General features: G+C 38.6%; 43 protein-coding genes and 4 tRNA genes (1 of these 47 cut by a window edge). 20 read left to right on the forward strand and 27 right to left on the reverse strand.

The window, feature by feature from the left end:
* Together BTO21_RS06920 and BTO21_RS20060 are read right to left on the reverse strand one after the other, a co-directional pair.
* A protein-coding gene (locus tag BTO21_RS06920) for a T1SS-143 repeat domain-containing protein (RefSeq protein ID WP_239997989.1) crosses the window boundary here: on the reverse strand, window positions 1–2,451 show its start. The gene continues 12,438 nt to the left of window position 1, outside the view; the window shows 2,451 of its 14,889 coding nt (coding positions 1–2,451); its start codon is at window positions 2,449–2,451; its stop codon lies beyond the left edge, outside the window.
* A gap of 219 nt (window positions 2,452–2,670) precedes the next feature.
* On the reverse strand, window positions 2,671–5,085 hold the full coding sequence (locus BTO21_RS20060; RefSeq protein ID WP_170064498.1) for a retention module-containing protein: 2,415 nt from the start codon (window positions 5,083–5,085) through the stop codon (window positions 2,671–2,673).
* Between the two features lie 405 nt (window positions 5,086–5,490).
* Between BTO21_RS20060 and BTO21_RS06935 the strand changes: the two genes are divergently transcribed.
* The 7 genes from BTO21_RS06935 to BTO21_RS06965 all read left to right on the forward strand — a co-directional run bounded on the left by BTO21_RS06935 (window position 5,491) and on the right by BTO21_RS06965 (window position 14,148).
* Complete coding sequence (locus tag BTO21_RS06935; protein ID WP_045032147.1) at window positions 5,491–6,885, forward strand: HlyD family type I secretion periplasmic adaptor subunit; 1,395 nt, start codon at window positions 5,491–5,493, stop codon at window positions 6,883–6,885.
* Window positions 6,886–6,889: 4 nt separating this feature from the next.
* A complete protein-coding gene (locus BTO21_RS06940; RefSeq protein WP_105026742.1) occupies window positions 6,890–8,200 on the forward strand; it encodes a TolC family outer membrane protein in 1,311 nt (436 codons plus the stop codon).
* Between the two features lie 11 nt (window positions 8,201–8,211).
* Entirely contained in the window at window positions 8,212–8,802 is a 591-nt protein-coding gene (locus tag BTO21_RS06945; RefSeq protein WP_045032149.1) for an OmpA family protein, read from the forward strand.
* A 15-nt stretch (window positions 8,803–8,817) separates the two neighbouring features.
* Window positions 8,818–9,468 (forward strand): transglutaminase-like cysteine peptidase, encoded by a 651-nt coding sequence (locus tag BTO21_RS06950; RefSeq protein WP_045032151.1) that lies wholly within the window; start codon window positions 8,818–8,820, stop codon window positions 9,466–9,468.
* Window positions 9,469–9,481: 13 nt separating this feature from the next.
* Window positions 9,482–11,410, forward strand: coding sequence for a bifunctional diguanylate cyclase/phosphodiesterase (locus BTO21_RS06955; protein WP_105026743.1), 1,929 nt, complete (start codon window positions 9,482–9,484; stop codon window positions 11,408–11,410).
* A 1-nt stretch (window position 11,411) separates the two neighbouring features.
* On the forward strand, window positions 11,412–13,565 hold the full coding sequence (locus BTO21_RS06960; RefSeq protein ID WP_045032152.1) for a type I secretion system permease/ATPase: 2,154 nt from the start codon (window positions 11,412–11,414) through the stop codon (window positions 13,563–13,565).
* Between the two features lie 103 nt (window positions 13,566–13,668).
* Window positions 13,669–14,148 (forward strand): LabA-like NYN domain-containing protein, encoded by a 480-nt coding sequence (locus tag BTO21_RS06965; RefSeq protein WP_045032154.1) that lies wholly within the window; start codon window positions 13,669–13,671, stop codon window positions 14,146–14,148.
* A 60-nt stretch (window positions 14,149–14,208) separates the two neighbouring features.
* Here BTO21_RS06965 and BTO21_RS06970 read toward each other — a convergent pair whose 3' ends face one another.
* Window positions 14,209–14,895, reverse strand: a complete 687-nt coding sequence (locus tag BTO21_RS06970; protein ID WP_045032156.1) for a cation efflux transmembrane domain-containing protein — start codon at window positions 14,893–14,895, stop codon at window positions 14,209–14,211.
* Window positions 14,896–15,065: 170 nt separating this feature from the next.
* Here BTO21_RS06970 and BTO21_RS06975 point away from each other — a divergent pair, with 170 nt between their 5' ends.
* Window positions 15,066–15,950 (forward strand): LysR family transcriptional regulator, encoded by an 885-nt coding sequence (locus BTO21_RS06975; protein WP_045032157.1) that lies wholly within the window; start codon window positions 15,066–15,068, stop codon window positions 15,948–15,950.
* Window positions 15,951–16,407: 457 nt separating this feature from the next.
* A complete protein-coding gene (gene aqpZ, locus BTO21_RS06980; RefSeq protein ID WP_202907348.1) occupies window positions 16,408–17,112 on the forward strand; it encodes an aquaporin Z in 705 nt (234 codons plus the stop codon).
* Window positions 17,113–17,202: 90 nt separating this feature from the next.
* Here the strand turns inward: aqpZ and ydiJ are convergent, their stop codons facing one another.
* Together ydiJ and BTO21_RS06990 are read right to left on the reverse strand one after the other, a co-directional pair.
* Window positions 17,203–20,262: a D-2-hydroxyglutarate dehydrogenase YdiJ gene (ydiJ, locus tag BTO21_RS06985; protein WP_045032161.1), complete on the reverse strand. Its 3,060-nt coding sequence runs from the start codon at window positions 20,260–20,262 to the stop codon at window positions 17,203–17,205.
* 291 nt (window positions 20,263–20,553) lie between these two features.
* Entirely contained in the window at window positions 20,554–22,002 is a 1,449-nt protein-coding gene (locus tag BTO21_RS06990) for an NAD-dependent succinate-semialdehyde dehydrogenase (RefSeq protein WP_045032163.1), read from the reverse strand.
* 324 nt (window positions 22,003–22,326) lie between these two features.
* Here BTO21_RS06990 and BTO21_RS06995 point away from each other — a divergent pair, with 324 nt between their 5' ends.
* The gene (locus tag BTO21_RS06995; protein ID WP_045032164.1) at window positions 22,327–23,169 is read left to right on the forward strand and encodes a pirin family protein; all 843 of its coding nucleotides are present in this window, start codon (window positions 22,327–22,329) and stop codon (window positions 23,167–23,169) included.
* Between the two features lie 191 nt (window positions 23,170–23,360).
* Window positions 23,361–24,668 carry a GGDEF domain-containing protein gene (locus BTO21_RS07000; protein WP_105026744.1) on the forward strand — a complete coding sequence of 436 codons (1,308 nt, stop codon included), beginning with the start codon at window positions 23,361–23,363 and terminating at the stop codon, window positions 24,666–24,668.
* Window positions 24,669–24,720: 52 nt separating this feature from the next.
* On the opposite strand, the gene BTO21_RS07005 is transcribed toward BTO21_RS07000, so the two are convergent.
* Together BTO21_RS07005 and BTO21_RS07010 are read right to left on the reverse strand one after the other, a co-directional pair.
* Window positions 24,721–25,194 carry a DUF2947 domain-containing protein gene (locus BTO21_RS07005; protein WP_045032166.1) on the reverse strand — a complete coding sequence of 158 codons (474 nt, stop codon included), beginning with the start codon at window positions 25,192–25,194 and terminating at the stop codon, window positions 24,721–24,723.
* A 163-nt stretch (window positions 25,195–25,357) separates the two neighbouring features.
* A complete protein-coding gene (locus tag BTO21_RS07010) occupies window positions 25,358–25,576 on the reverse strand; it encodes a hypothetical protein (RefSeq protein ID WP_045032168.1) in 219 nt (72 codons plus the stop codon).
* A gap of 367 nt (window positions 25,577–25,943) precedes the next feature.
* On the opposite strand from BTO21_RS07010, the gene BTO21_RS07015 reads away from it, so the two are divergent.
* Complete coding sequence (locus tag BTO21_RS07015) at window positions 25,944–26,768, forward strand: DUF3108 domain-containing protein (protein ID WP_065208043.1); 825 nt, start codon at window positions 25,944–25,946, stop codon at window positions 26,766–26,768.
* Between the two features lie 47 nt (window positions 26,769–26,815).
* Here BTO21_RS07015 and BTO21_RS07020 read toward each other — a convergent pair whose 3' ends face one another.
* Genes BTO21_RS07020 through BTO21_RS07040 form a run of 5 tightly spaced genes read right to left on the reverse strand, consistent with a single transcriptional unit; the run spans window position 26,816 to window position 30,090 of the window.
* Window positions 26,816–27,067, reverse strand: coding sequence for a hypothetical protein (locus BTO21_RS07020; protein WP_045032169.1), 252 nt, complete (start codon window positions 27,065–27,067; stop codon window positions 26,816–26,818).
* Between the two features lie 14 nt (window positions 27,068–27,081).
* Window positions 27,082–27,660 carry a gamma-glutamylcyclotransferase family protein gene (locus BTO21_RS07025; RefSeq protein ID WP_045032170.1) on the reverse strand — a complete coding sequence of 193 codons (579 nt, stop codon included), beginning with the start codon at window positions 27,658–27,660 and terminating at the stop codon, window positions 27,082–27,084.
* A gap of 45 nt (window positions 27,661–27,705) precedes the next feature.
* Window positions 27,706–28,644, reverse strand: a complete 939-nt coding sequence (locus BTO21_RS07030; RefSeq protein WP_045032172.1) for a 5-oxoprolinase subunit C family protein — start codon at window positions 28,642–28,644, stop codon at window positions 27,706–27,708.
* Entirely contained in the window at window positions 28,632–29,321 is a 690-nt protein-coding gene (gene pxpB, locus BTO21_RS07035) for a 5-oxoprolinase subunit PxpB (RefSeq protein ID WP_045032174.1), read from the reverse strand. Before pxpB ends, BTO21_RS07030 begins: the two co-directional genes overlap by 13 nt.
* Window position 29,322: 1 nt before the next feature.
* On the reverse strand, window positions 29,323–30,090 hold the full coding sequence (locus tag BTO21_RS07040) for a 5-oxoprolinase subunit PxpA (RefSeq protein ID WP_045032175.1): 768 nt from the start codon (window positions 30,088–30,090) through the stop codon (window positions 29,323–29,325).
* 158 nt (window positions 30,091–30,248) lie between these two features.
* On the opposite strand from BTO21_RS07040, the gene BTO21_RS07045 reads away from it, so the two are divergent.
* Window positions 30,249–30,434, forward strand: coding sequence for a DUF3012 domain-containing protein (locus BTO21_RS07045; protein ID WP_065195368.1), 186 nt, complete (start codon window positions 30,249–30,251; stop codon window positions 30,432–30,434).
* Between the two features lie 94 nt (window positions 30,435–30,528).
* Here the strand turns inward: BTO21_RS07045 and BTO21_RS07050 are convergent.
* The 5 genes from BTO21_RS07050 to BTO21_RS07070 all read right to left on the reverse strand — a co-directional run bounded on the left by BTO21_RS07050 (window position 30,529) and on the right by BTO21_RS07070 (window position 32,109).
* Window positions 30,529–30,615 (reverse strand) — tRNA-Leu (locus tag BTO21_RS07050).
* 105 nt (window positions 30,616–30,720) lie between these two features.
* Window positions 30,721–30,807: transfer RNA gene (locus BTO21_RS07055), tRNA-Leu, on the reverse strand.
* Between the two features lie 66 nt (window positions 30,808–30,873).
* Window positions 30,874–30,949, reverse strand: a tRNA-Gly gene (locus BTO21_RS07060).
* An 11-nt stretch (window positions 30,950–30,960) separates the two neighbouring features.
* Window positions 30,961–31,034: transfer RNA gene (locus BTO21_RS07065), tRNA-Cys, on the reverse strand.
* Between the two features lie 151 nt (window positions 31,035–31,185).
* Window positions 31,186–32,109 (reverse strand): PfkB family carbohydrate kinase, encoded by a 924-nt coding sequence (locus BTO21_RS07070; protein WP_045030817.1) that lies wholly within the window; start codon window positions 32,107–32,109, stop codon window positions 31,186–31,188.
* 464 nt (window positions 32,110–32,573) lie between these two features.
* Between BTO21_RS07070 and BTO21_RS07075 the strand changes: the two genes are divergently transcribed.
* Window positions 32,574–34,451 carry a DUF294 nucleotidyltransferase-like domain-containing protein gene (locus tag BTO21_RS07075; RefSeq protein ID WP_045030819.1) on the forward strand — a complete coding sequence of 626 codons (1,878 nt, stop codon included), beginning with the start codon at window positions 32,574–32,576 and terminating at the stop codon, window positions 34,449–34,451.
* 15 nt (window positions 34,452–34,466) lie between these two features.
* Complete coding sequence (locus BTO21_RS07080) at window positions 34,467–35,216, forward strand: 3'-5' exonuclease (protein WP_045030821.1); 750 nt, start codon at window positions 34,467–34,469, stop codon at window positions 35,214–35,216.
* Window positions 35,217–35,325: 109 nt separating this feature from the next.
* Here the strand turns inward: BTO21_RS07080 and BTO21_RS07085 are convergent, their stop codons facing one another.
* The 3 genes from BTO21_RS07085 to BTO21_RS07095 form a co-directional block, all read right to left on the reverse strand.
* Window positions 35,326–36,900, reverse strand: a complete 1,575-nt coding sequence (locus tag BTO21_RS07085; RefSeq protein ID WP_045030822.1) for a BCCT family transporter — start codon at window positions 36,898–36,900, stop codon at window positions 35,326–35,328.
* A gap of 577 nt (window positions 36,901–37,477) precedes the next feature.
* Window positions 37,478–37,684, reverse strand: a complete 207-nt coding sequence (locus BTO21_RS07090; protein WP_045030824.1) for a hypothetical protein — start codon at window positions 37,682–37,684, stop codon at window positions 37,478–37,480.
* A gap of 68 nt (window positions 37,685–37,752) precedes the next feature.
* Window positions 37,753–38,070, reverse strand: coding sequence for a glutaredoxin domain-containing protein (locus BTO21_RS07095; RefSeq protein ID WP_045030825.1), 318 nt, complete (start codon window positions 38,068–38,070; stop codon window positions 37,753–37,755).
* A gap of 400 nt (window positions 38,071–38,470) precedes the next feature.
* On the opposite strand from BTO21_RS07095, the gene amrA reads away from it, so the two are divergent.
* Window positions 38,471–39,091 (forward strand): AmmeMemoRadiSam system protein A, encoded by a 621-nt coding sequence (amrA, locus tag BTO21_RS07100; protein WP_045030826.1) that lies wholly within the window; start codon window positions 38,471–38,473, stop codon window positions 39,089–39,091.
* A gap of 118 nt (window positions 39,092–39,209) precedes the next feature.
* On the opposite strand, the gene BTO21_RS07105 is transcribed toward amrA, so the two are convergent.
* Window positions 39,210–40,340, reverse strand: a complete 1,131-nt coding sequence (locus tag BTO21_RS07105) for an endonuclease/exonuclease/phosphatase family protein (protein WP_328282485.1) — start codon at window positions 40,338–40,340, stop codon at window positions 39,210–39,212.
* 97 nt (window positions 40,341–40,437) lie between these two features.
* Window positions 40,438–40,929 carry a hypothetical protein gene (locus BTO21_RS07110; RefSeq protein WP_045030827.1) on the reverse strand — a complete coding sequence of 164 codons (492 nt, stop codon included), beginning with the start codon at window positions 40,927–40,929 and terminating at the stop codon, window positions 40,438–40,440.
* Between the two features lie 268 nt (window positions 40,930–41,197).
* Between BTO21_RS07110 and mobB the strand changes: the two genes are divergently transcribed.
* Window positions 41,198–41,725 carry a molybdopterin-guanine dinucleotide biosynthesis protein B gene (gene mobB / locus BTO21_RS07115; RefSeq protein WP_045030831.1) on the forward strand — a complete coding sequence of 176 codons (528 nt, stop codon included), beginning with the start codon at window positions 41,198–41,200 and terminating at the stop codon, window positions 41,723–41,725.
* A gap of 109 nt (window positions 41,726–41,834) precedes the next feature.
* On the opposite strand, the gene BTO21_RS07120 is transcribed toward mobB, so the two are convergent.
* A complete protein-coding gene (locus BTO21_RS07120; RefSeq protein WP_052672692.1) occupies window positions 41,835–42,860 on the reverse strand; it encodes an META domain-containing protein in 1,026 nt (341 codons plus the stop codon).
* Between the two features lie 232 nt (window positions 42,861–43,092).
* Here BTO21_RS07120 and BTO21_RS07125 point away from each other — a divergent pair, with 232 nt between their 5' ends.
* A complete protein-coding gene (locus BTO21_RS07125; RefSeq protein ID WP_045030833.1) occupies window positions 43,093–44,427 on the forward strand; it encodes a rhodanese-like domain-containing protein in 1,335 nt (444 codons plus the stop codon).
* Window positions 44,428–44,553: 126 nt separating this feature from the next.
* On the opposite strand, the gene BTO21_RS07130 is transcribed toward BTO21_RS07125, so the two are convergent.
* The 3 genes from BTO21_RS07130 to BTO21_RS07140 form a co-directional block, all read right to left on the reverse strand.
* The gene (locus BTO21_RS07130; RefSeq protein WP_045030835.1) at window positions 44,554–45,462 is read right to left on the reverse strand and encodes an aldo/keto reductase; all 909 of its coding nucleotides are present in this window, start codon (window positions 45,460–45,462) and stop codon (window positions 44,554–44,556) included.
* Between the two features lie 147 nt (window positions 45,463–45,609).
* Entirely contained in the window at window positions 45,610–46,533 is a 924-nt protein-coding gene (locus tag BTO21_RS07135; RefSeq protein ID WP_045030879.1) for a M15 family metallopeptidase, read from the reverse strand.
* 80 nt (window positions 46,534–46,613) lie between these two features.
* On the reverse strand, window positions 46,614–47,063 hold the full coding sequence (locus BTO21_RS07140; RefSeq protein ID WP_105026745.1) for an RNA-binding S4 domain-containing protein: 450 nt from the start codon (window positions 47,061–47,063) through the stop codon (window positions 46,614–46,616).
* A 409-nt stretch (window positions 47,064–47,472) separates the two neighbouring features.
* Between BTO21_RS07140 and fusA the strand changes: the two genes are divergently transcribed.
* Window positions 47,473–49,560 carry an elongation factor G gene (gene fusA / locus BTO21_RS07145; protein WP_045030837.1) on the forward strand — a complete coding sequence of 696 codons (2,088 nt, stop codon included), beginning with the start codon at window positions 47,473–47,475 and terminating at the stop codon, window positions 49,558–49,560.
* A 259-nt stretch (window positions 49,561–49,819) separates the two neighbouring features.
* Entirely contained in the window at window positions 49,820–50,281 is a 462-nt protein-coding gene (locus BTO21_RS07150) for a GNAT family N-acetyltransferase (protein WP_045030838.1), read from the forward strand.
* 55 nt (window positions 50,282–50,336) lie between these two features.
* Here the strand turns inward: BTO21_RS07150 and torS are convergent.
* The coding region (torS, locus tag BTO21_RS07155) for a TMAO reductase system sensor histidine kinase/response regulator TorS (RefSeq protein WP_105026746.1) at window positions 50,337–52,525 on the reverse strand (2,189 nt) is incomplete at its 5' end.

Here is a 52,525-nt window from a genome sequence, read left to right on the forward strand (position 1 = left end):
ACCATGTTCATTACCGCCAGCATCGCTACCATCGGTAACAGTGATCACCACTTGCCCTTGCGTACTATCGCCATCGTTATCGGTGGCGGTAACGCCAAGGTTTATGTTGGCAATATCGGCATCGTTTTGATCAATTGGCCCTGTCACTTCAACAGTGTATGAGCCATCGTTAGCGATAGTCACCACCATTACTGGCTTATCATTACTATCGACTACCGTTAAGACGTTGCCATTAACACTGAAACTAGTCGCTTCACCGTTGCTAGTAATACTTTGTAGGCTAGGTTGCTCAGCATTAAAATCAACACGCTGAATAGCATCTGAACCGACATCCAGCGGCACATCACCGTTAATGATCTGACCGTTTTGAGTAGTTTCATTAATGGTAATGCCATTATCAGTACCAAACTCAGGGTTGGCACCATCTTGAATAGTAATATCGACATTGGCGGGTTTTTGCAGCCAATCACCATCGGTATCTTGCGCCTGAATCGGCACATCAATAGTGATTTTATCGTTGACACTGTCGACTAAACCATCCACACCGCTATCAGTATGATTTAACGGTTTATCTTGAGTGATCGTCACTGTTACATCGATATCGTGACCGTTAGCTGCCTGTACCGCAGTCAGTGACACTGTTACAACCTGCTCGCCATTAGTGGTAACACCGACTAATTGCCCTGTCGCGCTGTCGTAACTAAAGCTGATCGCTTGGTTATCACCCGTGGTTAATTCAGACGATAATTCATTAATTAAGTTTGTTAATTGTTTAGGATCGATAGTGACTTTAGTTGGATCAAGACGGTCTGCTCCGGCCTCAATGGCAATCGTGGTAGAGCCAGAAACCGGATAGCCTTGCTCATTACCTTGTGGCGTTAAATCCCCCTCGGTAATAGTAATATCACCATGTTCATTACCGCCAGCATCGCTACCATCGGTAACAGTGATCACCACTTGCCCTTGCGTACTATCGCCATCGTTATCGGTGGCGGTAACGCCAAGGTTTATGTTGGCAATATCGGCATCGTTTTGATCAATTGGCCCTGTCACTTCAACAGTGTATGAGCCATCGTTGGCGATAGTCACCATCATTACTGGCTTATCATTACTATCGACTACCGTTAATACGTTGCCATTAACCGTAAATGTGGTGGCTGCGCCATTACTGGTTAGGTTGGCTAAATTCGGTTGGTCGGCATTAAAATCAACACGCTGAATAGCATCTGAACCGACATCCAGCGGCACATCGCCTGTAATAACCTGACCATTTTGAGTGGTTTCATTGATAGTAGTGCCATTATCAGTACCAAACTCAGGATTGGCGCCATCAACAATGGTGATATCAACATTAGCAGGTTTTTGTAGCCAATCACCATCAGTATCTTGCACCTGAATCGGCACATCAATGGTGATTTTATCGTTAATACTGTCGACTAAACCATCGACACCGCTATCGGTATGATTTAACGGTTTATCTTGAGTGATCGTCACTTTTACATCGATATCATGACCGTTAGCTGCCTGTACCGCAGTCAGTGACACCGTTACAACCTGCTCGCCATTAGTGGTAACACCGACTAATTGGCCTGTCGCACTGTCGTAACTAAAGCTGATTGCTTGATTATCACCGGTGGTTAATTCAGACGATAATTCATTAATTAAGTCGGTTAATTGTTTAGGATCGATGGTGACTTTAGTTGGGTCGAGACGGTCTGCTCCAGCCTCTATCGCAATCGTGGTAGTGCCAACAACTGGGTAGCCTTGCTCGCCAGCTTGAGGGGTTAAATCACCCTCAGTAATAGTGATATCACCATGTTCATTACCGCCAGCATCACTACCATCGGTAACGGTGATCACCACTTGCCCTTGCGTACTGTCACCATCATTATCGGTGGCGGTAACGCCAAGGTTTATGTTGGCAATATCGGCATCGTTTTGATCAATTGGCCCTGTCACTTCAACAGTGTATGAGCCATCTTTAGAAATGATCACTACCATCACAGGCTTATCGTTACTATCAACCACGGTTAATACATTACCGCTAACAGTAAATGTGGTGGCTACGCCATTACTGGTAAGGTGAGCTAAATTTGGTTGGTCTGCATTAAAATCAACACGCTGAATCGCATCTGAACCGACATCCAGCGGCACATCACCGTTAATAATCTGACCGTTTTGAGTGGTTTCATTAATGATAGTGCCATTATCAGTACCAAACTCAGGGTTGGCACCATCTTTAATTGTAATATCAACATTGGCGGGTTTTTGCAGCCAATCACCATCAGTATCTTGCGCCTGAATCGGCACATCAATGGTGATTTTATCGTTGACACTGTCGACTAAACCATCCACACCGCTATCAGTATGATTTAACGGTTTATCTTGAGTGATCGTCACTGTTACATCGATATCGTGACCGTTAGCTGCCTGTACCGCAGTCAGTGACACTGTTACAACCTGCTCGCCATTAGTGGTAACACCGACTAATTGGCCTGTCGCGCTGTCGTAACTAAAGCTGATCGCTTGATTATCACCGGTGGTTAATTCAGACGATAATTCATTAATTAAGTTTGTTAATTGTTTAGGATCGATGGTGACTTTAGTTGGATCAAGACGGTCTGCTCCGGCCTCAATGGCAATCGTGGTAGAGCCGACAACTGGGTAGCCTTACTCACCAGCTTGAGGGGTTAAATCACCCTCGGTAATAGTAATATCACCGTGTTCATTACCGCCAGCATCGCTACCATCGATAACAGTGATCACCACTTGCCCTTGCGTACTATCGCCATCGTTATCGGTGGCGGTTACATTCAGATTAATAGTGGCAATATCGGCATCGTTTTGATCAATTGGCCCTGTCACTTCAACAGTGTATGAGCCATCGTTAGCGATAGTCACCACCATTACTGGCTTATCATTACTATCGACTACCGTTAAGACGTTGCCATTAACCGTAAATGTGGTGGCTGCGCCATTACTGGTAAGCGCGGTTAAACTTGGTTGGTCGGCATTGAAATCAAGCTGATGAATAGCATCTGAACCGACATCCAGCGGCACATCACCGTTAATGATCTGACCGTTTTGAGTGGTTTCATTAATGGTAGTGCCACTATCAGTACCAAACTCAGGGTTGGCACCATCTTTGATTGTAATATCAACATTGGCGGGTTTTTGCAGCCAATCACCATCGGTATCTTGCACCTGAATCGGCACATCAATGGTGATTTTATCGTTGACACTGTCGACTAAACCATCGACACCACTATCGGTATGATTTAACGGTTTATCTTGAGTGATCGTCACTGTTACATCGATATCATGACCGCTAGCTGCCTGTACCGCAGTCAGTGACACAGTTACAACCTGCTCGCCATTAGTGGTAACACCGACTAATTGGCCTGTCGCACTGTCGTAACTAAAGCTGATTGCTTGATTATCACCGGTGGTTAATTCAGACGATAATTCATTAATTAAGTCGGTTAATTGTTTAGGATCGATAGTGACTTTGGTTGGGTCGAGACGATCAGAGCCCGCCTCAATCGCAATCGTGGTAGTGCCGACAACTGGGTAGCCTTGCTCGCCAGCTTGAGGGGTTAAATCACCCTCAGTAATAGTGATATCACCATGTTCATTACCGCCAGCATCGCTACCATCGGTAACAGTGATCACCACTTGCCCTTGCGTACTATCGCCATCGTTATCGGTGGCGGTAACGCCAAGGTTTATGTTGGCAATATCGGCATCGTTTTGATCAATTGGCCCTGTTACTTCAACGGTGTATGAGCCATCTTTAGCAATGATCACTACCATCACAGGCTTATCGTTACTATCAACCACGGTTAATACATTACCGCTAACAGTAAATGTGGTGGCTACGCCATTACTGGTAAGGTGAGCTAAATTTGATTGGTCTGCATTAAAATCAACACGCTGAATCGCATCTGAACCGACATCCAGCGGCACATCACCGCTAATGATCTGACCATTTTGAATAGTTTCATCAATGGTGGTGCCTTTATCAGTACTAAACTCAGGGTTAGCGCCATCTTTGATTGTAATATCTACACTAATAGGTTGATCTAGTGGATTACCATTTGAATCAGCCCCCTGAATAGCGACATCAACCGTAATATTATCGCCATCACGAGACACTAAACCACTACTATTACCTTCCACATGATCAATAGGCTGATTAATCGTTGTCGTAATATTGACAGTAACATCACGCCCATTCGTTGACGATGCATCAAGGGTAATTGACATCACTGTCGTGCCATTGAGGGTACCAATAATCGAATTTGTTTGAGTATCGAAAATAAAACTAACCGCTTGCCCACCTGAAGAAATTTCATTATTCAATTCAGAAAGCAATGTATTAATAGAAAGAGAATCAAAAACAAAAGAAGCACTTTCAAGTGGTAATGTTGCGGCATCAACAACAATAGATGTTGATGTTTGAACGGGGTACCCTTGTGCGCCAGTTTGAGGTTCTAAATCACCTTCAACAACAACCATTGAACCCAATTCGCCACCATCAGCAGCGAGAATTACGCGGGGATCAATTGCTTGTGTCGCACGATGCGGATCATAAGCAGTATCAAAACCCGCTTCTGCCAATACAGCGTCATTATCATAATTAATAGTAATAAAACTCGCCGTTGCTGACGACCCATTTAATCCAACACTGCCTGCCGCTGACTCATTACCTGCGGCAGCGGCTTCAAATAATGTTGTTGGATCTTGTCCTGCTAAAATTGCATTTTGTAGTGATTCAATATCATCAGCAGAAAATGAAGTGTTATTTTTAGCCTCTCCGTTAAAAACTATACCATTATCTAATTCAACAGTTTCGATACCATTAGGGGTTGATATTGAACAACTAGGACAAGGAATATTAACAACTTGTTCTACACCATCTTTAATTAAAATAAACGTAGCATCGCGGTTAGTAACAATAATTTCATTCGGTTGAAGATCATGAAGATCTATAACTGTTATAGGTTGTTGATTTGGCTGAATAACAAAACTCTCGCCATCAACAAGTTTAAACGCTTCAACTTTATTATTATCATTCTTAACCATTAAATTGCCCAACCTTTAAAATTTTCGATGGCATAACAGCCAAACTGCATCATTTGAAATTGATATTGCAATATTTTAATGATCGCTAATCATTCCGATAATCAAACCAACCATATTTTTATTTTATGTATCGACATTAAAAACAACTTTACGCCAATACTTCAACAGCTTATCATTAGTTTTAATTATAAACAAACAACACATTAAAATATAATAATCATTAATATTTGCCATTAGCATGCGTTATACTTAGTGTAAAAAAAAGAACAATTTATGCCCCTTAATCTCAAAAAAAATACCTTGAATCGATAAGGACAAATCACGTTATCAATATTAATACATTGTTTTTTAATGCAAATGCTAACATTCTTGCAAACTTCTATTTCTAGAGACCTAGGTTTTTATATGAGTAAAAAAGCCATCTCGATATCAACCAATGATCTCGATTTTATTGATGATAAATCAGCAGCATTACTGCTTAACACGCCCAAAAGTGCCAGAATAATTTTATGGGTAATGGTGCTATTTTTCCTTATCGCATTTATTTGGGCCTATTTTGCAAAACTCGATAAAGTCACCACTGGTTCAGGGAAAGTTATTCCATCATCTCAGTTACAAGTAGTACAAAACCTTGAAGGCGGTATTGTTAAGCAGGTTTTAGTCAAAGAAGGTCAACACGTTAAACATGGCCAGACACTATTACTTATTGATGACACTCAATTTAAGTCTGATTTTAAAGAAAAGAACCAAAGTCTTGCCGCTGTGCAAGCTGATTCGTTACGTCTTAGTGCATTACTTGCCAGTGTTACCGTAAATAAAAGTACTAATAATACAGGATGGCGCAAAAGTGTTAATGTTGCTAGCACCGCTCCTGCTTTTACTGCTGAGTTTAAGAAAAAGCATCCTCAATTAGTGCGCCGACAACTTAACCAATTTACGGGTAAATTAAATAATTTAGAAAACCAACTTTCTGTTGCGTCACAGCAAGCATCCCAAAAAGAAAGAGAACTTACTGAAACTCAATCACGGGTAACCAATATTCGAAATAGCTATAACATTGCATTAAAGGAATACCACATTACCAAACCGTTAGCGGATGAAGGTGTTGTTCCTCGTATTGAATTATTAAAGTTACAACGTGCGCTCAATGACACTAAACGTGATTTAAACTCAGCCAAACTACAAATTCCAATCACTCAAGCTGCAATTCAAGAGGCTGGCTTTAAATATCTCGATATTGCTCTACAATTTCGTTCAGAGATTCAAGCTAAACTAAATGAAACCAGTGATAAATTATCCAGTATGACGGAAACACAAGTAGGCCTTGAAGATCGAGTAAAACGCACTACGGTGGTATCTCCAGTGAATGGCACCATTCAAAAAATCTATGTCAATACTGTAGGAGGCGTTATTCAGCCAGGTATGCCATTAGTGGAAGTTGTACCGACCGAAGACACACTCTTAATTGAGGCAAAAATAGCGCCTCAAGATATCGGTTTTTTAAGACCCGGATTACCAACAATTATAAAATTTAGTGCCTATGATTTTACTAATTATGGTGGTTTAAAAGGAACATTAGAAACTATCAGTGCCGATACTATCCAAGATAAAGAAGGCAATAGCTTCTATCAAGTAAAGATTCGTACCGATGCAAGTAGCCTTAAAGGACCTAATGGCGAAGCATTACCTATCATTCCAGGAATGACAGCATCAGCAGATATCATTACAGGCAAACGTTCTGTACTTGATTATTTACTGAAACCTGTCCTCAGAGCGCGTCAAACGGCGTTAAGAGAATAAAATAATGACCCAAAAACACATTTTAAAAAAAGTTACGTTATTAATTGGCCTTCAATGTTTAGCTGCGCCTGTAATGGCACAATCTTTAGAACAAGCGATTGCAGAAACCTTATCGACCAACCCTGATATAAAAAGTGCTTACAATGAATTTCAGAGTAAGCATCAATTGATCAAGGCTGCAAAAGGTGACTATTTACCATCAGTTGATTTAGAAGCAGGGATTGGACATGATGACTATAACAATAGTAATTTATCAGGACAGTACCGCCCTCAAAATGCCAAAATAAATATTCGACAGTTAATCTGGGATGGCTCTATTACGTATAACGATATTCAACGTAATAAATCAGAAACAGAAGCTCAACGCTACCAACTACTATCTGATGCACAAGATAAAGCACTTAAAGCAACCGAGGCTTACCTTAATGTACTCCATGCTCAAGATGTACTAACGCTGTCTCAATCGAATCTTAAAGTGCATCAAAAGATGTACGTTGACATCAAAAAACGCGCAGATGCAGGTATTGGCTCGACAGCAGATTTAGCACAAGTTGATGGTCGTTTAGCCAGTTCTAATACCAATTTATTAGCCGCAGAAAGTAATCTTCAAGATAAAATCACGGCTTTTGTGCGCATTGTTGGCACTTATCCAACCGATCTTGTAAAACCTGAAGTGGATCGTAATTATCTCGCCACCTCTTTAGATGATGCTCTCGCTAAAGCCGAACAAAATAATCCCGTAGTGTATATTGCATCCAATGATATTAATGCCGCGGAATATCAATACAAACAAGCGAAAGGTACTTTCTACCCTTCTTTTAGCGTTGAAGCCTCACAAGAATGGGGACAAGATTTAAATGGCTCAGCGGGTGATACCGATGAGCTTAAAGCGATGCTAAAAATGCGCTATAACCTCTTTAACGGTGGCAGTGATGTTGCAAAATCACGTCGTGCCGCTTATCAAATCAATAAATCTAAAGATATTCGAGATCGCGCTCACCGTATGTTAGAAGAAGGAACACGTCTTTCATGGAGTGCATTAACGCTATCAAAGAAACAAAAAACATTCTTGCAAGAACACGTTGATGCATCGGCACGTACCGTCATTGCTTATGAAAAACAATTCAAGATTGGTCAGCGTTCTTTATTGGATGTGTTAAACACTGAAAATGAATTATTTGAAGCACGTAAAGCCTATTTAACCGCTGAATATGATGGCATTTTAGCTAAATATCGAGTGCTAAATGCTACAGGACTCATCCTCAGTGAAATGCGGGTTGAAATACCTCAATCTTGGGCACAGTCGGTTAAATAAAGGAACATAATATGAAATACATAATTACTGGTTTACTGGCACTAACATTATTTGGTTGCTCACTTTCAGTGCCTCAACCTCCAGTTGCTAAACAAACCAAAAACCTGTTTGATAAAGACAGTGATGGCGTTATTAATCAACGGGATCATTGCCCTAAGACACCTATTGATGCAGTCGTTGATAATAATGGTTGTCCAACGTATGTTGATAGCTCTGAAGAAAATAAGATTCATGTTTTATTTGCTAATGACTCATCAGTAATATCTGAAAGTTACATGCAAAATATCAAAAATATGAGTGTGTTTTTAACAAAATACCCCGAAACACATATTGAACTCAAAGGCTATGCAAGCCCTGTTGGTAATGGTGCTTATAATGTTGCCTTATCTAAACGCCGTGCGAGTGCAATTCGTCAAGCATTAATCAATGATGGCATCACACCTTCTCGAATTAAAACAATAGGCTTTGGCGATAGCGATCCAGTAAAAGCATATGATATTGAGCAAAGTAATACGCTAAGTCGTCGAGTTGTTGCACAAGTAGTTGGTTCTCAAGGTAATGTTGTGAAAGAATGGACAGTCTATACCGTCCGTGAAAACTAAGCAGATAATTACCCGTTGAAGAAAATAACTTTTTGGCTGCTATGTTGCTTCATTACACTCAATGCATATGCTGCCAGTAAACAACAAATAGAGAATATAACTCAATTTTATGGTGAGCGCGCCGGTACACGAGCAATCGCATGGCGCGCACTCATCAAAAATTCACAGCATTTAACTGAACATCAAAAACTCAACGCTGTTAATGAATTTTTTAACCAATTTGTTTTTATTAGTGATCAAAAGTTGTGGGGGAAAGAAGATTATTGGGCAACACCTTACGAATTTGTCGGTGTTGGAGCTGGAGATTGTGAAGATTTTAGTATTGCTAAATATCAAGCACTGCTTGAACTTGGGATTAATGATAACAAGCTCAGATTAGTATACGTAAAAGCACTGGAGCTTAATCAATTCCATATGGTAGTTGCCTATTATCCTACACCATCAGCCGTACCATTAATTTTAGATAACCTCAAAGGGGATATTTTACTCGCAACCAAGCGCAACGATTTATTACCGATATACAGCTTCAATGGTAGTAAATTATGGTTAATGAAACAAAAAGGACAAAGTCAAGTCGCAGGTAACGCTTCCCGATTAAGCCTTTGGAATGATCTACGTCATCGTTCACAATATATAAAACTCAACCAACCACGAAACATTTTTTAATGAGTAAATTACAATGACTCTTTACCGACAACTTCTACTGTGGATGCTCGTCGTATTATTTTTACTGACCAGTGCCGTATTTGCCATTCAATTTAATACCACTAAAAGCTATTTAATTGAACAGCAATCAACAGAACTCAATAATGTTGTCAGTTCAGTTGGGTTTGCATTATCGCCATACCTAAAAGAAAAAGATTTTATTGCTGCCGAGTCAGTGATCAATGCTACCTTTGATTCAGGTTATTACAGCCGAGTAAAACTGTCGGTATTGGATTCTAAAAAAGAAATCACTCGTCAATACCCACACAGCATAAAGAATGTTCCTAATTGGTTTACATCCTTAATTCACATAGAAACAATTACTCAAACTCGAACATTAACCAGTGGCTGGTTACAACTTGCTGACCTTACAGTAACCAGTAGTTCTGCTTCAGCATATATTCAATTATGGAAAGCAACAACTCAGCTTGTACTTGGTTTTCTCACTTGTCTATTATTAACTGCTATTGTGTTATCACTTATACTCAATAAAGTGCTAAAACCATTAAAACAAATTCAAAAAAGTGCTCAAGAAATGGCACGTAATCATTTTACAGACTCACTACCAACACCGTACACTCAAGAGTTAGTTGATGTTGTTACTGCTTTTAATACAATGAATATTCAGTTACAGCAACACTTTGAACAACAAGCTCAAGAAGCAGATACATTACGAGTTCGTGCCTATCAAGATCCAGTATCAGGCTTAGCTAACCGTAGTTATTTAATGACCAAACTAAAGTCATGGCTAACCAATAAACCGACCGGCGGTATCATTTTATTGAAATCTGATGCTATTGAAGATAACTATCAACAAGGCGGTTATGAATTAGGTGATCCCTTAGTACTAAAACTGGCCGAACGCTTAAAAGAACTTTCCGCTGATAATATTACTATCGCACGCTTAAACCAGTCTGAATTTATGCTTATCGCACCAAATGTCGCTGAAGATGACCTGCTTGATATAGGTCGTACCATGCTATATATGACATCCGAGTTAAACTCTGATCCACTTGGTATTGCACCGCTTCAAGCTGCTGTCGGTATTGTAATGTGTTCAAGCACTATGACAATAACAGATCTACTCGCTCATGCTGACAACGCAATAAATCAAGCACGCCAAGAAGTAAAAGAACCCATTGCTTTATTAGAAAGTGATGATAAAAAACAAATTCCATCCATGGGAAAACAACAATGGAAAGCATTGGTTGATGAAGCAATTGCCAATAATCTTATTCATTTCACTTTTCAAAAAGCAATTAATACCAATAATGAAGTCATCCACAAAGAAATGTTTGCTTATATTAAAAAAGGCCAACAACGATTTAATGCTGGTCAATTTTTGTCTGCAATTGAAAAGTTAAATGAAGGTACTAAATTTGACTGTTATATCATTGATACAATTTTTAATAAATTAACTCAAAACAAAAAAACAGTTCCTGTTGCGATCAATATTACTCAAAGCAGTATTAATGATACTGGTTTTATCCGTTGGCTCAACACTAAACTCCAGACTAACCCTCAATTGAAACAACAGATTTTATTTGAATTACCGGAAATTTGTTTTATCAAGAATATAAATAACACCCGTTTACTTTGTGAGATCATTCGCCAAAACGGCTTCCAATTCGGTATTGATAATTATGGCCACAATTTTAGTTCAACCGGTTACCTGAATAAATTACGACCTAGCTATGTAAAACTAGATTTTGCTTATACATCACAATTAGATGATCAAGTAAAAACAGATGTTTTAGAATCAATAACACGCAGTGCCAATAACCTTTCAGTATTGACTATTGCTTCTCGCGTCGAAACTATTGAACAAAAACAAAAATTAACGTTGCTAAAAGTTCAAGGTTTCCAAGGTTATGTCACCGCTCAGTTAGTTGATGGGAAATAACATGAAAGATCCATTGCTTCAATCACTTGCTTATATTAGCCGTTTCTACGGCCAAGCAAATTCACCCGATGCTTTAATTGCAGATCTGCCACTTACTGATGGTTTGCTTACCCCCTATTTATTACCTCGAGCAGCAGAAAAAGCAGGACTTCAAGCCAAACAATCTCAATTGGCCATCGATAAGTTATCACCTTTATTACTGCCAGTGATTGCCTTACTCAAAGGGGGCGATGCTTGTGTTGTTCTGAGTATTGATAAAGAAAAAGGCGAAGCTGAGGTTGTTCTGCCACAAAGCGGTGGTTCTGAACAATGGATTAAGATTGATGAATTAAATGCTCAATATACTGGCTCTTTATTCTTAGTTAAAAAACGTTTTCGTTACGATGAACGTTCTCCTGAAATTTTAAAAAATAGGGATGGCCATTGGTTTTGGAGCACGTTATGGGAATCGCGTAGTATTTATCGTGATGTCTTTATCGCTTCCATTTTAATTAATATGTTCGCTATTGCCGCACCACTATTTACACGCTTAGTGTACGATAAAATCGTGCCTAACCTTGCGTTTGATTCGCTATGGGTATTAGCCGTAGGTATTACGATTATTTTTATTTTTGACTTCGTTTTAAAAATATTACGTAGTTATTTCATTGATCTTGCGGGTAAAAAATCAGACCTACTCCTTTCAGCTAAAATATACAGTAAAGTGATGGGCATAAGAATGGAAGCAAAACCGGCTTCTGTTGGTGCATTTGCACGCCATTTACAAGAATTTGAATCGATTCGGGAATTTTTCACATCAGCGACAGTTTCATCATTAATCGATTTACCTTTTGCAGTGCTTTTCTTATTCATTATTTATGTAATGGCTGGTCCCTTAGCGTTAGTACCACTTATTGCAGTATTAATTTTAGTTATTTATAGCTATCTGATTCAACGACCATTGCGTCGTACAATTGAAGAAGGTTCTCGCTTAGCGTCACAAAAACATGCCAACTTAATAGAGAGCTTATCTGGTTTAGAAACCATCAAAATGTTTGGTGCCCAAAGTCAGTTTCAATATCGCTGGGAAGAAGCCGTTACTCATATTTCAAATTGGGGACTAAAATCTCGCCGCTTAACAGATTCAGTGCAAAATACTGCGGGGTTCTTACAACAGTTTGTTTCAGTCGCAATGATTGTTGTCGGTGTCTATTTAATTGCTAATGGTGACTTAACCATGGGCGGATTAATTGCATCAACCATGTTAAGTGGACGTGCAGTTGGACCAATGGTACAACTGGCATTACTATCAACTCGCTATAACCAAGCTAAGTCAGCAATGACCATTATTGAACAATTAATGGCAATGCCACTTGAGCAAGAAGAAGGTAAACGTTATATTCACCGTCCGATTATTCGTGGAAAAATCGAATTTGATAACGTCACGTTTGCCTACCCTAATGCGACTCAATCAGCATTAAAAAATATCAACTTCACAATTAATCCCGGTGAAAAAGTCGCAATTATCGGCCGTATTGGTTCAGGAAAAACCAGTATTGAACGCATTCTAATGGGCTTATATCAACCCCAACAAGGTTCTGTTCGCATTGATGATACTGATATCAATCAACTTCATCATATCGATATTCGCCGAAATATTGGCTGTGTTCCACAAGATATCACGCTATTTTTTGGTTCAATTCGCGATAACATCATACTTGGTCGTCCTTTAGCAACCGATAAAGAAATTTTATTGGCAGCAGAACGTGCAGGGGTAACCGCATTTACTCAACACGATACCGCCGGTTTAGAAAAACAGATTGGTGAAGGGGGATATGCTCTCTCTGGTGGGCAACGTCAAGCAATTGCAATTGCACGTGCATTTCTAAGTCAGCCGCCAGTGCTCATCATGGATGAACCAACAAGTAGTATGGATAATCGTTCAGAAATGTATATTAAGCAGCAATTACGCCAAATGAAACACGATGAAACATTAATTCTTATCACCCATAAAACAGGTATGTTAGATGTGGTTGATCGATTGATCGTAATGGAACATGGCCAAATTGTTGCTGATGGCCCGAAAGAAGTAGTATTACAAACATTACGTAGTGGTAATATTAATCAACCATCAACTACTACTACTACCAACCAACAACCAACAACAAATAAATGATAGGTTGAATAAGACCATATTATTATTTAATGAATAATGGTTGAAATATTTAACCAGTTTGTCCACCATAACAGACTGGTTAATTAAACTATTTAGGATTCTCGTGGAAAAAGTTGCTATTTTTGTCGATGTCCAAAACATCTATTATACCGTCAAAGAAAAGTATCACTGTAATTTTGATTACAATGCTTTTTGGGCAGAAGTATCACAAGGGCGAGAAATAATTGCCGCTTATGCTTATGCCATTCATAAAGGCGATGAAAAACAACGTCAATTTCAAAATATCTTACGCGGCATTGGTTTTGAGGTTAAATTAAAACCCTTCATTCAACGTTGTGATGGTTCGGCTAAAGGCGATTGGGATGTTGGTATCACGATTGATATACTAGAGCATGCACCTGATGCCGACCGTATTATTTTACTCTCTGGCGATGGTGATTTTGATTTGTTGGTTGATAAAATTCAAACAAAATATAACACTACCGTTGAAGTCTATGGCGTTCCAGGCTTAACAGCGACCTCTTTAATCAATACTGCACAACACTATCGTGAAATTGAAAACACCTTACTTCTTGGGCGTTAAGTTCATTAAAAAAGGCCAACAATTTATTTGTTGGCCTTCATTTTCTCATATCATTAATTTTTATTTAACATGTTGCGCATGTACAAGATCTGCATGACTATAAATATCAATTAATTCACTTGCTGCTTGGCGTACCATTTTTACAGGAACAATAATGAAATAGATAGACGCTAAAATCACCATTGTTGGATCTGCATAAACCGCTAAATGTGCATATTGAGTCATCATTAAAATTTTTGCGACAACGAAGCCCATTAATACAGAGGCACTGATAACGGTATCCATTACCCACTGTTTTGCTTCGGCATCAGCTAATGCTGATGAAATATTTTGACTTTTGATTTTGATATAACGATATGTGCCATAACAACCCACAACACTGATCATACCAAAGCCTAAAGCAACTCCCGCATTGATATCACGGCCACCAGCTAAAATAGATTCAATGGCTGAATAAAATGACCATACACACATTAAAGCAATTACTGAGCCTTTAATGGCAATAACAGCAGGTGCTATCATTGCAACTTGCGAACTATCTTTATTTATTTCAGGTTTATGAAGATAATGCGCAGCCCCTAAAGACAACATAGTTAACGCCAAGCTTACTAAAGAATATGCACCATCAAAAATAATCACTAAAGAACCCACTAGTGATCCAAGTACAATCCCCAAAATAGCAAAAGTAAACGATGACACGGTAGACAACAGGAGTAAACCGCGCTCTTGTTGCATTGAACTAGACATATAGGCCTCAATCGACAAATTTTTCGTCGTTTTTTTGTTTAATTATGAATCTAATGAGATGATACAGCCGCTTCTATTAATACTATAATCACTGAGCGTCGATTTTATCGCCGCTTAAAAGCACAATTGCGCTTACCCTCACTCTCACATTCAACCTATTGGTTCTATCAATGAAAATAGCTCAAATTGAAATGTTTCTATCAACTATAAAAACAGGCTCAATTGCCGAAGCTGCTCGTCGTCATGGAAAAAGTCGTACCACAGTCAGTGCATCATTAAGCGCATTGGAGGATCATTTAGGGGTTGAGCTTTTAAACCGCAGTGGTAACCGCATTACACCAACACTTATCGGGGAAGCAACGGTTAATGATTTCGAGCGTATCATCTTAATTGCGAGAGATATTCATACTCGCTGTGAACAATATAATGTAGGCGTTGAAGCCAGTATTCGTATTGCACGAGATGATTCATTACCAGAAGCACTATGGCGTCAATTATTACGTCAAATTCGTACTCAATTTCCTCAAACAAGTGTCTCTATTTATAGCGCCCCAACCCAAGAATTAGAAGAGATGGTGGCACAAAACTTAGTCGATGTTGCTTATGGCTTATTACCCAATTCGCATATTTTTTCACGATTACAACAAACAGACTTAGGCCAAATACGCATGATGTCTGTTGCTCATAAAGATCACCCTCTTAGTCAACTGAGAAAAGTGAATAACGCAGATCTCGAACGCTATACTGAAATTGCGGTCGCGTATTTTGATGAAGAAAGTCTCCGTATAGTGACACCTAAAGCGGGGAAATATATTGCTTTATCTTTTTATGAGCATTTACGTGATGCGGTACTTGATCAAACCGGCTGGTCATCTTTACCAGCGATATTAATTAAGCAGCACCTGCGAGAAGGAACGCTACAGGTCATTAAGTATAATCGCGCCATGAATTGGCAATCATATGGTGAGGTTGTTGAAAATGAATCTCGTCGCGGTACAGTCGTAAAATGGCTATCTGAACAATTAGAAAACTATTTATTCGATGAAAGTGATTGAGAAAAGAAATATTCACCTTAATAATATTAATAATTAACGGTACAACTTCGACGTTAATAGTATTTTATAAAAACGTTGCATTTTAACGATAATTGTCAAAATAAAGGTAAATATATCTGACAAATACCTATTTATAGCTAAACTTACCATCATCTATAAGTAAAAATTCAGTTAAAACCGACTATCTATGATAATAAATTATTCTTTAGAATTATAATTTATGGTTAAAAATGTAGATCAAGGCTAGCTTGCACAGCGTTTTTAATTCAGTATATGCGCCACAAATTAGGAACGTCTACACCAGTTTGATTAATGACACATACGACGATGACGATAGCACCTAACGTAATATTGTTCTCAATAATCGACTAGGTATAAGCATTCAGCTATTAGCAAAGTTATTATTACTTTCTAATTTATAATCTGAATCGCAATTTAAAAGGAAATAAGCTTTATGATGAGAAAATTAGTTGCTGAATTTATCGGCACTGCTTGGTTAGTATTAGGTGGTTGTGGTAGTGCGGTCTTAGCTGCAGCATACCCGAATTTAGGTATTGGCTTTTTAGGTGTTGCACTCGCATTTGGTTTAACGGTTGTGACAATGGCATACGCAATTGGTCATATCTCTGGTTGTCATTTAAACCCAGCAGTTACTGTTGGTTTATGGACAGGCGGTCGTTTCCCTGCTGGTGACGTTATTCCTTATATTGCATCACAAGTACTTGGTGGTATCGCAGGTGCTGGCATCTTATATATCATTGCAAGTGGTCATGCCGGTTTTGATCTTGCTAATGGTTTTGCTTCTAACGGTTACGGTGCCCATTCTCCTGGTCATTATTCACTACTGTCTTCATTTGTTACTGAAGTCGTAATGACGTTCATGTTTTTATTCGTAATTTTAGGTGCAACCCATAAGCTTTCTTCTCCACAAATGGCAGGCCTTGCTATTGGTCTTGCGTTAACGCTTATTCACTTAATCAGTATTCCAGTAACTAATACGTCAGTTAACCCTGCTCGTAGTACTGGTCCTGCATTATTCGTAGGTGATTGGGCAACATCACAGCTATGGATGTTCTGGGTCGCACCGCTTATTGGTGCAGCACTTGCTGGTCTTGTTTACCGCTGGTTATGCCCTGACAATGAATACCGTTCAGTAAGCTAAGCTTATTGAGTCTATATAGAAAAGCGAGCTTATGATTAAGCTCGCTTTTTTTATTGAGAATAACTGACTTTACTCATCAATTACATATTCTTATATATTCACCAACTGCAACAAAGCCTGAACGGGATGCTTAAATTGGATATGCTCTAGCCGTTTAACTTGGCTGCGGCATGAATATCCGGTAGCCATACAACGCGCAGAATCATATTTCTCAATATTTGTTTTCCAGCTCAAGTTATACACTTTTTTAGAAGCTTCAAGCTTATCAGCTTCATGCCCAAACGTTCCGGCCATGCCACAACAACCCACAGGTACTGACTCCATAACCCCGCCAAAATGGCTAAAAATAGCCCCCCACTGCTTTTCGGCATTCGGCATTTTAGTTTTTTCAGTACAATGGGCAAATAAATACCACGGTTTATCATTCAACCGTTGTTTTTGAGGCAACTGTTGTAATAACGGTAATAGCCACTCATGGGCGGTTAACACCGTAAATTTTCCTCGCCGTTGCTGCAACACTTCTGCATATTCATCGCGATAGCACAGCACTAAAGCCGGATCAACGCCCACCATTGGAATATTTAACACGGCTAATTGATTTAAAAAATCTGCGGTTGAGGTTGCTGTTTTCGCAAACGCTTTTAAAAATCCTTTCACATGTTGTGCTTTACCGTTAGGTTTAAATGGCAATAAAATCGGTTTTTTACCCAACTTTTCAATTAAATGAATAAAATCACGTACAACCTGTGCATCATAAAAACTGGTAAACGGATCTTGAACAATTAAAACATAGTTTTGACGTTCGTGATCGGATAACGCTTGTAACCACTGCATGTCAAAACACAACGCATGATGACCATCAAGGCTTTCTGCTAACGTTGGCACCGATAATAGCGGCATATCAACATAGCCAATGGTTTTTAAGGTTAACGTTTTCGACCACTGCGGGCGAATAAGGCTATTGACGATCACTGGTGCCTTGACCATTAATGGCAAAACATTTTCAACATACGCCACTAAATAGTCTTTCGCTGGACGCTGATAACGGCTGTAATACATGTTCATAAACCGCGAACGAAAACTCGGCACATCAACTTTAATCGGACACTGGCTAGCACACGCTTTACAGGCTAAACAGCCATTCATCGCTTCCATCACTTCGTGTGAAAAATCATACTGATCACGATTAGCCCCATAAGTATTCTTCAAGCGTTCAATAATCTGTTTTACGGTCGGTGATGTGGTTAATAATTGCTGTTCAAGTTCATCAGCATTGATCCCTTGTTCCGCCAATTGTCTTAACCATTCTCGCACTAATCCTGCTCGACCTTTGGGTGAATGACGACGATCAGCAGAAATCTTCATTGATGGGCACATTGGTGAACTGGTGTCGTAATTAAAACACAAACCATTACCGTTACACTCCATGGCTTGTTTAAAGCTATCACGCGTGGTTACCGCTATTTGACGATCATAAAAACCACGTTTCACACTATCAACTTTCACTAATTCACTATTATTACCCAGTGGCGTACAAATTTTACCTGGGTTCATGCGATTGTGGGGATCAAACACCGCTTTAATTCGACGTAATTCTGTAAATAATTCGTCACCAAAAAATGCAGGTCCATATTCAGATCGAAATCCTTTACCATGCTCACCCCACATTAAACCGCCATATTTAGCGACTAATGTAACCACCTGATCAGACACTTCTTTCATTAGCAATTCTTGTTGAGGATCGCACATATCCAATGCAGGACGCACATGCAATACCCCAGCATCAACATGACCAAACATGCCATAATTAAGTGCTTTCTCGTCCAATAACTGCCTAAATTCAGCAATAAAATCAGCTAAATGCTCAGGAGGAACACAGGTATCTTCTGCAAATGCGATCGGCTTTTTCGCGCCTTTTGCAGCCCCTAATAAACCTACTGCTTTTTTACGCATGGTGTATATTTTTTGGATACTGGCTAAATCATCACAAACTTGATAACCAATAATTCCTGCCTGTTGCTCAACCATCAATTGATCGAGACGCTGACATAATACCGCAACTTGCTGTTGATTATCCGCGATATCATTACTGGCATACTCAACCATATTAATACCTAACATGGTTTTGCCAGGTACGTCGGTTAATAAATCTTCAACGGTATTCCAAACAATATCTTCTTTGGCTAAATTCAATACTTTTGAATCGATAGTTTCAACAGATAATGCATGAGCAGCTACCATCATTGGTGCATTACGTAATGCTGAATCAAAACTATCGTATTTAATATTCACTAATGTGCGGGATTTAGGGATTGGCGTGATATTCAACTTGGCTTCAGCGATAAACGCTAATGATCCCTCAGAGCCACATAATAGCCGCGCAATATCAAATTGCTGGAGTTGATCATCATAGACATTTTTTAAGTCATAACCGGTTAGAAAGCGATTCAGTTGTGGAAATTTATCCAGTATTTGTTGGCGCTTATCTCGGCAAATTTTAGCCGTTGTTTGCAATGCATTATCAACCAACGAAGTGCTGTCTAATGTATCAAGTTGTATTGATGTAAGAGGCTCAGTATTAAGCACTGAACCATCAACCAATACGGCAGTAAGCGCTAAAACATGATCAGAGGTTTTGCCATATTTTAACGATCCTTGACCTGAAGCATCAGTATTAATCATACCGCCAATAGTGGCACGATTACTGGTTGAAAGGTCAGGAGAGAAAAAATAACCGTGAGCATGTAACGCATCATTAAGTTGATCTTTAATCACCCCACTTTGAACACGTACCCAACCTTCAGCAATATTTACTTCTAAAATTTGATTTAAATAACGGGAAAGATCAACCACAATTCCTGATGTTAATGATTGACCATTAGTGCCCGTACCGCCACCGCGAGGAGAAAATGTAACGCCTTGATAATCAGCATGAGAACCTGTTTTTCCAATAAGAATAAGATCATCAATATTACGCGGTAATACGACAGCTTGAGGTAACTGTTGGTAGACACTATTATCGGTTGCAACCGCTAACCGACTCGCATAACTTTGTTCAATATCACCTTGAAATCCAGCGTCGGATAATGTGGTTAAATATGATAGTACGACATTATCAATACTACTTTGATAGGTTAATGCAGGTAACATTATTTGACTCTCCCTCTCCAGTCGTTACGCAATCATGCGCTGCCGTTTCCCACGACAACTGGTTTTCTATTGTTCATGATTCACTTTAACAATATGTTAAAGGTTAATGGCATGCTTTCACTTTACTCTACCTAGAAAATAAACAAAACAATTTCTAATTCAATATTACAATCCCCACCAAGCAATTAGCCGCCGTATCACGTATGGCATACCTCTAAAAATAACACTATAAAAATAAAGCCCTCTAAAGGACTTTATTTTTCAGCATGAAATGAGCGACGATAATGCCACTTAAATCCCCCCCATGAGGGTATATTTCATTTCGGTATACTCTTCTAAACCTTGATGTGCTCCTTCTCGGCCTAATCCTGATTCTTTAACGCCACCAAAGGGAGCCAACTCAGTCGAAATAAGCCCTTCATTAACCCCGACCATGCCATACTCTAATGCTTCACTCACATTAAAGGCACGAGAGAGTGATTGCGTATAAATATAAGCCGCTAAACCTGAATCAGTATTATTTGCTCGATCAATCACTTCTTGGTCTTCACTAAAACTAAAAATAGCCGCTAATGGACCAAAGGTTTCTTCCGAAGCAACAAGCATATCATCTCGAACATCACGAATAATTGTTGGCTGAATAAAACAATCATTTGATGTCTGCTGGCTACCTAATACTAAACGAGCACCTTTTAGCATGGCATCATGAATATGACGTTCAACTTTTTCAACGGCCGCTCGATTAATCAATGGTCCCATAGTAACGTCTGTATCAAGTCCATTACCGACTTTTAATAATGCCACCTGATGATGTAACCGAGTGATAAATTGTTCATAAATATTATCATGGACATAAATACGATTGGCACAGACACAAGTTTGACCAGCATTACGAAACTTAGCGATCATTACACCATCAATTGCACGATCAATATCAGCATCATCAAAAATAATAAACGGTGCATTGCCACCTAACTCTAATGACACTTTTTTAACCGTGGTTGCTGCTTGTGCCATTAATAATTTACCGATTGCCGTTGAACCCGTAAAAGATATTTTTTTAACCTTCTTATTACCAGTTAATTCTGCACCGATCTTAACCGCATCACCGGTTACCACATTAAATAAGCCATCAGGAATACCTGCCTCTTGAGCTAATGCTGCAAACGCTAATGCCGTAAAAGGCGTATCCGGTGCCGGTTTCAACACCACCGCACAACCAGCGGCAAATGCAGGCCCACATTTACGGGTAATCATTGCTGCTGGAAAATTCCAAGGGGTAATAGCCGCCACAACACCTACAGGTTGACGTGAAACTAAAATACGAGCATCCGCCTTATGACTTGGAATAATTTCACCATTCATACGCTTAGCTTCTTCGGCATACCATTCAATAAAACTGGCAGCGTAAGTGATTTCACCTTTAGCTTCATTGAGAGGCTTACCTTGCTCTAAGGTCAAAATTGTTGCTAATTCTGCCGTATGATCAATAATCAATTCATACCATTGGCGTAAGACGGTCGCTTTATATTTAGCGGTCGTTTTTGACCATTGGCGATATGCTCTATCAGCACTTTCTATCGCAACGCGTGTTTCTTCAACGCCCATCAAAGGCACATTACCGATGACTTCGGTTGTGGCTGGATTAGTAACAACAGAAAATTTGCCTGAATAGGCATTGACCCACTCACCATTAATAAACGCTTGCTGCTTAAACAAACCACCTAGAGATAATGTCATTACGATACCCTGCTTTATTTTTTAAATGAATTAGATACGGATAAAGACGCTTGTAAAAACTATTCATTAAAATATATAACCAACTGATTACATTATTATATTACAAGCTAGCTAATATAGCAGCTTAGGTCGGTCTTCAATAAGGCTCAGTACTTAGAAATAAAATCACAAAAATCATACTATTCATCAGCAAAAAGCCCTTATCACGACTACGCTTTAGATAATAAATGTACTAATAATTATCTTGATGAGATCAGACTTTGATTTAATCATTAAGCATAATCCATAGCTTTACTTTCATTTAAAAATGGAAATAAATAGCTTATGCAAAAAAGTAGACAGCTTGTCCATATTCGTCACGGTATAAAAGAAGGCGCAACGACTTCATTTATCCATGAACAACATTTTGCCGCCACCAACCCATTTGTTTTATGGGAGCACTTTACGTCAAAGACCTCAATGAACCATAGTTTAAACTTTCATGGTCATTCAGGCGTAGAAGCGATTAGCTATCCTCTTACTGGTACTATTTTGCATAATGATTCAACACCACAGCACCATATTATCAAAAGTGGCGATATTCATATTATGACCAGTGGCCAAGGTGTGATTCACAAATCAACCACATTACCGCAGCAATCAATCAGTGAGTCTTTTCAATTATGGGTTGCTTTACCAACAACGAATAACAGTGAAATGTGTCAACCAAAGAGTCAGCTTTTTAATAAACAACACCTTCCTTTAGTTGAAGACAGTGATTCAACAACCAAAGTATTGGTTGGTCATTACCATCAACACACGAGTCCCATAAAAAGTCATTGTGAGCTGATTTTACTCGATATAATCATGAGCTCTTACAGCACATGGTGTTTTACCCCACCTAAACAGCATCTCTCTGGTTTTATTTACTTAAAATCAGGCGTTGCTTACAGTGCCAATAATAAACTAACGCCACTCCAAATGGGTCTATTTGAATCATCATCATCATCACCGATAAAAATTACAACAACGAATCAAAGTTCACGGTTTTTTATTGCCTGTGCCGTACCATTAAAACAACCATTAATAACGAACCAACAATCTGTTCACTCCAGTGAAAATAACATCAATAAAAGCCAATCTACAATAAAAAAATTAATGTCAAACATGAACAACTCAAACAGGTAAAAGTAAGACTTTATCAGTGATGATAGTTTTATCAATAAGAAATACTTATAAGTTTGATATACACAACCACGTTGATACCATGATATTATTTTTAACTATCCTTATACTAAAAATAAATCATTAATGTGTAATAAACATTATGGCTAGTGTTGTTATTACACCATCGTAATTAATGTCTAAAGGTATTTTACATGGTAACCTTAAAAAGGTTTTCTTCAAACCACTCAATATATAGAAATATCACACTTCAACTTTTGGTTTTTTTTGTATTAATTTACTTTATTATTCAATTACTTACCGCAACAGAGTTTTTCAGCAAAGAGACGTTAGCTGCGATTCACAATCATAGTGTAAAAATAAGTAGTCTATTAGTTTTTACTCTTTTTTTTATTTTTTGTTATGTTATAAATCGAATTAATAAATGGTTCATTAATCCATTAAATAAATTAAACAAAGTTATTAATGAAAGTAACAATATATCTAACAACAAAATCATTCATGCAGGTGATATAACAAGTATGTTTGAATACTATTGTATGATGATACGTGATATTGCAGAAAAAGATTCTAAAATAATTTTAGAAGCATCGATACTTACTCAAGAAAAACAAGCTGTCATAAACCAAAAACAATTAGCATCCAGTCTTTTCAACAATAGTCAGGATATAATTATCATTATCGACAACAATGGAGCTATTACTCGGGTAAATCCTTCTTTCTGCTTACTTATAGGTGTTAAATATGAAAATATTATTCATCAACCATTAATAAATTTCATTAACACCTCAGCATACAAAAACATTAAAGCATCACTTTCCCATGAACTTAATAACTCTCATCAATGGCAAGGTGAATTTAACATTCAGCATATTATGAACAAAAAAGACATTCCTTTATATGTAAGAATAAACAAATTCATTGATACTAAAAATAACAATATCCAATATTCAATTATTGCAACCGATCTTACTACAATAAAAGAAATTGATCGCCTTGTTCATATTAATCAACATGATCCATTAACAGAACTCCCCAATAGAATCGCTCTTACTAACCGTTTAAAGGATGAACTTAGTATTCAGCGTGCCTCACATCATAAATTTGCTGTTCTGTTTATTGATCTAGATAACTTTAAACGAATAAACGATAACTACGGTCATCAAATGGGTGACAGAGTACTAAAAATCACAGCAAATAAATTACGTAATTCAGTCAAAAAAACCGATATGGTTGCACGCCTTGCCGGTGATGAGTTTATAGCCATCATTAATCCTGCGACTAATCATGCCGACGTTATCCAGACTTGTGAACGTATACTCAGCATCTTACAACAGCCAATTATTATTGATAAATGTCACTTAATGATTAATGCCAGTCTTGGCTGCTATTACGCTCATCCACATAAACAACAAACCATTGACGAAATTTTAAGCCAAGCAGACATTGCTATGTACCAAGCAAAAATGGCGGGAAAGGGATGTATTATAGAATGTAATTAATTTTAATAAAAATGCCGTATAAGTAAGGTCTTATACGGCATTTAAAATTAACTTACGAGCGTGTTGCTAATTGGAATGTGCCATTTGATTGAAACCAAACCACTTGATTCTGCTTACGTCCAAGCAGTAATGGACCGTCATCAAAAAATAAAAAATTCTTCCAATTACGTTTAAATACACCCCATTTTGTCTCAATGATATTGTATTTTTCATAGCAGAAGAAAATAGTGGTATTGTCTTCCCACTTTATATTAGCTAACAACTCTGCTGGAAGCTCAGGTTCATCACCGTCCCAAGCTTGCTGCCAATCCATCGCTTCTGACCAAATTTTCTTATCAAACGCCCAGTCACCTTTTTCAAAATGATCAGCATCTGAACTTTGGTTACTCACATGTTCACACCACAATTGCGCCGAACGAGCTTGAGTAAATGGTTTTATTTGAACTAAATCTGCTTCAGTAACAGGCATTGAAGCATGAGTGAAAATCCATTTACGTATGTAACTATCAAATTCGGTATAATTCATTTGTCAGCCTAAAAAAATAAAGACGACGCAATGTACATCAGTGCTGATATTTGTTCCAGTCCCTCACTACAATTTTTAGATATCACCTAAAACAAACAGACATAAAAGGCACGAGCAATATCGTACCTTTAAAAATAATATCACCACTTCGATCTAGTATGAGTTACTTATTAGGTTGCCACAGATCACTAACCCAACCACCAACATGATCATCATAATGATTATCCGAGAATGTAGGGCTTGTTCTTACTCGTGTATCATGATGACAATCAAGGAGTTCAGATATATGCCTCGCCATCGGATCATCGGTGGACTGCATTTGCCTTTTTTGGGCAACCTCCTTAATAATCTGTAATCGATATGACGAGTTCATCTTTTTCATTGCCAACTCCTCTAAGTTAAATACATAAATAACAACCAAATAAAAATAGGCTTCTCGGTAGGTTACGTCAAATTACTGATTAAACATTTCCACATAATTAGGCTCTGAACAGTTATTTTTTTTACATTAAAAACAATAAGTTATTAGGTTTAAAATTCAAAATTAAAATACACCATTCATAATAAAACCTTAACCATTTGATTATAATAAATATTTTAAAAAATACTTTTTTTTGTTTAATTGTTAATTATTCACTCGGTTATCTCAATAGTGCATCATAATTAACAGCGTTAATTTCATGGAACATCTGCTAGACTATTAGCATCTATTATTAACACCGCTATTTTAAATTGTTTCAGGAGTGTTTGTGCGTTTATTGCCTTTTATTGCTTTTTCTTTAGCTAGCTTTTTTAGCGTAACCATTAATGCCAACGCAGACACATTAGCGCCGTCTTCCAGCATCAGTGCTTTCAACAAAAATAACGATCCCGATAAAGCCAATCCCCCGCCTATTCAATTATCACCAAGTGAAAATAATCATTGTAATAAAACCTTAAACTATAATGTATTTTTTGAAGGGCATCATATTGGTGATTACCAGCGTAATATCGTGTGGAATGGTACTCAGGCAAATATTTACACGAAGAGTACTGTCAATATATTAATCACTAAGGCAAAATTAAACCAACATTCAAAACTTCATTGGTCACCACAACGTCAAAGTTTTGTGACTGACTCTTTTGAACGTAATATAAAGGGGTTAATGACAGGTAAAGTCACCGCTACTTTTACTGATAACGGCGCAAAAGCAACAGTAATTGAAGACGGAAAATCACATCAATTCAATGAGACCTTATTACCTATACTAGATGGTGATACAATCGGTGCACAGATGAGATTAGATATTATGCAAGGTAAGAAAAGTTTTGACTTTATTTTGCAAAATCGCGACGACACTAGCCATTACTACTTTAAAGTTGTTGGTGAAGAAACAATAGCAACCAATTTTGGTGATCTAAAAGCTATTCGTGTTGACCAAATAAAGAAAAGTGATCGTCAATTGTCATTATGGTTTGCCCCTTCCGTTGACTATCAACTAGTACGTGCAACCTATAAACGTAAATTACTCGATTTAAAAGCGGTATTAATTAGCAAGCAAATAAATTGTCCTGCTCCCGTATTAATTAAATAATTACGTTCTCATCAAACCGTCATTTTTAAATGGCTGTTTGATGTTCATCATTTCGCAATCGCTTTCCCACCAATAATTTTATATGCCGGCGTTCCCCGTACTAACATTTCACGTGCAAATACGGTATTACACTCAGGACAAGTACAGGCTTGCTGAGTAAAATCTTTGCTGATTCTTTCTTTAAAACATTTCACTAATGCGCCTTTACCGCCTTTGCGATATTTAAATAACAGCGTTTTACAGTGGCAACATAACACATCAACCGTTTTTACCGGTCCTTTCTTATTTGGCTTAGCCATTACACTTCTTCTTTTTATAACGATTGATTCGAACGTATTATTGCCGATTGGACTAACTGATCAATAATGCTTTTCTCTTGCTCAAAGACATGCGCTAAATTGCCGTATTTAGGTTGATGGCGATCATTCTCATAAGCATGTTGCCACCCTTTCGTTGTTAGCATAAACAGTTCAGCAAACTGAGGAGAAATGGCTAAACATCCGGCTAAAACCGTATCAACATAACTTTGAATAATCGGCTTTTGACAACATGGCGAGCAAAAATCATTATTAACATAAACCCATACCGAACCTTTTACTTCTAAAGGCTGATTACCTACACCAGTAATATTGTCCCATTGAATTTCTACCCGCTGATAACCATGTTCACGCTTATCAAATTCAGCAAGTGCTAACGTATCAACCTCAACCAGCACGCCATTACACTGCCCTTTTTCTTGTACAACCACTAAAGGTGAAATAGGATAACTTCCCTCTATTTTCCCCCAATACCGTTGTAGCCCATCAACTAATACCGGTATCGCATTCCCGGTATTACCAGTACGTTGACGCGAGTAAGCATTGATTAAACTGCCATAACCAAAAATATACATATCACTGCCTCTTATTATTATATGACTTATCTAACCTATCATTTTCTAAAAGGGTAATGTGAAAAAACGACAAAAATCGAACCATTGCTGTTGATACTGCGTCAATAATTGTGCTGTTACGGCTTTAAATTTAACTTCATCATTAGGCTTAGTTTGAGCAAGACGCAATAAATCCATCCGCGTAATACACCCTAAAATAGGGTACCCACCTAATGTTTGCCGATCATTTAGTAATATTATCGGTAATCCATCTGGTGGAATTTGAATCGCGCCAACAGCAATAGGTTGTGAGATTAATTCCATGGCTAATCCCGTGATTTCTTCGCCTTCTAACTGGCATCCCATTCGATCTGACGTCGAAGAAACCTGATAACGTTGTCGATAAAAAAGCCCTTTTTGCTGAGCGGTAAAGTATTCTGCTTGATAACCTTCAATAACATGTAACACAATATCTGCACTATAATCGGGAATGTAATCACTCGGTACCGTTGAATATGTTGTCAATAACGGCGCATCATAACTATCAAGGATATCGTTATTTTTCAATGCACTCCCTTGAATCAACCCTCCTAATTGTTCTCGCATAACCGTTGCGGCACTACCAAATACTTTGGGGACGTTAAAGCCACCTCGAATGGAAAGATACGCACGAAAACCATATTTAGCCGCACCAAATTGTAATTTTTGACCTTTTTTAAGCAAAAATGCCTGCCATGGGGCTATTGCTTGACCATCAATGGTTGCTGCCATATCAGCCCCCGTTAACGCACACTGACAATCATCTAACGCCTCAAAACAAGCGAGACCCACCGTTAATTCTAATTGAGCAGCATTACTATCATTCGATAAGAGATAATTCGCCCAACAAAAAGCATGCAAATCCATTGCACCACCTTGAGTAACGCCTTGCTGAGCAGCACCATAACGACCGAGATCTTGGATTAATGATAATATTCCCGCATTTATTACTGCTAACTTGGGCATATCACGCCTCCAAGATCCAAAAATTGAGCGCGTTCAATAGGATCAAATTTCACTTTATCACCAATAGCAAAACAAGATTGAGGATAAGACTGCGCTTCAAATACTGATTGAGGGCAATTACCTATAATATGCCAGCCGCCAGGGCTCTTTTGAGGATAGACAGCCGTTTGTTGTTCAGCAATACCCACACTCCCCGCTGCAACATATTGTCGAGGCGTCGAATGTCGAGGGACGGCAATAGCCTCATCAACAACAGATAAAAACGCAAAACCCGGTGCAAAACCAATAGCACCCACCTCGTAAATTTGACGACTATGTAATTCAATCACAGCCTCAATACTTAACTGACGTGATATTGCTAAAGAATGTAAATCTGGGCCAACGTCGGGATGATAATAAACCGCTAAATGATGTTGTTTTACTGATATCGATTGCCGTTCAATCTTATATTCCTGATACCACAGCAAACTGCTTTGCTGTAATTGAACAAAATCACACTGTCCTAACTTATATTGCACCATCACTTTGGTGTATGAGGGCACAATTTCGACGATAAATGGGCCGTATTGTTGTTGGATATGAGCGATAAAATCTGCAATACATTGGGTTGTTTCAGAACTAATAACCGCACTAAACTCAACCATTAATGTGCCTTCGGATATTGGGGTTATTTCCATATTATTTGCCGTTATCACAAGAATGATGCGCTGCTGTAATTAATGTCGCTAACTCTTTTGCGACTTGAATTGATTGCGGATTATCACCATGTACACACACCGAATCAACCGCTAAGAACAACCAACTTCCATCCTGAGTTGGTACTTTCCCTTGCAATAAGTACCGCATTTGCTGCTTGATCGCGGCTATCGTATTAAATACCGCACCGGGTTGATCGCGAGGCATAAGCATCCCTGACGCTAAATAGGTGCGATCAGCAAAAGCCTCAAGTATTAGTGTCACATTATAATTATCAGCAATAACTTGATAACGATGGTTATCTTTACGTGAAAGTACCATCAAAGATAATGGCTGAGAACGGTAACGATTAAGTTGGTGTAATGTTTTGATGATAGTAATGAAAATTTGTTCATCCATCATCATATCGTGATAAAGCGCACCGTGAGGTTTGACATAATGCAGGGTTGAAGCATGTAATTGGCACAAACTTTCTAATGCGCCAATTTGGTATGCCATCAAATGAGCAATTGCAGGCAGAGAATGCGTTATATGACGTCGACCAAAACCTAACTTATCATTATAACTAGGGTGCGCACCTAACATAACTGCATGTTGATTTGCTAAACGAATAGTTTCAGCCATGGTGTCTGGATCTGCCGCATGAAATCCACACGCGATATTTGCCATTGAAATCGACGTTATTACATCACTATCATTGCCCATTTTCCACGCACCAAAACTTTCCCCCATATCACAATTTAATTTCATTTGCCCTCCTGGCGACTCACAACATCGGTGTAAAGATAATGTCGTTATTCCTAACTGAGTGTAGTATTAAATAATTAACATAATGCTTTAAACTGCCTAAGCTGTAATCATGATCAAGTAATAATCGAATTTACTGCCGCATAAAAGAAAGGATACCAATGAAAACAATTTTAATTTTGCTAACTGCTGTCTTTTTATTGTCAGCATGCTCACCAACCGTCGGTAGCGAAAAATGGTGTCAACAACTAAAAGAGAAAGCCAAGGGAGAATGGAGTGCAAATGAGGCTGTTGAGTTTACCAGAAACTGTATTATTCGCTCAGGTGATGCTAAAAAACAGTATTAATGCACGAGGTTAATCTACATTACGTGAATATTCATACATTCAATAAACAACAGACGAAAAAAAAGCTCATCTAATGATGAGCTTTTTTAAATGATGGTGCCCCGGGCCGGACTTGAACCGGCACAGCGCGAACGCCGAGGGATTTTAAATCCCTTGTGTCTACCAATTCCACCACCAGGGCACGCAAATCAATGCGATGGGTAAGACACCATCTTTAGATATCGCTATTTAGCCATATCTTTTAATTCTGTTGTAACAACTTCCTTTACCTATGTAAAAGAAGAGATGGTGCCCCGGGCCGGACTTGAACCGGCACAGCGCGAACGCCGAGGGATTTTAAATCCCTTGTGTCTACCAATTCCACCACCAGGGCACGCAATTTAATGCGATGGGTAAGACACCATCTATAAATATCGCTATTTAGCCATATTTTTTAATTTGGAGCGACACATCGGGTTCGAACCGATGACCTCAACCTTGGCAAGGTTGCGCTCTACCAGCTGAGCTAGTGTCGCAAGAGGAAGTATGGAGGCGCGTCCCGGAGTCGAACCGAGGTACACGGATTTGCAATCCGCTGCATAGCCACTCTGCCAACGCGCCATATTTCCTAACCAGAAGACGCTGATGTCTCGTGGTATGGGGTGCATTGTACGGATTGCTGGAGTTGAGTCAACTGCATTTTCAAATTTTATGATCGTTTGATTATTTTACATACAAAACAAGCCGTTCCGATTATATGGCATACAATAAACTACATAATGTCACGCATTGAATCAGAAGGAATAATGGCATCAGAGCATGTTGTTACTCTATGACTGAGCTTTTGGGCTAACAATAATGATTGTGTAATCGTTTGTTTGTTAATTCTTTCAGCAAGATACCCCGCAACAAAAGCATTCTCTGCAATATGATCACCATGTTGAATGGCTAATTTTATACTTGCGACTCGTAATAGTGACTTTGAAGTAATCACTAAACTACACACTGTGCATTCGTTTTTATTGGCTTGTTTAAATACAACCTCACGACACCCCCATTTAATATAACGTTGAGTTAAAGCACGAGAACTGCCCCAAATTCGCATTTCATCATTTAAATCAACAAAAGCGATATCAACATAAGGAAAGATTTTTTCATACCAATATTGGGCCTGTCTTGTTGACCATAAATCACTGCGGAAACTATTATCTAAATAAACCTTTCCCCCTTTTTTCTTATGCGCATCAAGTAATGTTAATAGTAATGTTTTATCATCATCTGGTAAGGCTGCAATGCTGCTGCCACTAATGTAAATCGCATCATAGCCATTATTAATCAAAGCATGGTTTAATAACGCAGGGCCATAAGAAAAATAATAGCGCATTGCATTATCTTTATTCCAATAATGATAATGCCGTTGACCATGATTATCGGTTTCAATAAAGCATAAATTAGGAAATTTAGTTGCCAGACATTTCACTAAGCTGGTATCAATATTTTCTCGTTGCCAGCATTGCAGCATTTTCATTGACACCTTTTCAATGCCGATGCAGGTCGCATAACTGACATTAATGTTACGAGACCCTCCTAACCGCGCCAGATATAAAGCACGATTAACAATATTACCACCATATGTTTGATGTCGAGGCGAATGGTTAAGCTCAACTAATGCTTCACCCAAAAATACAATCTTCATATCTTCCCTCGCTATAGATAACGCTAGATGGCAATACATATATCGAAACGGACTCTTTAAAAGCGTAATACATTCTGTTTTATCATCATCCTCATAATGCTCTAGATTTTCATTTTTTTTAGGTTTAAATATTGTTTAAATATTAATAATAAAATATTACTAATTATCCTTATTTTTACGCTATTTTCTGCTACTCAATTAAGTGTAAAGTTATGAGCCAGATCGCTTAAATCAACACTGCTCACTTATTGACAATATCAAATAATGATCAACCGCCTTGCTATAAATAGGATAATTAACACTTACACCTGTAATTGTTAATCACTAACAATATATGATTTCCACACATGCATAGGTTACAATTCGATAAGTGATAGACACTTTGTAACAATATAATATCTATCGCTCTCTAATTATTATCTGCCGAGCCTTGCTCTTATTTTTTTATTGATACGGACTGAGATATGGAAGCTGAACAAATAGAAATACTTAATTTTATCAGCCAATATTCACCTTTCGATTTGCTACCAGAAGAGCAATTGAATGAACTAGCAATCGAAATTGAAGTGGCTTATTACCGTGCAGACAGCATGATTTTAAACTTAGGTGATAGCATTAATGATTTATTTCTCATTCGTAGTGGTGCTGTTGAAGTATATCGCCGTAAAGGAGAGCTATATAACCGCTTAGATGAAGGTGATATTTTTGGTCAAATGGGATTATTGATGAATAATCGCGTTAGAATGCCAGCCAAAGCCTTAGAAGACACTCTACTCTACTGTATCCCTGATAGTCTCTTTACCAAGCTCTGTGACGACTACGATAGCTTTGCTGACTTTGTTGAAGTTGATGATGGTTCTCGCCTTCGACATGCAGTATCACGCCAAAATGATGAAAATGATCTCACCACATCTAAAGTGCGTACATTGTTAACTCGTGATGCCGTGATCCTTGATCAAAATGCGACCATTCAAGTTGCAGCCCAAACCATGGCTGAAGAAGGGATCTCAGCCCTCTTAATCTGCGATGAAAACATCACTGACGACGATGATGATAATGACTTAATTGTAGGTATTATTACTGATCGTGATTTATGTACTCGCGTATTGGCACTTGGCGTTTCTACTGCAGAGCCTGTCTCTACTATGATGTCAGCAGATCCAATCACACTCGATCATAATGCTTATGTGTTTGAAGCCATGCTAACCATGCTGCGTTCTAACATCCACCACTTACCAGTAATGCGTAATAAGCACCCTCTTGGCATTATTAGTGTCTCAGATATTGTGCGCTATGAATCTCAAAACAGCTTATTACTCGTGAGTAGTATCTATCAACAACAATCAGTCGAAGAATTAACGGTACTCTCCACGCAAGTTAAAGACTGTTTTGTACGAATGGTGAATGAAGATGCTAACTCTCATATGATTGGCAGCGCGATGGCAGAGATAGGCCGTAGCTTTAAACAACGCTTACTTGAACTTGCAGAAGAAGAATATGGTCCACCACCAGTGCCTTACTGCTTTCTAGCCTTAGGTTCAATGGCACGTGATGAACAACTTATTGTTACGGACCAAGATAATGCCATTATTCTTGATAATCATTTCAACTATGACAAACATAACGCCTACTTTGAAAAACTGGCTAAATTTGTCTGTGATGGCCTCGCTGAATGTGGTTACACCTACTGTACTGGCGATATTATGGCAACCAACCCTGAATGGCGAAAAACCCGCCAGCAATGGGAAGATTGTTTTGCCGACTGGATTGATAATCCTAAACCCGTTGCATTACTTAACAGTTCAATATTCTTTGATCTTGGTGGTGTATGGGGAAAAACGAAATGGGCAAAACAACTCAATGGGTTTATCGTTCGCCGCGCCCGTAATAGCCCTCGTTTCTTAGCTTGTCTTGCTCGTAATGCCTTAAACCGGACACCACCATTAGGCTTTTTCAAAGATTTTGTCATGGAAAAAGATGGTCGACATAACAACTCGATAAATCTTAAACGTCGTGGCACTGCACCGTTAGCTGATTTAATTCGCGTACATGCTCTTGCTGTCGGCTCTCGTTCACAAAATTCTCTCGAACGCCTTGATGATATTATCGATAGCGGTATTTTACCCCCAGGACGTGCGCAAGATTTACGTGATGCGATGGAATATATTTCACTTGTTCGTATTCGTCACCAAGCACTCGATATTGAAGCAGAAATCGAACCAGACAACAGTATAGAGCCTGAAAACATGTCTGATTTTGAACGTCGTAACCTCAAAGATGCTTTCCAAATTTTAAGTAAAGCACAAAACTTTGTGAAGTTTCGTTATCAGTCAGCACGCTAATAAAAAGAGCCATTAATGTTTCATCATGGATCAAAACAATCAGCCTCTGCGCACTTTATTCGTAATGTACCAACACCAGACTGGCATTTACGTTTTAAGCGGTTGGCACAAGAAGCACAAGATAGCCGAATAAAATCTTATTATCAGGCAGGAATGATTACTGAAGATACACCACTGAGTGAAGTCCCTTTTGTTGCTCTCGACTTTGAAACAACAGGGCTCAATCCAAGCAGTGACGATATTGTGAGTATTGGATTAGTACCATTTGATCTTCATCGTATTTATTGCCGAGAATCACAACACTGGGTAGTAAAACCAAAGGTGAAATTAGAAGAAGATTCCGTCGTTATTCATGGCATCACTCACTCTGATGTTCAGCAAGCGCCGGATTTACGCCGTATTCTTGAAACAGTATTAGATTCACTTGCAGGAAAAGTCGTGGTGGTTCATTACAAAAATATTGAACGCCAGTTTATGGATCGCGCGTTAAAAATCCGGTTAGGTGAAGGCATTCAATTTCCCGTTGTTGATACTTTAGCGATTGAAGCTACCATCCAACAACAACAATTTGGCGGTTTGTGGAATAAATTAAAAGGCAAACGCCCAGGTTCAGTACGCTTAGGTAAATGCCGTTCTCGTTATGGCCTTCCAGCTTATCAACCACATCATGCTTTAACTGATTCTTTAGCAACCGCAGAATTACTCCAAGCACAAATTGCTTACCACTTTCAGCCTGACACTCCTATTAGTCAGCTTTGGGAATAACGTAGCGACTCCCATGAAACGGTGCGATAAAAAAAGCAGCTATTCAGAGATTATTCTGAAAGCTGCTTTTTTATTACGTTAACTTTATTTCAATGATTAAACTGAACCGTTATTTATAACGCTCAGTTCTAAAGCCCATTAATAAACTAATACACATCACAATCAAAATAAACGTAAACGGTAATGCTGTTGAAATCGTACCCGCCTGCAATGCTTGAATTGCTTGCGTACCACCAACCCATAATAACGCAATCGCAATCAAACCTTCAATTGAAGCCCAAAAAACACGTTGTGGGATTGGAGCATCAATCTTACCACCAGCAGTAATACTATCGATAACCAATGAACCTGAATCTGATGATGTTACAAAGAACACTAAAATCAAAATAACAGAGATAAACGATAAAATGCTACCCAGAGGTAATGCATCATACATTTGGAACATCGCTAACGGTACTTCAGTAATACCCTTTGTACCTAACGTACCAATATGATCCATGATTTGGTGAATAGCTTGACCACCAAATACAGACATCCATAATGATGTAACAACTGTAGGCGTAATAATAACGGCAATTAAGAATTCACGAACCGTACGGCCTCTTGAGATACGAGCAATAAATGAGCCTACAAACGGAGACCATGAAATCCACCATGCCCAATAAACGATTGTCCAACTATGTACCCATTTTTCATCAGGACGATTATTAGGATCACTTAATGGAATAAAGTTTTCAATATAGCCCATAATTGTTTTTGGTAAGGTATCCATCGTAACAGAGAAGCTAACCAAGGTAACAAAAATAAGTAATACAACCGCAACAAGCATATTAATGTTACTGAGTAATTTAACCCCAGAATCAATGCCTTTAACCACGGAATAAATCGCAGCCATCGTCACAACAACAATGATCGTTATTTGCAGCCATAAACCACCATGCATCCCAAATACATGGTTAATACCACTTGCTGCTTGCTGTGCACCTAAACCTAATGAAGTAGCCAAACCAAAAAGTGTGGCTAAAACAGCAAGAATATCAATAATATGCCCAGCCCATCCCCAAGTACGATCGCCTAAAATAGGGTAAAATACCGAACGAATAGAAAGCGGTAAGCCTTTGTTATAGCAAAAGAATGCCATAGACAAGCCAACAACAGCATAAATTGACCATGGGTGTAACCCCCAATGATACATTGTTGCACCCATCGCAACTTTAAATGCTTCTGGCGTGTCAGGTGTAACATTTAATGGTGTTGAACCACCCCACCCGGTAAAATAGGCTGCTGGCTCAGCCACACTCCAAAACATTAAACCGATACCCATACCTGCAGAAAAAAGCATTGATAACCATGATAATGTTGAATGATCAGGTTTTGCTTTTTGTCCGCCAATACGAATACGACCGTAAGGTGAAATAATTAGTGCTAAACAAAAAAAGACAAAGAAGTTAGCTGCCCACATAAATAAAGAAGCGAACTGATTAACAATCGCTCCTTTTACGCTGTCTAACGCTGCTTTTGCGGTTGCTGGATCTGAAACTAGAATCGCAACTAAAAAAATGATTATAAGTCCAGCACTCACACCAAAAACGGCGTTGTGTACATCGAATCCCCACTTTTGGACATTATCTTGACCAATAGTGTAATCCGTATTATCTATACTATATTTATCGTGTTTACTCATTTATTACATCCTGTTAGGTATCGCCTTAACTATAATATTTAGTCATGTAAACAAAAATCAAAGCACCATTATATAACCATTAGTAGATGAGAACTGTCAATAGACAGACAAAACAGCCATATAGCTTGATTTAACTCTTTTACAAGAGAAATTTATCTGTTGTTATTAATTAAATATAATCACAACAATGGTTTTTTTCTTTGAACTCTAACCATCTATTGCTACAACTTTAGTTCATTTGAAATTTTTAACTGTTTTTTATATGCACCGATAACAACAAAAAATTATTTTTATTCTTTTTAATCAATAGATTAAATAGAATAATGGCGAAATAAGGCAAACAGTAATATTCGATATAAATAGAGAAGGAATTGTTATAGTTATTTATCATATTACAAGGCTGGATAAGTCTTTATTTATTCATGTATTTTAAGCGTGAATAAAAACTATTAGCAAGATAAGAAAACCAAAAAAAATGACCTATAATTAATTATTAAGTTTGCAGAAATTAAAATAATTGGTGGTATTTTAATCAAAACAACACCAAAAATAATAGTCTCTCTATCGTAAAAATCGCTTAACTAAATTCAAGAGAGATAAAAGTACAGCCTTTTAAACAACCAATACCCGGCTGTTCACTTTGTTCTGGTGTAATAAGCATTAAAGGTTGTCGGCATTGCTCACAGGCCACTATTTTACCCTGCATAACTTTTTTAATAACAGCATGCTGATCACTAAAAGATTTCTTGGTTTGCTTATTGAGTTGCGAAAAATCTAATTTCATCGTTGGTATCTCTCGTGTTAATACATAAAAAGGGCCATCAGCCCTTTTTAGTTTATATTGCAATGATTTTATAATTCAAAATCATCAAAATCATTTGTATCAGTTTGACGCTCAAGATATGCAACTAAATCATCATGGCCACCAATATAGTGACCCGCTAAAATAATCTGCGGTACTGTGCGTACATTAACATTGGCAACGTGTTGAATAAAATCAGCCATCACTGTTTTAGTTAATTGTTGCCCTAATACTAATGTTGAATACTCTGTACCTTGTTGGTCAAGTAATGCTTTCGCTTTTACACAGTACGGACAATTAGGTTGTGTAATGATTACATTCTTGTATTCCGTTAACTGTTCTATTGTCAAACCTTGATCACTGCTCATAAACTCATCTATCTTCATCAATTAAAAATGGTATTCACGATAAAACAATCTGAGTGATGAGTAAAATTTATAAACAACACAATCGAAAAAAACAGCATAAAAAGCACAAATATTACACACTTTCATCAATTTGGCGGTGCAAACATATGAAAGTTACAAACTGCATAAATTTGACAAACAAGTTAACACTTTTTACTTCAACATATATTGAATAATCATCAAAAATAGATGATATTAATTAGGACAGTGGAATAAGTTATTGCCAGTACAAGGTTTTTTTAATCACTGACTTAATCACTGACAAACATTTTATAAATACCTTTTTTCGACATGCTTGCGTCATTCATTATTCATATACGGACGTATTGATACTTTATATTATTCAAAAAGGAGAGCACTGGTGGATATTTCAGCTGTCACACATCAAACATACAATAAAGGTGAACTCACGCAGCTACTGGATATTGCCCGTGATGCCATTCGAGGTCATTTTTCAGAAAAAGCAATTTCAACTTCGGCACCTAATCTTGATCACTATAATCGTAAAATGTTGCAACCCGCAGCGTGCTTTGTGACATTAGAAGTTAACGGTCAACTACAAGGTTGTATCGGTTCTACAATTGCAACTAAGCCTTTAATATTAGAAATGCATAACAAAGCGATTGGTAGTGCTTATGAAGATCGCCGTTTTATGCCACTTGCAGAAGATCAACTTGATGATTTAAGTATTGAAGTAGAAGTGCTATCACCATTGGTTATACAACCATTTAGTACTGAAGCTGAATTGTTTGAGTATTTATCTCATCATAAGCAAGGGGTGCAACTAACGGATCGACACGTACAAACTGTGGTATTACCAAGCGCTTGGCGTCGAGGGTTATCAACCTTGCAATTTATACAACTGCTCAAACAAAAAGCAGGTTGGTCAGCTAGTTATTGGTCCGACACTATGGTAATTAAAACCTTTACGACCTGCGCACTTAAAGAAAACTTTAATACGATTCGTGGTAAATACTTCTAATACTGCAATCAACCCTACGAGACAAAACAGCATGTTCCCTATCGCTGTTTTGTCAATAAATTAACGTCTCACTATCTAACCAAATCTACCTGTTAATATCTTAATTTTCATGCTGCACTTATACACTATAAGAAGCAATATCAACCCAAACTAATCGATGATCAGATCCTGCTAGTGGCTTCTCTCGCCCTTTATCATCAAGTATTAATTGTCGTAATGGATGACCTTTTTCAGGCCAAAACACACCACTTTTTAATACCGTTAAGTTAGACGATGGCAGAACATAATCTAAACGCATTCCACCTAAATGGGTCCATTCATTACTGCGTCCCTTGCGTCGTTGCCACGGTCTATATTCACTACCACCCATACTTTTTGGCGTTAATGGTCCATGACTGACCTGCTGATTAATTCGAGTATGATTAAGTAATTGTTTAATTGGCGCTTTTAATCCATCACCATCAATCACATCAGCATTAAGATCACCTAATACGATAAATGATTGTTCGCGCTTCAAGCCCCCAGTATTGCCATTATCGTCTTTTAAATACGCGGCATCATCGAGAATATCGCAAATTAATTGAATTTCATCATGATTACGTTTGGCATTTCGACGTTCAGGGCCATCAAAAACAGGCGGGGTTGGATGGCAACATACCAAATTAATCACTTGCTGCTCAAGTTGAATAGGAATAACAAGATGATTCTTAGAAGATAATCGTAATAAATTTACCGCTTCTGCGCTGTAAAAATCACGAGGAATCAATGTATTCGGCAGATTATTCCACAACATATGTTGCCATGAACGGATATTATTGTCTTGGATTGGGTATTTAGATAATAATACAAAACCAAAATTGCCATGAAAATGACCAAACCCCATTCCATCCGCTGGCAATGAAATGATACCGTCATTATTTAAATCTATCCCTGTCAATAAACCGGTATTGGTTGCAGGACATAATCGATACGGATATTCGATAGGATGCTGTTCATATTGAGCAACTGATAAGTAATTATCACAAAAATTAGCTAGTGCACCATCATCGCCCCCTGCTCCAAGATGATCAAATTCACACAGTAATATTACATCAGGAGCAGCATGTTGAATAATGGCGGCTAAACGTCGCAAGCGTGTAATATTCGGGTTAGCGGTTAATGCTAATATTTTTTCTGATTCACAGTCAGACATCGAAATATTAAACATCGCGACACGAAGTGATGGATGACAACTAGACGCAGATTCCACTTAACAATCTCATATACTTATACTTTACATGCGCATATTGTAGTCGGCATTACCCATTCAACCAATAATAAACGTACTCATTACAAATATAATAGCGTTAACGATTACCGACTAAAGCATCCAGTGCTAGACGAATTTGTTTCGCATCATGACTTGCTCGATGTTGAACTGGGCCTTGTCGTTCAAGCGCTAATTGAAAATGCTCTCGCTCAAGACCATTATATTGCTTTAACCAACAACAAATTTCAGTCAACATAAATGAGGGCCGCATATGGGCTGCATGATATAACCTTCCAAGCCAAAACAAATCCCACTCACTATCACAAAAAACCAATTCATACTCACCAAGTACAGTATTAAGGTGCCGACAGACATCAACCACCTGTTTACCATTACTTTCTACTTCATAGCGAGTAATCTTATGAATATGTGACTCAGAAAAATCATCCCAATATACCCAGTCATCACTTGCTGATAACGGATTAATTAACAAGCTATGATCTTTACCATTAGGTAATGAATACCCAACCTCAATAGGATAAGAAAATTCGGAGAGTCCTGATGCTTCAAAATCTAACGTTGCCCACATTACACTCTCCCTGTTAGGAAATATTATATTAGTTACCTGTATCTATGATTTTCACAGCATCTATTAATGATAATAATCTCAATTAGAACTAAATATAGACCGTTACGTTATTATCACAAAATAATACATACACTGTTTTTTATTCAACCAATAAAAATTAAGTATATTTTTAAAAATACCTTATATATCAATAAATACACACTGTAGATAGGTGTTCACTTTGGTAAGGTATATAATAGCAAAAGAATCAATATCAACGGGTCTCATTATGATTACATCTCCTACACCGATACTGGGTTTTGCTGGATTTAGTGGCTCAGGAAAAACGACGCTTCTCGAACAACTGATCCCTCTTCTTAGCCAACATAAGTTACGGATCGGATTACTGAAGCACAGCCATCACGATATTGATCCAGACACTCCAGGAAAGGACAGCTACCGTTTACGTCATGCAGGATGTAGCCAAACGTTGCTAGCAACCCAATCTCGCCATATGCTGTATTTTGAATACCCACAAGCCGAACGCCAAGATCCTGAATTAAATCATTGTTTAAGTCAGTTAAATCATGACCTGTTGGATCTGGTTTTAATTGAAGGCTTTCGTGAGCAGCCATTTCCAAAAATAGAAATTCATCGCCCAAGCTACGGTAAACCATTACTCTATCCGAACGATGATACTATCATTGCATTTGCGAGCGATCAGCCTGCACCTGAGCATTGTGCTTTACCGCCATTAGATTTAAATAACCCTCACGATATTTGCCAATTTATTATTAACTGGCTACGACAAAGTTAATGCGGTAACGATAATACAGTAACGATAATGCGCTAAAAAATACCGCAGCTTAGTTTCCTAAGTCGCGGTATATAAATATGATTTAGAAATAACAGTACTTAACAATGTATTATGATTGCGTTTTTTTCGCTGAAAATATCATTACTCCAGCATGATGATCAAGCTGATAGGTAAGCGCTAATTTTCCTGCAAAATAGGTAAATTGAGTCACTGCTGCTAATTGTTCAAAATAACGTTTCTGCCGATGAGACGCTAAAGAATCATCACATTTTCTTTCTGTGATTGCGGCATGTTGCTCTAATACATCAATCGCTCCTGGTTGTAATAGTGACTTCACAGTAACGGTATAATTATTACAATCAACCATGCCAACAAAATGACCATTGATATAGCGTAAATTAATCTTACTGGCACTCGTTACTGGATCACCATAACGCCAACTTTCTAGCTGCCATTCTGTATTAGCTAAAATCGCGGGTGTTAGTCTAACAATCGGTTGATGGCTGGGTATTTCAACTAACTTATTATGATCTAAACGCCAAATATGACGTGCAACATCTCCGGGACAACAAGCAGGATCATTTTTTCCCGCTTGAATAACATCTAATATTATTTGATGATTTTTAATCACTAATCCTTTCACTCGGACTCTATCACCAACATATTGCGTCGCAACGTTCACCAATTTACCATCTCGATAAGCCATCACTGCAAGATATAAAAATTGACCACTACCACCAGGAGAATAATTTAACAGCACCACAGCCATCGGATCATTATTCGCATTCAATACACCTGTCGCCTTCAAGTCACTTAATAACATCACTTGTGGCATTACATTCCCCCCAGGTTGATAGGGTTCACCAGCCCACAAGCCTTGCTGTAAATGAATCGTACTGCCAATATCATCAATCCCGTGATAATAAGCTTGCTGTAATACTAATAATGAATAATCGTCGGCCTTAGAATCTACAGGCACAGATAGAGGAGGTATTTGAGGACTTAATGTCAGTGGTGATTGTTGATTTTCTTGTGATGAACTTGCATGAGGATCTCGCGTTGTTACCTCTGCTGCCATTAACGTTGTACTATAAATCGTTAATATGCTTATAAATACAGGGATAAAACGCTTCATATATATTCCTTATTAATGTCTCAACACGATATCTCATGGTTCGATCATGCTGTAATATATTTCAGACACAAAAGTCCTATAATAGTTCCTAAATAAAAATGACCCGCATATTTATTTATACTTTTTCAACAAAAAATATCTTATCGATAAATAAAATCCAATTGTATTACCTTTTAAAAACGTTAAAATGCGCGCTTGTTTTTGACTATCACTAAGGTGATTAGGTTTAACCATGCTCATTAAAATAACCGCTATAACTGCACTATTACTAACATCAACGGTTTCATTTGCCAGTCCTGCAACCTCCCTACCAATAGCTACATTTGCGCAATTAGCGCAATTAGCGCAACAGCAATCGCATAAGACTCCGCTGCAAATTATTGATTGTCGTAACAGTAATTTTTATAACGGTTGGCCTGAACCCCAGCAACAACGTGGCGGTCATATTGCAGGCGCAGTCAACATTGATGCAAGCTGGCTAAAAACGTTAGATACATCTGCTTTTAAGACCCTACTTCGTGATAAACACCTTCAATCTACTTTACCGACTTACTTATATTGCTCGGCCGATAAAGCTCAACAATTATCGACCGCTTTACAAGCGCAAGGTTATAAATCGCTAACCACTATCGATCAACCGCTTAATCTCTATCATGGTCAACTCAGTACCTTACCTAATTTTCAACAATTAGTGCCAGCATCATGGCTAAATGAGCTTATTAATGGCAGGCACCCTCGCTATGCACCAAAACATGGCTATAAAGTGGTTGAAGTTGAATGGGGACCACCAGTTAAATATTTACTGGATCATATCCCTGGGGCTTTATACGTTAATACCAATACTATCGAATCAAAACCTTGGTGGAATAAAGTCAGTAATACCGCGTTAGCTAAAGTGATTGCGAATCTTGGTATTCGTTATGACACCACCGTAATATTGTATGCACGTAATAATATGTCTGCCGCCCGTTTTGCCAATTTCTTAATGTATGCCGGCGTTAAAGATGTGCGGCTATTAAATGGCGGCTGGACTGCATGGGATAATGCGGGTTACCCAACTGAACATTTACCAAACTATAATCAACACCCAGTTACGTTTGGAAAGAAAATCCCTGCAAATCCACAATACTTAATAGATACCAATCAAGTTAAAGCATTATTGAAAAAGCCAGTTAATCAACAATCTGTTGTCAGTGTTCGTACATGGCCAGAATATATTGGTGAAACCAGTGGTTATGACTATATAAAGCCTAAAGGTCGTATCGAAGGTGCTAAATGGGGACATGCAGGTTCTGACTCTTACCACATGCAAGATTATCTTAACCCAGATCAAACCATGAAAAGTGGTGCTGAAATTACTGCCCAATGGGCGCAATGGAATATTAAGCCGAATCAAGATGTCGCATTTTTCTGTGGTACGGGATGGCGAGCATCAGAAGCCTTTTTCTTTGCTCATATTCTTGGATGGAAAAACATCAGTGTCTACGATGGTGGTTGGTATCAATGGAGTGCCAATAAAAACAACTCAATAGCAGAAGGAACGGTTGCTCCCGCGAGTGTCCACTAAATAACGAATAAATATTCCATACAATAATGGCAGTGCAATATTCCTCACTTATTAAAGAATATTCCCTGCCATTTTTAATCTTTTAATCTTTTAATCTTTTAATCATCTGACAAGAACAATACCGTTCTATGGCACACCGTGACCTTTTGAAGCAACCCATACTCGGTAAAATTGCTCACGTGATAACGTAAAATCAAGTGCAGCAACCGCTGATCTTACTCGCTCAATATTACCCGACCCTATAATAGAGATAGGATCAGAAGGTAAACGTCGAATCCATGCATAAATAACCTGATCAATACTATCGGCACCTATTTCAGACGCAATATCAGTTAATGTTGCACGTACTCGCTGATGTTGTTCACTGTTGCCAGTAAAAATATCACCACCAGCCAAACATGACCATGCCATCGGATGAATGCGCTTCATTTGTAATTGATCAAGCGTACCATCATGTGCGACGTCAAAATTAAGCGGATTAATTTCAACTTGGTTAGTAACCAGAGGTTGATCAAGACGAGATTGCAATAAATCAAATTGGGCAGGAGAAAAATTCGACACCCCAAAATGATTAACCTTTCCTTGTTGTTTTAACTCAGCAAAAGCAGAAGTAACCTCATCAGCATCCATCAGTAGATCTGGGCGATGAATCAATAACAAATCAATATTATCAACATGTAAGTTTGCCAATGAGTTATTTACAGACTCAACAATATGCTGCTTACTGGTATCGTAATGATTAATGCGTCGTTGAGGGTATTTAGCATTGCACAGGTTAATATCGCATTTAGTCACTATCTGTAATTGCTGGCGTAAACTTGGCTTTAATGCTAATGCTTCACCAAATAAAACTTCACATTGATAGCCACCATAAATATCAGCGTGATCAACCGTGGTGACCCCTAATTCTAGATGTTGCTCTAAAAAAGCTAATCGTTGCTGCGCTGTCATGCCCCATTCAGCTAAACGCCAATAGCCTTGCACTAACTCTGAAAACTGTAATTGCTGTGCAACCATTGTGACTTGATTAACCATCAGACCATCCTTTGTAGAAAGTAATACTAATATTACCTACCATCCTAAGAGCCTTAAATAATAGCCGCAAATGAATTAACTAAAAACAAAGTATGCAGACTAAAAACTATGACTTAGGCTGCAACTTATAAATAATAGTCTGGCTAATTAGCGTTTAACACAAATGTCTGAACGTATCGGCTGCTGGTTAATGGCATTCATTACTTGTTGTGGATTTGCGCTATAAGCGAGATGTAATGACTTTGCTGATAACTTACTTTTTAAGTATTCAGTGTAATCATTAAACTTATAATGCTGATAAGCTGATGGGTACATTCGACTACAGCTGTCATACCACCCCACATAACGTTTAAAAAATAAGGCTGCCTGAGATGGTGTCATCTCACTCATTGTAATCGCCATATCTTTACTCAACTGAAAATGCTGATAATCAATCGGTGAATCCCAAAATCCGCCCCAATATTGAAAACCATTACGAGCAAAAGTATCGATCACTACTTCAGCCATACCTCGACTATCCGGCTTACCAAAACGGTATATAGCACGATTGGCATATTGTGTACCTTGAACTGGACTAAATTTAACATTGCCATTACCACTAAAGGTCACAAATGGGTTTTGTAATGGATTTAAATCTATCGCAGCCCCATAAGCATGTAATGATAAACTGCCAGTACCCGCAACCGGACGGTAATTAAATGCCGATGTATTATTGGCCGTCATTGATTGGACATCATTACCGCCATAAATTTCAATGGGTACTGCTTTATGAATCGGAAAACCTTGTTGATATAAAGCATCAAAAATATTGCCGACATACGGTGCTACCGCATCCATCACGACTAATTGACCATTGGTATGTGCTTTACCCGTAAAATCACGGTAATTAAAGGTGACTTTTTTGAGTCGTTGGCATGATACTGGAGCAGAACTGGACATAACCCCAGCTTTAGTCATTGCTTGACACTCGCTTGTCGATAACGAATTTATTTGTGCAGCATTAACTGAAAACGTAGCGCCACATATAGTACTAAATAAAAGAAAAAGATAACTTGTCGATTTTTGGATCATCATCCTGATACTCACTCATATAAAGCATATATAAAAAAGACGCACTATATGCACGTCTTTTATGTGTTTCTCATCCAAAATTAAAAACTGATAGGCTTGCGCCCTGTTGACATATCTGCGGTTTTATCTGTTTGTGCCGCTTCTTTTTTAGTCACTGATCGATTTTTACTGGTTGTTTGCGCTACTTTATTTTTCTTTGTTTTAGGCGCTGTTGCTTTTTTAGCTACTTTAGGTTTTGCTACTGGCGTTGTTTGCTTCGTTTTTACATCACGTACAACCGTTTCTTGAACAGGCTGGTCACAAATAACCACAAAATACTCACCATTAAACTCTATAACGTCACCATCATAGATTTTACAACGCTTACGTAATTCAATTTCACCATTTACAGCAACATAACCTTCAGAGATAGCATATTTAGCTTCACCGCCTCCACTCACCTGATTGGCAATTTTAAGGACTTTATATAGCTCAATCGGTTGAACAGACACTTCAACTTCCAGTGCTTCTACTTCTATTTCTTCAGACATCTTTTACACTCAAATAATCAAGAGGAACTTTGTTGAATTCTACCTCACTAATAAACATAAAGTGAAACAAATGACAGATTCTAGCTTACTTACTATTTTTAAAGGTCTAATAGCCTAAAAAACGATTTTATTCATTCTTATTGATACTGAATTACCAATGATAATTCAACACTATCACCTTAAAACCTCATAAAAATATCCTTTAATCGACTTACAATAATAATCAATTTCGACTAATCTTGATTTTTATCGTTGTTATTTGCTCGGATCTTCGTCAACAGGTAGAACTCCTAGAGCAAAAAGCAAGCGAATACCTATTTTTATTACACATGGCTATGTTCTGATTAGCACAACTAGTGCTATAATCCGCGACCTCACATGTGACAGTAATTGTTGATAGAGAAAAACAATGACAGATTTATCTAAATACAGAAACATTGGTATTTTCGCGCACGTTGATGCGGGCAAAACCACTACTACAGAGCGTATCCTTAAGCTAACTGGCCAAATCCACAAGATTGGTGAAGTTCATGATGGCGAGTCAACAACTGACTTCATGGAACAAGAAGCTGAGCGCGGAATAACTATCCAGTCAGCAGCAGTAAGCTGTTTCTGGAAAGATCACCGTTTTAACGTTATCGATACTCCTGGACACGTTGACTTCACAGTTGAAGTTTACCGTTCTCTTAAAGTACTTGATGGCGGCATCGGTGTATTCTGTGGTTCTGGTGGTGTTGAACCACAATCAGAAACTAACTGGCGTTATGCGAACGAATCAGAAGTTGCTCGTATTATCTTCGTTAACAAACTAGACCGTATGGGCGCAGATTTCATCCGCGTTACAGATCAAGTTAAGAAGGTACTAGGCGCGACTCCACTAATCATGACACTTCCAATCGGTCGTGAAGATGATTTCGTTGGTGTTGTTGACGTTCTAAACCGTCAAGCATTCGTATGGGATGACTCAGGTCTTCCAGAGAACTTCGAAGTTCTACCTGTACCTGAAGACATGGTTGACGACGTTGAAGCTTACCGTGAAGAAATGATCGAAACTGCTCTTGAGCAAGACGACGATCTTCTAGAAGCTTACATGGAAGGTGTTGAACCTTCTATTGAAGAAATCAAGCGTTGTATCCGTGCTGGTACTCGTACTTGTACTTTCTTCCCAACGTTCTGTGGTTCAGCATTCAAAAACAAGGGTATGCAACTTGTTCTTGATGCGGTAATTGATTACCTACCTTCTCCAACAGAAGTAGACCCACAGCCGTTAACTGATCCAGAAACTGGTGAAGCGACTGGTGAAGTTGCAACAGTATCTGTTGACGAACCATTCAAAGCACTTGCATTCAAAATCATGGATGACCGCTTTGGTGCTCTAACATTCGTTCGTATTTACTCTGGTAAGCTAAACAAGGGTGACACCATCCTTAACTCTGCTACTGGTAAAACTGAGCGTATCGGCCGTATGGTTGAGATGCAAGCGAACGACCGTAACGAACTTACTTCTGCACAAGCTGGTGATATCATCGCTATCGTTGGTATGAAGAACGTTCAAACTGGTCACACTCTTTGTGATGTTAAGCACGAGTGTACTCTTGAGCCAATGATCTTCCCAACTCCAGTAATCTCAATTGCTGTAACGCCTAAAGATAAAGGCGGTTCTGAGAAAATGGGTATCGCGATCGGTAAAATGGTTGCAGAAGATCCATCTTTCCAAGTTGAAACTGACGAAGAAACTGGCGAAACAATCCTTAAAGGTATGGGTGAACTTCACCTAGACATTAAGGTTGATATCCTTAAGCGTACGTACGGCGTAGACCTAATTGTTGGTCAACCTCAAGTTGCTTACCGTGAAACAATCACGAAGCCAGTTGAAGATAGCTACACGCATAAGAAGCAATCTGGTGGTTCTGGTCAGTTCGGTAAGATCGACTACATCATGAAACCAGGCGAAGTAGGTTCAGGCTTTACGTTCACATCATCAGTAATTGGTGGTAACGTTCCTAAAGAATTCTGGCCTGCAATCGAGAAAGGCTTCAAGGGCATGATGAATACTGGTGTTCTAGCTGGTTTCCCTGTTCTTGACGTTGAAATCGAGCTTCTTGATGGTGCATTCCACGCAGTCGATTCATCTGCAGTAGCATTTGAAATCGCAGCGAAAGGCGCATTCCGTCAATCTATGCCTAAAGCTGGTGCGCAACTTCTTGAGCCAATCATGAACGTTGACGTATTTACTCCAGAAGATCACGTTGGTGATGTTATCGGTGACCTTAACCGTCGTCGTGGCATGATCAAAGACCAGATCGCTGGCATAACTGGTTCTCGTATTAAAGCTGACGTACCACTTTCAGAAATGTTTGGTTACATCGGTACTCTACGTACTATGACTTCTGGTCGTGGTCAGTTCTCTATGGAGTTCTCACACTACGCACCGTGTCCTGCTAACGTTTCTGAAAAAGTTATCGCTGAGCAGAAAGAACGTAACGCTAAGAAGTAATTTTTAAATTACTCTAAGTGATAGATTAACCCCGAGGACTTTGTTCTCGGGGTTATTTTTTGGCGGTACTTTTCCACTTATCCTCTTTTAATCACTCGTAACAGTCTTAGCATCTACTTTTAGTTATACCAATATCGTTCACTTCCCCATCCCTGATGATTAACTTACTTCGTTATGTTTACTCACCCGTAGCTAAAAATTACTTGGTTAAATTATTTCTAAGTCGTAAAGTAATATTTTTATTCATGGCAGAGATCATATGAATATCATTATTGATGATTTACAAGGGCACGCAATTCAAGCCTTACTCCAAGCGCACCTAACGGATATGAATGCCACCGCACCAGCAGCCAGTGTTCACGCATTGGATCTCACCGAGCTGCAACATCACAGCGTTACTTTTTGGTCTATCTGGGATCAACACCAACTAGCGGGATGCGGCGCAATAAAATACTTAACGACAACCTCCGCTGAAATAAAATCAATGCGTACTAGTGATAACTTTCGTGCTCAAGGAGTGGCGTCACAATTACTGCAACACATCATTACCCATGCTAAAACCCAAGGCTATCAACAATTGAACTTAGAAACTGGTTCAATGGACTTCTTTGCACCATCACGTGCACTTTACACTAAACATGGGTTTATTGAATGTCCGCCCTTTGCTGATTATCAACCTGATCCTCATAGCACGTTTATGACACTTGATCTGTTGGCATAAAAAAAGAACGCCGCAGCGTTCTTTTTATTATCATGGTAACGATTAATTAATAGTCTTAATCATCAAGGAAAATCGTCGCTAAAGCTGAGACTGAATCATCAAACACTTGCAGTAATGGTTCAACGGCTAAGCCCATAATAGAGCCTTCTTGCGCTGATTTTTCAAACGTTTGACATAATTGATGTAATTGCATTAATCCCATCGTACCAGCCGCACCTTTAAGCGTGTGGGCTTGTTTAGCAACCTCAGGTAAATCATTCTCTGTAATTGCTTGGCGTAACAGAACCAAAGTCTTGCTTGCCGAATCACCAAATAAGTTAATTAACTGCTTCACTTGTGCAGCGCCAAGTACCTGTAAATCACACCCTAATACAGATTCTTTGACAAGCGGTAATAATTCTTCATGCTCAATAGATTGCGGTTTATCTTCACCCGCGCCTTTTTCAATCACCACTCGCTTATCTCCTTTTAGAATGCTGTTCATGGTATCAATGAGTTGTTGTTCAACCAAAGGCTTAGGTAAGAAACCTGCAAACCCTGCGTTTAGATAGATTTCAACTTCTTCTCTAAAGACATGGGCTGAAAAAGCGACCATCGGTGTCGGCTCTTGCCATGCTTGCTTATTGGTACTATCGATACGGCGCAATTGATGCAATAGCGTCACACCATCAGTATCGGGTAAATTGATATCAAGTAACGCTAAATCAAATTGTTCATTTCGATAACACGCTTCGGCTTGTGCCCCATCTTCAGCAATAACCACCGTATGGCCTAGTCGTTTAAGAAATCCTTCTGCAACCATACAGTTCACCGGATTATCCTCAACCAATAGAATATGTGCAGCAGGGACGATAACTTGATTAACATCCGTATTCAATGTCGCCTGTCCTTGCTCAAGAGGTAAAGCAAACCAGAAACAACTGCCAACACCGATAACTGAATCAACGCCTATTTCACCGTCCATCGCAGCGACAATATGTTTACTAATTGCCAACCCAAGCCCAGTACCTTCAATTGATTTACGTCCAGCTTCTGCTTGTTGGAAAGCACTAAACAACAGTGATTGTTCAGTCGTATCGATACCGATCCCAGTATCTTGGACTGAAAATAGTATTTCATCAGGCATATCTGGATACGGCTGAACATTGATAGTCACTTTACCTTTATCGGTAAATTTAATCGCATTACCGACTAAGTTGACTAGCACTTGTCGAATACGACTTTCATCACCCACCCAAATCGCATCAACATTCGGTTCAATATAATATTCAAACCCAATTCGCTTTGCCATGGCTCGACCATGCAGCATATTGAACACATCGACGACCATGCGCTTTAGAGCAAAATCGCTGGCTCTAATATCTAAATGCCCCGCTTCAATTTTAGAGTAATCAAGAATATCGTTGAGAATATCGAGCAGGGTTTCACCACTGCGATTAATCACATCCAAATAACGCTTTTGCTGAGTGCTTAAATGGGTATCAGCCAATAATGATGCCGTCCCTAACACGCCATTCATCGGCGTTCTAATTTCATGACTCATAGTGGCTAAGAACGCGGATTTGGCACGGTTCGCTTTTTCAGCCTCATCACGCGCCTTATAATGATTGTATACTTCTTCATTTAGACGGCTATTAATCCGTTCTAATTCACCAGTTCGTTTTGCAACCAGCCGTTCCAAACTCGCTTTATGCTGTTGGAGTTCTTGACGTATTTTTGCTTGTGCTAAGCGATACCGTTCATTGGCGGTATCACGCGCAACTAGAATAGCCCGTCCCATTTGCGCTAATTCATCATCACCTTCAACGTCCAATTGAATACATAAATCACCGCGAGTCAGTGACAATAACGCGCGACTATAACGGTTAATCCGACAGATAACCTGCAGATACACAATGCGCCACATAATCAATACTAGCGCTAACAAACCAACAGCAGAAATCACAATCAGTGTATTACGCGCAACGGTCAAAGTGTGGTCTACTTGCTTAACCGCCAATTGAGTATTGATATTAGCCGCAGAAATTATTTCATCCACAGTGCTATTTAGTTGCTGAAATAAAACTAAATTTTGTTGATCTAATCGTTGGACATCCTGCTTGGCATAAATTAATTGCTCACTGACGCCAAACAACAGATTACCACGCTCAAGTTTAGCGGTTTGTTTCATTAACTCTTCTGAACGGCTAGGATCTTCAACTGATTTTACGCGGTGGCTAATAATATTAACCGCATTATTAAACT

This window comes from Photobacterium phosphoreum (assembly GCF_002954725.1).
GTDB classification, from domain to species: Bacteria; Pseudomonadota; Gammaproteobacteria; order Enterobacterales; family Vibrionaceae; genus Photobacterium; species Photobacterium phosphoreum.

Coding starts and splice junctions, on each gene's coding strand:
- BTO21_RS07125 (WP_045030833.1), top strand. CDS start 43,093: ATGCTCATTAAAATAACCGCTATAACTGCACTATTACTAACATCAACG.
- BTO21_RS07110 (WP_045030827.1), bottom strand. CDS start 40,929: ATGTGGGCAACGTTAGATTTTGAAGCATCAGGACTCTCCGAATTTTCT.
- BTO21_RS07130 (WP_045030835.1), bottom strand. CDS start 45,462: ATGGTTAATCAAGTCACAATGGTTGCACAGCAATTACAGTTTTCAGAG.
- BTO21_RS07045 (WP_065195368.1), top strand. CDS start 30,249: ATGAAAACAATTTTAATTTTGCTAACTGCTGTCTTTTTATTGTCAGCA.
- mobB (WP_045030831.1), top strand. CDS start 41,198: ATGATTACATCTCCTACACCGATACTGGGTTTTGCTGGATTTAGTGGC.
- BTO21_RS07085 (WP_045030822.1), bottom strand. CDS start 36,900: ATGAGTAAACACGATAAATATAGTATAGATAATACGGATTACACTATT.
- BTO21_RS07140 (WP_105026745.1), bottom strand. CDS start 47,063: ATGTCTGAAGAAATAGAAGTAGAAGCACTGGAAGTTGAAGTGTCTGTT.
- aqpZ (WP_202907348.1), top strand. CDS start 16,408: ATGAGAAAATTAGTTGCTGAATTTATCGGCACTGCTTGGTTAGTATTA.
- pxpB (WP_045032174.1), bottom strand. CDS start 29,321: ATGGAAATAACCCCAATATCCGAAGGCACATTAATGGTTGAGTTTAGT.
- BTO21_RS07080 (WP_045030821.1), top strand. CDS start 34,467: ATGTTTCATCATGGATCAAAACAATCAGCCTCTGCGCACTTTATTCGT.
- BTO21_RS07030 (WP_045032172.1), bottom strand. CDS start 28,644: ATGCCCAAGTTAGCAGTAATAAATGCGGGAATATTATCATTAATCCAA.
- BTO21_RS07000 (WP_105026744.1), top strand. CDS start 23,361: ATGGTAACCTTAAAAAGGTTTTCTTCAAACCACTCAATATATAGAAAT.
- BTO21_RS07090 (WP_045030824.1), bottom strand. CDS start 37,684: ATGAAATTAGATTTTTCGCAACTCAATAAGCAAACCAAGAAATCTTTT.
- BTO21_RS06995 (WP_045032164.1), top strand. CDS start 22,327: ATGCAAAAAAGTAGACAGCTTGTCCATATTCGTCACGGTATAAAAGAA.
- BTO21_RS06940 (WP_105026742.1), top strand. CDS start 6,890: ATGACCCAAAAACACATTTTAAAAAAAGTTACGTTATTAATTGGCCTT.
- BTO21_RS07025 (WP_045032170.1), bottom strand. CDS start 27,660: ATGTATATTTTTGGTTATGGCAGTTTAATCAATGCTTACTCGCGTCAA.
- fusA (WP_045030837.1), top strand. CDS start 47,473: ATGACAGATTTATCTAAATACAGAAACATTGGTATTTTCGCGCACGTT.
- BTO21_RS20060 (WP_170064498.1), bottom strand. CDS start 5,085: ATGGTTAAGAATGATAATAATAAAGTTGAAGCGTTTAAACTTGTTGAT.
- BTO21_RS06990 (WP_045032163.1), bottom strand. CDS start 22,002: ATGACATTATCTCTAGGTGGTTTGTTTAAGCAGCAAGCGTTTATTAAT.
- BTO21_RS06975 (WP_045032157.1), top strand. CDS start 15,066: ATGAAAATAGCTCAAATTGAAATGTTTCTATCAACTATAAAAACAGGC.
- BTO21_RS07040 (WP_045032175.1), bottom strand. CDS start 30,090: ATGAAATTAAATTGTGATATGGGGGAAAGTTTTGGTGCGTGGAAAATG.
- BTO21_RS07150 (WP_045030838.1), top strand. CDS start 49,820: ATGAATATCATTATTGATGATTTACAAGGGCACGCAATTCAAGCCTTA.
- BTO21_RS06935 (WP_045032147.1), top strand. CDS start 5,491: ATGAGTAAAAAAGCCATCTCGATATCAACCAATGATCTCGATTTTATT.
- BTO21_RS07010 (WP_045032168.1), bottom strand. CDS start 25,576: ATGAAAAAGATGAACTCGTCATATCGATTACAGATTATTAAGGAGGTT.
- BTO21_RS06945 (WP_045032149.1), top strand. CDS start 8,212: ATGAAATACATAATTACTGGTTTACTGGCACTAACATTATTTGGTTGC.
- BTO21_RS07075 (WP_045030819.1), top strand. CDS start 32,574: ATGGAAGCTGAACAAATAGAAATACTTAATTTTATCAGCCAATATTCA.
- BTO21_RS07070 (WP_045030817.1), bottom strand. CDS start 32,109: ATGAAGATTGTATTTTTGGGTGAAGCATTAGTTGAGCTTAACCATTCG.
- BTO21_RS07135 (WP_045030879.1), bottom strand. CDS start 46,533: ATGATCCAAAAATCGACAAGTTATCTTTTTCTTTTATTTAGTACTATA.
- BTO21_RS07020 (WP_045032169.1), bottom strand. CDS start 27,067: ATGGCTAAGCCAAATAAGAAAGGACCGGTAAAAACGGTTGATGTGTTA.
- BTO21_RS06970 (WP_045032156.1), bottom strand. CDS start 14,895: ATGTCTAGTTCAATGCAACAAGAGCGCGGTTTACTCCTGTTGTCTACC.
- ydiJ (WP_045032161.1), bottom strand. CDS start 20,262: ATGTTACCTGCATTAACCTATCAAAGTAGTATTGATAATGTCGTACTA.
- BTO21_RS07120 (WP_052672692.1), bottom strand. CDS start 42,860: ATGAAGCGTTTTATCCCTGTATTTATAAGCATATTAACGATTTATAGT.
- BTO21_RS07005 (WP_045032166.1), bottom strand. CDS start 25,194: ATGAATTATACCGAATTTGATAGTTACATACGTAAATGGATTTTCACT.
- BTO21_RS06955 (WP_105026743.1), top strand. CDS start 9,482: ATGACTCTTTACCGACAACTTCTACTGTGGATGCTCGTCGTATTATTT.
- BTO21_RS06960 (WP_045032152.1), top strand. CDS start 11,412: ATGAAAGATCCATTGCTTCAATCACTTGCTTATATTAGCCGTTTCTAC.
- BTO21_RS07095 (WP_045030825.1), bottom strand. CDS start 38,070: ATGAGCAGTGATCAAGGTTTGACAATAGAACAGTTAACGGAATACAAG.